A 52,816-nucleotide genomic window follows, 5' to 3' on the forward strand; every position below is an offset into this window, starting at 1 on the left:
AGCGGTATCGAGTGGTACTGAGGCAGGGCGCTGCAACACCTGCGGCGGCGTTGCGACGTCGGCTGAAGGGCAGGTGAGATGTGGATCAACAAGGGCTGCCATGGCAGCCCTTGTTGCATGGTGGCGGCAGAATCAGGCCAGGCCCAGTTCCGCGGCATGGTCGCGGCATAATGCCTGTCCGGCCGCATAGCCTGCCTGATACATCTGTGACAGGTTGGAGTAGGACCAGTCCAGTTCCTGCTCGCGCTGTTCCGGACGGATGAACTTGTCATAGGCCACGCGCAGCAACTTGGTGCGCGGCTTGCCCTCGGCATCCTTGTTATGCAGGGCCTCGAACAGCTTCAGGTCATCGCGGGCGATTTCAGTCAGCGGGGTGATGATGGACTGCACCCAGGCGTCGTACAGATCGCGCGGCGGATGCAGGATCTCTTCGCTGCCCAGTACATCGAATACCACGGTGGTATCGATATAAGGGTGATCCTGGAACAGGCGCTTGAAGTTGAGGGTGTCAATGGCAGCGCCTTCGATGTAGTAATCACCATCCAGCAGGTAAGGCGGATAGATCAGCGGGAAGGACAGCGCAGCCAGAAAATGTTCGTGGTTGATCTGCTGCTTGTTCCAGCAATCCATGCGCTTTTTGCTGAGGTTGTAGGCATTCAGATAAAACTGCGGCTTGATGTCGGCCAGTCTGGCAAAGTCCACTACCTGGTCGATAAACGGTACATGTGCGCACAGGCCCTGGCTTTTGGCGTTCAGATCGCTGGGGCAGAGCGTGGCCATCAGCCAGCTGCTCCAGTCAGCCGCCAGCCGTTGCAAGGGGCCCTGGTCTGCCTGGGCCTGGATGGCTTGCAGTACCGGATTGGCCTGCTGCCACTGGCGCCACAGGTCGGCCAGCGGGCCGGGTTTGTTGAATACCTTGAAGTTGACCGGGAAGACAGAGTACAGCGCATCGGCAACCCCCATGTCGGCCAGTTTTTCCAGCGCTGCTTTCGGGTCCTGCCCTTTGGCGGCGGTATAGAGCAAGCCGACAATGGCACCCGCACCCGAGGTAGAAATGATGTCGAACTCCACACCCGCTTCGATGAAAGCGACCAGCGAACCTGCCATCAAGGTGGCGTTAGGGGCGCCGCCGCCCAGTACCAGCGCCAGCGATTTCTTCTTGCTGCTCATGTCTGCCACTCCTGCATGGGAAATAATCAGAATTATGCTTTATGAATTGTGAATTTTCTTTGATTTGTTAAGAAAATTCTTAGCAAGAGCTGTCTGTTTGGCCACGTGGTTTTACCATGTACCTTGCAATACACAATAGCTGGAACTAGAATCCGGTCTGACCTTGCGTTGGGCACGTCAAACTATCGTGCAATGCAAGGTAGGGGTGAAACATGAAAACACAGTTGAAGAAGGGCACGCTGGACATGTGTGTGCTGGCTGCACTGGCGGCGGGGGACAGTTACGCCTACGAATTGGTGAGCATCCTGTCGCGCAGCATGGAGGTGAGTGAGGGAACCATGTATCCCCTGATGCGCCGCCTGCAGGCCGAGGCCTGGGTATCGACTTATCTGGTGGAGTCGGCCAGCGGGCCATCGCGCAAGTACTACACCTTGACGGCAGAAGGCCGACGCCAGCTGTCACTGATGCAGCAGGAATGGCAGGAGTTTGTCGGCGACGTAAACAGTGTGTTGCAACTGGCCGCAGGCCGGGCCACGGGAGAAACAGCATGAACCAACAGGAATTCATCCGTCAGTTGCAGGACGCACTGGCACGACTGCCGCAGCAAGAGAGACAGGAAATCATTGCCGATTATCAGGAATATTTCCGCGATGGACTGGCTGCAGGCCGAACTGAGGCGGACATTGCCGCAGGCCTGGGTGACCCGCAGCAACTGGCGCGAGAACTGATGGCGCGTCACCACATTGCCCGCTGGGAGGATCGCAAGACGCTCGGCAACCTGTTTGCCGTGGTGGGCGCCATTGCCGGCATGGGCCTGCTCAACTTCCTGTTGGCCGTTCCCTTCCTGTTTTATCTGTGGATGCTGACCATGGCGGCACTGGCGTCCACCGGCATCCTGATTGGCGGTCTGGTTCTGTTTGGCACCCTGGCGTGCAATGAGCTGTTCGGCTGGCCGGCCATCCACGAATCGCGTGATGTCCGGGCCATATGGTCCGATTTTGCCCAGGGCGGCCCGGCGGGCAACATTCATATCCGTGGCCGTAATGGCGAAACGGTTGATGTGGTGCGCGAGGCGTCGTCCGGCCGGGCCAGCATTCATATCCAGTCCAGTGATGGCACGGTAAGCCTGGAGCGCAATGCCAGCGAGGCACTTGGCCGGCTACAGATCAAGGATGAAACCGGGCAGGTGGATATCGGTGGTCTGGACTGGGGCCTCAGCCGCCATGGCATGCTGCTGACCGGCTTGCTGCTGATGGCGCTGGGTGCTGGCGGCTTGTTTCTATGCTACTTGCTGGCGCGCTGGACCTGGCGTGGCTTGCTGGCCTATGGCCGTTACCAGCTGGGTCTGCTGGACAAGGCCAGGGGGAGGGATGTTTGACTAGTCTGGAGTGACAAGCAAAAACGACCGCGGGTCCGTTTTGCATGGTGATGACGCTGAGAGCCTCAATGGCCGTCGTAGGAGCAGACGGTGAAGACATCCAGTCCGCTATCGCGGATCAGCTTGCCACCGCCCAGTTCCGGCAGCTCGATGATGGCGGCGGCTTCCAGTACATCCGCCCCCAGTTTTTTCAGCAGGTTGTAACCGGCCATCATGGTGCCGCCGGTGGCAACCAGATCGTCGATCAGCACTACCCGGTCACCCGCCTTGCAGGCATCGGTGTGGATTTCCACCGTGGCATTGCCGTATTCCAGCTCGTATTCTTCTGCCACCGTGGTGAATGGCAGCTTGCCTTTCTTGCGGATGGGTACGAAGCCGACATTCAGTTCGTAAGCCAGTACCGAGCCGATGATGAAGCCACGTGCGTCCAGCCCGGCAATCAGATCCACCTTTTCCAGCATGTAGCGATGCACATAGATATCGATCAGCATGCGGAAGGTTTTCGGGTTCTGCAGCAGCGGGGTGATGTCGCGGAACATCACGCCCTGGCTGGGCCAGTTGGGCACGGTGCGGATCCAGCCTTTCAGATAGCTGGAATAGTCGAGATTGCTGAGATTTTCCATGGCGCTATTGTACTTTCAAATGAAGCGACCGTGTTTGCTGTCGCACAAAGCAAAAAGGCCCGCCGCACCACGCAGCAGGCCTTGAGTGACCGGATCAGGATTAGGCAAAGAATGCCAGCTTGAAGATCCACAGTGCGGCAATCACCACGACTGCCGGTTTCAGGTCGGCAAAGCGGCCAGCCAGAATCTTGATCACAGCATAGCTGATGAAGCCAAAAGCGATACCGTCGGCAATCGAGAAGGTAAACGGCATGGCCAGTGCAGTCATCACCGCAGGGGCGGACTCGGTCAGGTCGCTCCAGTCGATTTCCGCCAGACCGCGTGCCATCAGCACGGCAACATAGCACAGGGCCGGTGCGGTGGCGTAGGCCGGTACGGTTTTGGCCAGCGGCGAAATCCACAGGCAGGCCAGGAACAGGATGGCCACCACGGTGGCGGTCAGGCCGGTACGACCACCCACGGCGGTGCCAGCGGCGGATTCGATATAGGCGGTGGTGGAGGAGGTGCCCATGATGGCACCGGCAGTGATGGCCACCGAGTCAGCCAGCAAGGCGCGCTTCAGGCGCGGCAGCTTGCCGTCCTTGTCCAGCAGTCCGGCGCGGTGCGACACACCCACCAGCGTGCCGGTGGTGTCAAACAGGTCGACAAAGAAGAACACGAAGATCACGCCCACCAGACCGGCGCTCATGGCACCGTGCAGATCCATCTTCATGAAGGTGGGTTCCATGCTCGGTACCGGAGCGAAGATGCCTTCAAACTTGGACAGGCCCAGCGCGATGGACAGTGCGGTCACCACCAGGATGCCGATGATGATGGAGCCCGGCACCTTGCGGTATTCCAGCGCCACGATCAGGAAGAAGCCCAGAATGGCCAGCAGGGTGGTCGGATTGTGGATGTTGCCCAGCGTCAGGTAAGTGGCCGGATGCGCAGCAATCACGCCGGCATCTTTCAGCGCGATGATGGCAAGGAACATGCCGACACCGGCAGAAATGGCAAACTTGAGCGAACGCGGAATGGCGTTGACGATGGCTTCACGCACCTTGAACAGGCTGACAGCCAGGAACACGATGCCGGAAATGAATACCGCACCCAGAGCCGCCTGCCAGGGGATCCCCATGCCCTTGACCACGCTGAAGGTGAAGTAAGCATTCAGGCCCATGCCCGGTGCCAGTGCCATCGGATAATTGGCTACCAGACCCATGATGGCGGTGCCAAGTGCAGCGGCCAGGCAGGTCGCCACGAAGACTGCGTTCAGGTCCATGCCGGTGGCCGACAGGATCAGCGGATTGACCAGGATGATGTACGCCATGGTCAGGAAAGTGGTGAAGCCGGCAATGACTTCGGTCTTGACCGAAGTGCCGTGTTCCCTCAGCTTGAAAAAGCTTTCCAGTATTTGCATGTCAGAGATGCTCCGAGCCTTGTTATGGTTTGGTGAAGACGCGCGATTTTACTTCGGTGTGAAGACAAATACCTAAATCTTGACATGAAGATACTTTTACACTTAACCGGAAAAGCAGTCTGTGGTATTCTGAAAAATTACCCTTTCTTTGGCAGGAAGCGCGTTTGATGACCAAAGCAGTCGGGAACATCTATATCGTAGTGGCCCCGTCCGGTGCCGGCAAAACCTCTTTGGTGTCTGCCCTGTTGCAGGCCGAACCCGCGGTGGAGTTGTCCATCTCCTACACCACGCGTGCGGCCCGCACCGGTGAAGTGGATGGTCAGCATTATCATTTTGTCGATCATGCGACTTTCCAGTCCATGATTGCCGCCGGTGACTTTCTGGAATATGCCGAAGTGTATGGCAATTTCTACGGCACCAGCGTGCGCTGGCTGCAAAGCCGCCTGGAAGAGGGACGCGACATCCTGCTGGAAATCGACTGGCAAGGGGCAGAGCAGGTGCGCAAGGTTTTTCCCGAGGCACTTGGCATTTTCATTCTGCCGCCGTCCATCGAAGAGCTGGAACGCCGCCTGCGCGGTCGTGGCACGGACACCGAAGAAGTCATTCTGCGTCGTCTGGCCTCTGCCCGCTCGGAAATCGACAAGGTCGCAGAATACGACTACATCGTGGTCAACGATGACTTCGAACGCGCCCGGCTGGACCTGATCAGCATTTTCCGTGCACGCCGCCTGCGTGCTGCCGTGCAAGTGGCACGGCTGGCTCCGGCACTGGCGCGCATGGGCGTGCAGCACAGCTAGCACGCATTGGTTGCCCCGGCAAAACTCGATATAGTTAAACGCATTGCGTTTCATTCATGAAAGAAATCACATGGCACGTATTACCGTAGATGACTGCCTGGATCGTATCCAGAACCGTTTTGACCTGACCCTGGCTGCAGCTTACCGCGCCCGTCAGGTAGCCTCCGGTGCCACCGCCTTTGTGGATGCCGGCCGTCACAAGCCTACCGTGGTTGCGCTGCGTGAAATCGCGGCTGGTCATGTTGGTCGTGAAGTCCTGACTCGCAACAAGGGCTGATCTGGGTGGTGGCGGAGCGAAGCATGGAGACCGGAGTTCAGAGCGTCATCGACTACAACGCACTGATCGAGCGCGAAGCCGCGGCCTTTTTCGAGGCGGCGGCGCGCTACCTGAAGCCGGAAGACGTGCAACTGCTGCGCCAGGCATTCGAAGTCAGTCGTGAAGCGCACGAAGGCCAGACGCGCAAGAGCGGCGAACCTTACATCACCCACCCGCTGGCCGTAGCCACCATGCTGACCGATTGGCGGCTGGATGTGCAGGGCCTGGCGGCGGCGTTGCTGCATGATGTGCTGGAAGACACCGGGGTGACCAAACCCACCCTGGTGGAGAAGTTCGGCAAGGTGGTGGCCGACCTGGTGGACGGCCTCTCCAAGCTGGAAAGGCTGGAGTACCAGACCAAGGAAACCGCCCAAGCGGAAAACTTCCGCAAGATGGTGCTGGCCATGGCGCGCGACATCCGCGTCATCATCGTCAAGCTGGCTGACCGGCTGCACAATATGCGCACGCTGGACTCCATGCGCGAGGACAAGCGCAGCGCATTGCGCTGGAAACGCTGGAAATCTACGCGCCGATTGCCAACCGCATCGGTCAGAACAAGGTGTACCGCGAGTTGCAGGATCTGGCCTTCAAGCACCTGCATCCGCATCGCTACAGCGTACTGTCCAAGGCAGTGCGTGCCGCACGCGGCAATCGCCGCGAAGTGGTCAACAAGATCCTGAAAACCGTCAGCCAGCGGCTGGTGGAAAGCAATATCGAAGCCACCATCAAGGGGCGCGAGAAAAACCTGTACAGCATCTACAAGAAAATGCAGGAAAAACACCTGTCGTTTTCCGAGGTGCTGGATATTTACGGTTTCCGCGTGGTGGTGAACGACATTCCCAGTTGCTACCTGGCGCTGGGTGCCCTGCACAGTCTGTACAAACCCATTCCGGGCAAGTTCAAGGATTACATCGCCATTCCCAAGGGCAATGGCTACCAGAGCCTGCACACCACCTTGTTCGGCCCGTACGGCACGCCGGTGGAGATGCAGATCCGCACCCGTGAAATGAACGGTGTGGCTGAAGCCGGTGTGGCTTCGCACTGGATGTACAAGAGCGGCGATGCCGGCATCAATACTGCCCAGCAGCGCACGCACCAGTGGCTGCAAAGCCTGCTGGACATGCAGGAGGAGAGCGACGACGCCGTCGAATTCCTCGAGCACATCAAGATCGACCTGTTCCCGGACGAAGTGTACGTGTTCACCCCCAAGGGCAAGATCATGGTGCTGCCGCAAGGCTCCACCCCGGTCGACTTTGCCTATGCCGTACATACCGACGTAGGTCATCGCTGTATTGCCGCGCGCGTCAATCATGTGCTGATGCCCCTGCGCACCGTGCTGCGCAATGGCGATACGGTGGAAGTCATCACCTCCACCCAGGCCAAGCCCAACCCGTCCTGGCTCACCTTCGTGCAGAGTGGCCGTGCGCGCTCCGGCATTCGCAATTATCTGAAGAGCCTGCAGCGCGAAGAAGCTTCCACGCTGGGTGAAAAACTGCTCAAGCAGGCGATTGGTGCCCTGGCGGTGTCACCGCTGCTGCTGGACGATGCACTCAAGGCCGAGTACATGGCGGTGCATGGCGACAAGCTGCAAGGCTTTGCCGAAGTGCTGGCCGAAATCGGCGCCGGCAAGCTGCTGCCCATTGCCGTGGCGCGCCGTCTGGTAGAGCTGGCGGGTGAGCGTCTTGGTGAGGATGTCAAGGTTGGGCCTGTCACCATTCGTGGCAATGAAGGTGGAACGGTACAGCTGTCCAGTTGTTGCAACCCGCTGCCGGGTGATGAAATCCTCGGTGTCATCACCAAAGGGCAGGGCCTGGTGATTCACCGGGTGGCTTGTCCGAATGTGCAGCGTGTCGATCATGACAAGCTGTTGAATGTGAACTGGGAAACCCAGCGCGACCGCATGTTCGGTGTCAGCGTCAGCGTGCTGGCGCGCAACGAGCGCGGTGCCCTGGCGGATATTGCCGCTGCCATTTCCCAGGCTTCGGCCAATATCGAAAGCGTGGACACGCAGGACACCCATGTGGGCGATGGCTTCATCCACATTCATTTCCGTTTGCAGGTGGAGAGTGTGGATCACCTCTCCCGCGTACTGAATGCCGTGCAAAGCCTGGTGGTGGTGCAGCGGACGGAGCGGAGATAACACATGCAATTGCGCATCAATGGTGAAATGAAAGAATTCGCCCGGCTGGCCACGGTGGCCGAGCTGGTGCAGGCGCTGGAGATTGGAGGCAAGCGCATTGCCGTCGAGCTGAACGGAGAAATCGTGCCGCGCAGCCAGCATGCCGTGATGGCGCTGGCCGACGGGGATGAGCTGGAAATCGTCGTTGCCGTTGGCGGCGGCTGACAACACCGTAGCAAGGAGTAGACAGTGCAGGATCAACTGGTCATCGCAGGCAAGGCATACAATTCCCGTTTGCTGGTTGGCACCGGCAAATACCGCGATTTCGAACAAACCGCCCAGGCGCTGGATGCCTCCGGTTGCGATATCGTTACCGTCGCCATCCGGCGCGTGAATCTGGGCCAAAACGCAGGTGAACCCAATCTGCTCGATTTTTTGCCGCGAAACCGTTACACTCTGCTCCCCAATACGGCGGGGTGTTATTCCGCCGAGGATGCGATCCGTACCTTGCGCCTTGCGCGCGAGCTGCTGGATGATCACCGGCTGGTGAAGCTGGAAGTGCTGGGTGACTCCGGCAATCTCTTCCCCAACGTCAAGGAAACCCTGAAAGCTGCCGAAGTGCTGGTAGCCGAAGGCTTTGATGTCATGGTGTATACCTCCGATGACCCGATCATTGCGCGTGAGCTGGAACAGATAGGCTGTTGCGCAATCATGCCGCTGGCCAGCCTGATTGGCTCCGGCATGGGCATTCTGAATCCGTGGAACCTGAAACTGATCATCGAGCAATCCAGTGTGCCGGTGCTGGTGGATGCCGGGGTGGGTACCGCCTCCGATGCGGCCATCGCCATGGAACTGGGTTGTGATGGTGTGCTGATGAATACCGCAATTGCCGCTGCCGGCAATCCGGTATTGATGGCGCATGCCATGAAACTGGCTGTCGAGGCTGGCCGTGCTGCCTACTGTGCAGAGCGGATGCCGAAACGTTTTTATAGCGCTGTACCAAGTTCTCCTAGTGAGGGGGTGATTTCTTCTCGCAAGCCGTGATGCACAAAAGCGCCACAAAAAGCTTGCCGGGAATGCTTCAGACTTTTACAAACTGCGTATTGTTGTTAAAATGCTGTTTTTTATAGGTTGCCCTATGGGCGCAGCCTAGAAATCTAAGGATACTTGAGTCAATGCCGAATATTCGCGTTAAAGAAAACGAGCCGTTCGAAGTCGCCATGCGTCGCTTCAAGCGCGCTGTAGAAAAAACCGGTCTGCTGACCGAACTGCGTGCTCGCGAGTTCTACGAAAAGCCGACCACCGAACGCAAGCGTAAGCACGCTGCTGCCGTTAAGCGCCACTACAAGCGCATTCGCAGCCAGATGCTGCCGCCGAAACTCTACTAAGAGTTGCATCGGTCATAAAGCGGGACCGCAGGCCATGCCTGCGGTTTTGCCATTTGTACTCCAGAATTCTCGCCATGTCTTGACATGGCCCTCCCGTGAGCACGACATGAGCCTCAAAGTCCGTATCAGCGATGATATGAAGTCCGCCATGAAGGCGAAGGAAACCGAGCGTCTGGCCGCAATTCGCCTGTTGATGGCAGCCATCAAGCAGAAGGAAGTGGACGAACGCATCGAGCTGGATGATGCCGCCATCGTGGCGGTGATCGACAAGATGCTCAAGCAGCGCCGTGATTCCATTTCCCAGTACGAAGCAGCTCAGCGCCAGGACCTGGCCGACAAGGAAAAAGCCGAAATGACCGTGCTGATGGCCTATATGCCGCAGCAACTGTCCGAGGCTGAAATCGACGAGCTGGTTGCCAAGGCCGTGGTCGATAGCGGTGCGGCTTCCATGCAGGACATGGGCAAGGTCATGGGCCTGTTGCGTCCCCAGCTGGCTGGTCGAGCCGACATGGCATTGGTTTCGACGCGTATCAAGGCCAGGCTCTCTGCCTGATCTCCGGCCGGTTGCCGCATGGCTCCGGTAATGTTTTTTCCGTGTAAGGCAGGTGTTCGGCGTTGATTCCACAGGACTTTGTTGATCAGTTGCTGTCCCGTGTCGATCTGGTCGACGTGGTGGATCGCTATGTCCCGCTGAAAAAGGCTGGCCAGAACTATCTGGCCTGCTGCCCGTTCCACAAGGAAAAATCCCCCTCTTTCACGGTAAGCCCCAGCAAGCAGTTCTATCACTGCTTTGGCTGTGGTGCGCATGGCTCAGCCATCGGCTTTGTCATGGAGTATCAGGGGCTGGGCTTTGTCGACGCTGTCAAGCTGCTCGCCGAAAGTATCGGCATGCAGGTGCCACAGGTGCGTACCGCCAACCCGGAAGCAAGCCGGGTGGCGCGCGAACGCCAGATGTCGCTGGAAGAAGCCATGCAATTGGCTGCCGGTTATTACAAGCAGCAGTTGAAGACGGCCCCGGTTGCCATCAGTTACCTGAAAGGGCGCGGTGTCAGCGGCGAAGTGGCAGGTCGTTTCGGTCTGGGCTATGCCCCGGGTGAGTGGCAGAACCTGCAAGCTGTTTTTCCGCAGTATCAGGATGACAAGCTGGTGGATGCCGGCCTTGTCATTTTCAACGAGGAAAGCGGCAAGCGTTACGACCGTTTCCGTGAGCGGGTGATGTTTCCCATCCGCAACCAGCGTGGTGCCATCATCGGTTTTGGTGGTCGCGTGCTGGGCAAAGGGGAGCCGAAGTATCTGAACTCGCCGGAAACGGTGCTGTTTGAAAAAGGCCGTGAGCTGTACGGCCTGTACGAAGCCCGCCAGGCTATCCGCGAGAAGAACCGCGTGCTGGTGGTTGAAGGTTATATGGATGTGGTGGCGCTGGCCCAGTACGGCATCAGCTATGCGGTTGCCACACTGGGAACGGCGACTACCGGTGAGCATGTGCGCAAGCTGATGCGCCATGCAGACCAGGTTTATTTCTGTTTTGACGGTGACAAGGCTGGCCAGAAGGCAGCCTGGCGTGCGCTGGAAAACAGCCTGCCGCAATTGCAGGATGGCAAGGCGCTGAATTTCCTGTTCTTGCCGTCAGAACACGACCCGGACAGTTATGTACGGGAGTTCGGTGCCGAGGCATTCGAACAACAGTTGGCAGAGCACAGCCTGCCACTGTCGGTTTACTTTACCCGCGAGCTGACAGGCCGCGTGGACATGAATACGCCGGAAGGGCGTGCCGACCTGATCAAACAGGCCAGCCCGCTTCTGGCACAGATTGCAGCACCGGCGCTTGGCTTCATGATCAGAAAGCGGCTGGCAGAACTTGCCGGCATGGACGTCGACGATTTCGACATGCTGACCACAGGCAAGAAGGCGCCGGAGCGCAAGGGCAAGCGGGAATACCGTTTGCCGGAGGAATCATATCGCCAGATCAACACGCCCATTGTTCACAAGCAGATCAAATGGCTGCTGATGAACCCGGCGTGGGCCAGCGATGTGAGTTTGCCGGACAGCCTGCCGCTGTCCGACGAGCTGGCCTGCTTTGCGATGTTGGCCGAAAGCGTGCAACAACACGAACAGCCGCCCAATACGGCGCAATTGATAGAGGGCTTGCGTGGCACCCCCTACGAAGGGCTGATCGACAGTGTATTGCACCAGGCCATGCAGGATCCGGACGAGTTTGCCGATCCCGGAGAGGATGACCGCATCCAGTTTCAGCATGGCAACGCCAGGCTGTTGAAAATGTTGCGTGAAGCCCAGGTGGAAAGGCTAAAACTGAAAGACCGTAATGAAGGTCTAAGTCCGGAAGAAAAAGCATTATTCAGGGAACTGCTCCGAGACCTGCTCGGCTCACCACCGTGAGCCCGGGCGGAAGTGACGTAGTTGTGTTATAATCAACTGTTTTTTTCGGCTTTTTTAAAGCAGGAAGCAAAATGGCGGCCTCTCCCGAAAATCAAAAAGATGTGCAGGACAACGAAGAACAGGTCATGAGCCTGGAAGAGCAGCGTAAACGGCTGCGCCAGCTGATTGCCCTGGGCAAGGAACGTGGTTATCTCACCTACGCCGAGATCAACGACCACCTTCCGGAAGATGTGTCCGATGCCGAACAGATTGAAAACATCGTCACGATGATTTCCGGTCTGGGCATCCAGGTTTATGACGAAGCACCGGACGCAGAAACCCTGCTGATGTCCGATGCCACGCCGGCCGTGGCCGACGAAGATGCGGTGGAAGAAGCCGAGGCGGCCCTGTCGTCGGTGGATTCCGAGTTTGGCCGTACCACCGACCCGGTACGCATGTACATGCGTGAAATGGGTTCGGTCGAGCTGTTGACCCGCGAAGGCGAAATCGAAATTGCCAAGCGTATCGAAGACGGCCTCAAGCACATGATTCTGGCGATCTCGGCCTGTCCGGGTACGGTTGCCGAAGTGCTGGAGCTGGTCGAGCGCATTGGCAAGGAAGAAATCCGCGTTGATGAAGTGGTGGATGGTTTCATCGACCCCAATGCCGAAGCTGCTGAAGCTGCGCTCCCGTTTGCCGAGCCGGAAGTCGAAGAAGACGCCCTGCTGGAAGATGAGGAAGAAGAGGCCGAGGACGACGAAGCCAGCGCTGAAGCGGCCAATCTGGCCAATCTGGAAGAACTCAAGCAGCAGACACTGGAGCACTTTGCCGGTGTGCGCATGATGTTCGACAAGATGGTCAAGGTGCTGGAAAAGGAAGGCTCCAAGTCCAAGGCTTATCTGGAACTGCAAGACGCCATCACCACCGAATTCATGATGGTGCGCTTCTCCACCCGCCAGATTGAATCGCTGTGTGAATCGTTGCGCCGTCGCGTCAACGAAATCCGTACCTTCGAACGCGATATCCAGGATATCTGCGTGACGCGCGTGCGCATGGACCGTACTCACTTCATCAAGGTATTCCCCGGCAACGAAATCAACACCGCCTGGGTGGAAACCGAAATCGATTCCGGCAAGGCCTGGAGCGAGGCGCTGACCCGCTTCAAGTACGCCATCATCGAGAAGCAGACCAAGCTGTCCGAGCTGCAGGATCGCGCCATGCTGCCGATCAAGGAGCTCAAGGAAATCAACCGCCAGATGTCGGCGGGTGAGTCCAAGGCGCGCCGTGCCAAGAAGGAAATGATCGAGGCCAACCTGCGTCTGGTGATTTCCATCGCCAAGAAGTATACCAACCGTGGCTTGCAGTTCCTCGACCTGATCCAGGAAGGCAATATCGGCCTGATGAAGGCGGTGGACAAGTTCGAATACCGTCGTGGTTACAAGTTCTCGACCTATGCCACCTGGTGGATTCGTCAGGCCATCACCCGCTCGATCGCGGACCAGGCCCGCACCATCCGTATTCCGGTGCACATGATCGAAACCATCAACAAGATGAACCGCATTTCGCGTCAGATCCTGCAGGAAACCGGCCGTGAGCCGGACCCGGCCGAACTGGCGGAAAAAATGGAAATGCCGGAAGAGAAGATTCGCAAGATCATGAAGATTTCCAAGGAGCCCATCTCCATGGAAACCCCGATCGGCGATGACGACGATTCCCATCTGGGTGATTTCATCGAAGACCAGAACAACCTGGCACCGTCCGATGCTGCGATGTACTCCAGCCTGAAGGACGCCACCAAGGAAGTGCTGGATACCCTGACCCCGCGTGAGGCCAAGGTATTGCGCATGCGTTTTGGTATCGATATGAATACCGACCACACGCTGGAAGAAGTGGGCAAGCAGTTTGACGTGACGCGTGAGCGTATCCGTCAGATTGAAGCCAAGGCCTTGCGCAAGCTGCGTCACCCGACCCGTTCGGAACGCCTGCGCAGCTTCCTGGACAACGAGCCGGGCGGTCAGTAATACAGCCTGTCTTTCAAGACGGCATCCCCAAGCTGCTTGCATCAGGGCTTGGGGATTTTTATTTCATTCTGTTATACTGCGCAGCTTCGGGCCTCTAGCTCATGCTTGGTTAGAGCAGCGGACTTAACAAGTGAACTCCTACGACTCGCAAGAGTACGGAGCTAACTGATTGGGTTGCCTTGGAGCAAGTTGACTCTGCTCCCTGGTAGAACTGCTCAAATTCGGGGAAACCTCTGCTGCCGTGGCGGCGTGGCAATCCCGAGCGAAGCTCTCGCAAGAGAGAACGTGTAGAGACTGTACGGGCAGGTCGTAAAGACAAGAGACAGTCCAGACCACAAACCCGAAAGGGGCGGCGAAAGCCGTAGCGGGTAAGCATAATCCGTTGGTGCCGGGTTCGACTCCCGGGGGGCCCACCAAATCAAAAGCCGCTGTGATTCATTCACAGCGGCTTTTTCATGCCTGCAAGAAATGTGGCGACTGCTTGGGCATGTCCGGCACGACCGCTTGACTACCCTGACGGGGCCGGCAGGAAACAGCAGCGATGAACGGACAATAGCGCAGCCGGATGATGCTGCAGTGCGGAAACTTTTCTCCGGATAGCAGGTCACAAGAACCCCTTCGCGGCATCCACTACTACCATTCCGGTCGGTTTTCCAAACGCAGTTTTCAGCTTCCATTCGGATTTCCGAATCAATGCTATTGTATTTTTATTTTTATTCATAAAAATCAGATATTTACGTGCTAAAAATGTGAATTTTTCTTGGCACGCTTTCTGCTGTATAGAGCGTACTCAACACCGGCCATAAAGCCGGGTTACTCTGGAGAAACGCTCGTGAAAACCAACAAGATTACCCTGTGGGTCTTGATCGCCCTGGTGCTGGGCATCGCAGTCGGCTACGGCTGTCACACCTCGATTACCGATCCGAAACAACTGAAAGATGTTGCCGGTTACTTCTCCATCCTGACCGACGTGTTCATGCGTCTGATCAAGATGATCATTGCGCCGCTGGTGATGTCCACCCTGGTGCATGGCATTGGCAGCAGTGATTCCCGCTCTGTGGGTCGTGTTGGTCTGAAGGCCATGTGCTGGTTCATGGGTGCCTCGCTGGTTTCCCTGTTCCTGGGCCTGATTTTCGCCAACAGCCTGCAACCTGGCGTGGGTTACACCCTGCCGGTGGCTGATGCTGCTGCACCGGGCCTGAAGACCAGTGCGCTGAACCTGAAGGACTTCATCACCCACATGTTCCCCACCAGCTTCTTTGACGCCATGGCGAAAAACGAAGTGCTGCAAGTGGTGGTGTTCTCGGTGTTCTTCGGTTTTGCCATTGCTTCTTACAAGGGCCCGAAACCGGACATCCTGATGAAGGGTCTGGAACAACTGGCCAACATCATGCTGCGCGTCACCAATATCGTGATGATGTTTGCCCCGGTTGGTGTATTCGGTGCCGTTGCTTCCACCATTACCGCTGATGGCCTGGGTGTGCTGTCCATGTACGCCAAGTTCATGGGTAGCTTCTACCTGGCCCTGGCTTGCCTGTGGATGCTGATGATTGCTGCTGCTTATGGCTTTATCGGCAAGAAGATCTTCGCCCTGCTCAAAACCATCCGCATGCCGCTGATGCTGGGTTTTGCCACTGCCAGTAGCGAAGCTGCTTACCCGACCCTGCTGGAGCAGCTGGAACGCTTTGGCATCAAGGAACGTGTTTCCGGTTTTGTCCTGCCGCTGGGTTATTCGTTTAACCTGGACGGTTCCATCATGTACACCTCGTTTGCCGCCCTGTTCATCTCCCAGGTTGCCAACATCAACCTGACTCTGGGCCAGCAAATCACCATGCTGCTGATCCTGCTGATCACCAGCAAGGGTATTGCCGGTGTACCGCGTGCTTCGCTGGTGGTGGTGGCTGCCGTGCTGCCGATGTTCAACCTGCCTGAAGCCGGCATTCTGCTGATTCTGGGTATCGACCACTTCCTGGACATGGGCCGTACCGCCACCAACGTGCTGGGTAATGCCATTGCCACTACCGTGGTGGCTGCTTCGGAAGGCGATATCGATGCCGAAGCTGCACATGCCAACCCGGCCCTGGCCGAAGATCAGGCCTGAGCCCCGGCGTCCCTGCCACGCATAAAAAAATAAGAAATCAGGCGAGACTCCCCGCCCAGCCAAAGCTGCCGATACAGGCGGACAAGCTGGTGACGGGGGGATCGCTGCAGTGAGTTGCTCCCCGGCAACGTCATCTCCCACTTGTCTTTCTACAAAGGAAGAGACATGAAAAAAACCTTCAAAATGTTGTTGTCCAGCGCAGCTGTCATGGCTGCATTGTGTGGTCAGTCCGCCCAGGCGGCTGATGCGGCCAAGCCGCACGTGGTGATTCTGGCAACCGGTGGCACCATCGCCGGTACTGGCGCTACCAGCACCACCACCATTGGTTACACCGCAGCCAAGCTGGGCGTGGACAAGATGATTGCCGCCGTGCCCGAGCTGTCCAAGGTGGCTGATGTACGTGGCGAACAGGTTGCCCAGATCGCCAGCGAAAGCATGACCAATGAAGTGTGGTTGAAGCTGGCCAAGCGTGTGAACGAACTGCTGGCCCAGAAGGATGTGGACGGCGTGGTGATTACCCACGGTACCGACACCATCGAAGAAACCGCTTACTTCCTGGACCTGGTGGTGAAGAGCAAGAAGCCGGTGGTTGTGGTGGGCTCCATGCGTCCGTCCACCGCCATCAGTGCAGATGGTCCGATCAACCTGTATAACGCGGTGATTCTGGCTGGCAGCAAGGATGCGGTTGGCAAGGGTGTGCTGGTTGCGCTGAACGACCAGATCAACGCCGCCCGCGAAGTCACCAAGACCAACACTTCCACTACCGACACCTTCAAGACGCCGGAACTGGGTTATCTGGGTTACATGCAGGACAACAAGCCGCACTTCTACCGCATGTCCACCCGCAAGAACACTGCGGATACCGAATTTGACATCTCCAAGCTGAACAGCCTGCCGCGCGTCGACATCGTTTACGGTTACGCCAACATGGACCGCGTGGCCATGGATGCCGACATTGCTGCCGGTGCCCAGGGCATCGTGCAAGCCGGTGTGGGCGATGGCAGTATTGCCGCCCAGATGATGCCTGCCATCCGTGACGCCCGTAAGAAGGGTGTGATCGTGGTACGCAGCTCGCGCGTGGGTAGCGGTATCGTGGCGCGTAATGGTGAAGCCAATGACGACCAGGAAGATCTGGTGGTGAGCGACACGCTGAATGCGCAAAAAGCCCGCATCCTGCTGATGCTGGGTCTGACCAAGACCCACGACACCAAAGAACTGCAACGCATGTTCTACACCTATTGAGCTGGCTGACAGGCGCTGCACCGGCCTGTCTGTCGACTGCGACACCCTTGGTGTGATCCCCCCGCAGCGACAGCATGGTGTGGCGACTGATCAAGCAGCCTTTGGCAAGCGGCCCCGGTGGCCGCTTTTTTTATGCCTGCAGCCCGGTGCCGACCGGGACTGCGGGCATGCCATCAGCCCGGCCATCAGCCTGGCCATCAACCCGCTTGGTTCAGGCCGTATTTTTTCAGTTTGTCGAACAGGGTGGTCTTGGCCACTTTCAGCGCTTCGCTGGTGCGGCTCAGGCTGTAACCGTGGCGACGGAATTCCTCGGCAATCAGTGCCCGTTCGAACGCTTCCACGGTTTCGGCCAGCGGCAGGCTCTGGCTTGGCTCGCCGGATTCCGACAGCGGGGTGCGAATGCCCAGCACATAGCGTTCGGCCACATTGCGCAATTCGCGCACATTGCCCGGCCAGTCGTAGGCCAGCAGCTCGGCCTGTTCATGCGCTTCCAGTTGCGGGGTGGGGCGGTCGAAACGGCTGGCCGATTGCAGCAGGAAATACTCGAACAGTAGCGGAATATCCTCGCGGCGTTCGCGCAGCGGCGGCAGTTGCAGCGTGACCACGTTCAGCCGGTAGTAGAGGTCGCTACGGAAGCTGCCGTTATTGCCCATGGCTTTCAGGTCGGCCTTGGTGGCCGATATCACGCGACAGTCCACCGGAATGGGGGTGTTGGAACCCAGCCGCTCCAGCGTGCGTTCCTGCAGCACGCGCAGCATCTTGATTTGCAGCGGTAGCGGCATGCTCTCGATTTCATCGAGGAACAGCGTGCCGTTATTGGCATATTCGATGCGGCCGATGCGGCGTTTGGCGGCCCCGGTGAAAGCATGGGCCTCGTGGCCGAAAATCTCGCTCTCGAACAGGTTTTCTGCCAGACCGCCACAATTGACGGCGACAAAGTTGTGCTTCTGGCGACGGCTGATTTCATGCAGGCAACGCGCCACCAGCTCCTTGCCGGTGCCGGTTTCGCCCAGGATCAGCACATTGGCCGAGGTATCGGCCAGGTCGGCAATCATGCGGCGCACTTTTTCCATGGCCGGCGAGCGGCCGATCAGGCGCGATTCCAGGCTTTGCTTGTCCTGCAGCTGACGGCGCAGGCTTTCCACTTCCAGGCTCAGGCGGCGCTGCTCCATGGCACGGCACACCACATCGTGCAGGCGCTCCGGGGAGAAGGGCTTTTCGATGAAGTCGTAAGCGCCGTCTTTCATGGCCTGTACCGCCAGGCTGACATCGCCATGACCGGTGATCAGGATCACCGGCAGGCTGGCATCACGGGCCAGCAAGTTGCGCATCAGCGCCATGCCATCCTGTCCTTGCAGGTGGATGTCGCTGACCACGACGCCGGGAAAGCCGGGGGTGAGCAAGGCCAGTGCCTGCTCGGCGCTGGCCACGCCGCGGGCATCCAGGCCTTCCAGCATCAGCGCTTGCTCGCAGCCCAGCCGCACGTCCGGATCATCTTCGACGATCAACACTTTCATCCCATCAAACATGACGGTTTTCCTTTGTGGCAAGCGGCAGGGTGATGGTGAACACGGCACCGCCCTGCGGGTGATTGTCGGCACTCAGGCTGCCACCGGCTTCGGCAATGATGCCGGCGCTCAGGGTCAGCCCCAGGCCCAGGCCGATACCGGCGGGCTTGGTGGTGACAAAGGGTTCGAACAGCTGGGCGCGCACCGACTCGTGCAGGCCGGGGCCGTTATCGCGGATTTGCAGCACCAGCTGGGTGGGTGTGCGATGACCGCTGATTTCAATCTGCCCTTCCGGGCGTTGTTGCAGCTCGTCCAGTGCATTGGCCAGCAGATTCACCAGCACCTGTTCAAAGCGGTTGGGGTCGCAACGCGCCTGCCAGGGTTCCGGCGCATTGGGACGCAGAATCTGGATGCTGCTTCCCTCCAGCCGGTTGCGCAGCAGTAACAGGGCGCTGTCGATGGCCATGCTGATGTCTACCGTACCCAGGCTGTTGGTGGACTTGCGCGAGTAGCTTTTCAGCGCACTGGTGATTTCGCCCATCTTGTCCACCAGCTGGCAGATGGTTTGCAAATTGGTGCGCACCGTGTCGGTTTGCGCGCGCTCCAGAAACTTGATGGCATTGCCGGACAAGGTGCGCAGTGCCGCCAGCGGCTGGTTCAGTTCGTGCGCCACACCGGTAGCCAGCTGGCCCAGTACTGCCAGCTTGCCTGCCTGCACCAGATTGTCCTGCGTCTGGCGCAAATGCTGTTCGGTCCGGATACGTTCGCTGACTTCTTCTTGCAGTCGCTGATTGGTCAGCGACAGGTCGGCGGTACGTTCTTCCACCTTGCGTTCCAGCTCCCGGTAGGCTTGCTGCAGCGCTTCGCGCGCGGCCAGCTTGTCGCGCAGGCGGCGACGGCGCTCGTTCAGCCACAGAATGCCGGTCAGGCTCAGCAGTGTCAGCACTGCGGCCAGCGCGGCCCGGTTGTAGGCCAGCTGGTAGACCGGGTCCAGGCTGGACAGCACGGTGAGCCGCCAACTGGACAGCGGCAGCTGCAAGGACTGGCCCAGCATGTCCCGCGGGTAGGCCAGGCGGCTGAGCGGCTTGCGTCCTCCCTGTTCCAGCCGGTAGATGTGGCTGCCATTGCCCAGGCTGCGCCGCTCTTCCAGCCCCAGTGGCGGCAGGCGTTTGCGGTTGTACTGCAAATTGCGGTCAAACGCGTCCTGCAAGGCCTTGCTGAAGGGTTTGAGCGTATTGAATTTCCAGCCCGGTTCGGTGGCCAGAATCACCACGCCGTTCTGGTCCGATACCATCACCGTGGTCTTGTTTTCTCGCCACAGCTTTTCCAGGTATTCCATATTCACCTTCACCACTGCCACCCCGATGATGCGGCCGTGGCTGCTCAGCGGTTCGGACAGATAGTAACCGGCTTCGCTACGGGTGGTGCCTACACCAAAAAAGCGGCCGGGCTGGCCGTTCATGGCATCGGTGAAGTAGGCGCGGAATGCGTCGTTCTCGCCCAGATAACTGTCCGGCTGCCGCCAGTTGCTGGTGGCCTTGACCACGCCCTTGTCATCCATGATGTAAATGGCGCTGGCACCGGTGCGTTGGCTCAGGCGTTCCAGATAATCATTGGCGGCCTGCTGGCGCTGGACATCGTCCGGGGCATGCAGCAAACGGTCTACATAGGGGGACAGGCCCAGCAGGCTTGGCAGGCGGGCGTAATGCCCGATTTCACTTTCCAGGCTGTTGGCGTACAGCTCCAGTCGCTGGGTATTGGCCGCACGCAGTTCTTCCAGCGAGCCGTCCACGCTGCGCGAAAGGCACTGACGGCAGCAATGTCCATCAACACCAATAGCAGCGCAATTCGTAGCACGGTACGCAGTTTCAAGCGAAATCCAATCCTGAGGTCGAAAGTTGCCCGGCTGGCGGTCTGCTGGCCGTAAAACACAGCAAGGCGGCCCAGGGCCGCCTTGTTCAGATTAGTGATGCCCCAGTTGACGGGGCAGGGCTATTGTAGCAAAAGCATGGCGCTTCGCGTGGATGCTGACCGGCTCACAGATGACGCTCGAAGTGGCTGACCAGTCGCTTCAGATCATGCGCGGTGGTGTGCAATTGCTGGGCCACTTCACGCGTGGTGGCAATGCTGTGGCTGTTCTGCTCGGTCAGCACGCTCATGGTTTCCATGTTCTGCGCCACTTCGGTGGAGGCGGAGGACTGCTGTTGCAGCATCTCGGCCACATTGGCGGCTGAAGCCGACACGCCCTGATTGGCCTCGCGGATGGCTTCCAGGCTTTCACTGGCGGTGCTGATGGCGCTTTCCACGCCTTCCACCTTGTTCAGTGCCTGCTGGACGTTTTGCAATACCTGGCGGGTGCGTTCGTGCAGCACATTGATGGACTGTTCGATTTCCAGGGTATTGCCGGCAGTGCGCTCCGCCAGTTTGCGTACCTCATCGGCAACCACGGCAAAGCCGCGCCCTTGTTCTCCGGCCCGGGCTGCTTCGATGGCGGCATTCAGCGCCAGCAGATTGGTCTGGTTGGCAATCTCCTTGATCACCGAGGTGACCGAGCCGATTTCTTCCGCCGACTTTTCCAGCACCAGAATGGCATCGCGGGTATGTTCGAACTCGCCCATCACCTGACGGGTGGCCTGGCTGGTTTCCCGCATTTTGTCCTCGCCCTGATCCGCCAGCCTGGTGGCGGCACTGGCGTGGCCTGCTCCTGTCTTGGTGGTGAGGGAAATCTCATTCACCGATACCGATAGCTGTTCCAGCGCGGCGGCAACGCGGGTGATGCCTTCCAGCGCGTGTTCACCGCGTTTTTCCAGATGGGTAGCTTCGGTATGGGTGGCGGTTGCCGCCTGGCTGATGTCATGCGCGCCGGTCACCACATCGGCCAGCACAGCACGGGTATTGATGCGCATGGTTTCCAGCATTTCCATCATCTGGCGCATGTCCTGGCAGCCGGACTGCGCTATCGGCTCCTTGAAATTGCCTTCCGCCAGCCTGCCCAGTCCTTGTTTGGCCTGTGCCAATGGTGCGGCGATGCCCTGGTAAATGAAGAAGGCTGCGCCAATCAGCCAGAGGATGCTGCCTGCATTGAGAATGCCGTGGACGATGCTGTCCGGCAGGATGAATTGGGCCAGCAAGGCCAGAATCGGCGGAAGAATGGCCAGCAACAGCAGGCGCTGCATGGAGAGCCCCTTGTGCTGGCGGGTGACCGGGAAGGGGCTGCGCTTGGCGCGGATTTCGGCATACAACTGCTCGGCCTGCTGGCATTGCTGCTTGTCCGGTGCGCTGCGCACCGACATGTAACCCACCGTGTTGCCGTTCTCCCGGATCGGCGTCACATAGGCATCCACCCAGTAATAGTCACCTTGCTTGCTGCGGTTCTTCACCAGGCCGCGCCATGGGTGGCCGGCTTCCACCGTCCGCCACAAGTCCTCGAATGCCTCGGCTGGCATGTCCGGATGCCGCACCACATTGTGAGGTTGGCCAATCAGCTCTTCTTCAGTAAAGCCGCTGATTTCGATGAAGGCACGATTGGCGTAAGTAATCAGCCCCTTGATGTCGGTCTTGGTGACGATGGGCCGTTTGGGATGCAAAAACAGCTCATGCTGGGTGACAGGCTGATTGTTACGCATGATTGATCTCTGAAAAATGACGGAGCATCCGGTGCCCGGCTGGCTATTACACAAGCTTGCTCAGCAGCCGGTCTCACTCCCAAAAAAAACGGAGCACTGATTGCGGTATAGCTGAAAAACTTAATGCCATAATCATTTTTTTGCAAAGACTATTTGATATCTGTATTTGAAAGTATTTGCAAATCAATAAATTTCCGGGTGATGACTGGCCAGAACTGCGCTCAGCTCGTCAGCAAAATGCTCAACCAGTGCCGACGCAGGACGGTGCAGCGGGCGAATCAGATTGACCCGGAACGGCAGCGAAACGGCCAGCGGGCGAATGCAGATACCTTGCCCGGCATATTCCTGCGCGGTGAGTGGATTGACCACTGCCATGCCAATGCCCTGGCGCACCATGCAGCACACTGATGCCGCGCTGTGGGTCTCCAGTACCAGTTGCCGTGTGACCCCAGCATTGGCAAACAGCATGTCCAGTTGCTGACGATAGATATCGCTGGCGGACAGGCTGATGAACGCCTGCCCGGCAAAATCGCTGAGCTCCAGTACCGACTTGCTGCATAGCGGATGGGTGTCGGGCAGTACTGCCACTTCGTCAGCGCAAAACAGCTGTTGCTGGCTGGTGCCCGGTGGCTGGATATGGCTTTCGCTCAGGCCCAGATCATGGCGCTGAGCGGCCAGCCATTCTTCCAGCAGGGGGGATTCCTGCGGGGTGATATTCAGCTTGACCTTGGGATAACGGGCCAGAAAGCGTTGGCATGCCGCAGGCAACACCGCCTGGGAAAACATGGGCAGGCAGGCAATGGATAGCTGGCCGGTGTCGAAGTGGCGCAAGGCCTGGGCGGTGCTGACAATCCGCTCCAGGCCCAGATAGGAACGCTGCACTTCTTCAAACAACTGCAAGGCTTGCAAGGTAGGGCGCAAGCGTCCGCGTACCCGTTCGAACAGCACCAGACCGCTGAGCTGTTCCAGCCGGGCCAGTTCCCGGCTGATGGTGGGCTGGGAGGTATGCAGCAAGGTGGCCGCTTCGGTCACACTGCCGCTGGTCATGATGGCGTGGAAAATTTCCACATGGCGCAGGTTGAAGGACATGGCAGCTTGTTCAGGCAGGGAATGGTCATATCATAAATGAAAGACATGGTGATGAATTGATATTTTATTTTTGTCCATGCAGGCCTCACACTGCTGGAAAACCATGAATGGATTGCCATGAAAACCTTTGCCACCTCCCGCCTGGCCGCGCTGGCCGAACAGTTTTCCGCTCCGCTGTGGGTGTATGACGCACAAGTCATCCGTGAACGCATTGCCCAGCTCAAGCAGTTTGATGTCATCCGTTATGCGCAAAAGGCCAACTCCAATACCCATATCCTGCGCCTGATGCGCGAGCAGGGCGTGATGGTGGATGCCGTGTCGCTGGGGGAAATCGAAAGGGCGCGCCTGGCCGGTTACGACCTGAGCTCGGTGGAACCTTCCGAGGTGGTGTTCACCGCCGACGTGCTGGATCGTCCCACGCTGGACAAGGTGGTGGCCGAGCGCATCGTGGTGAATGCAGGCAGCATCGACATGCTGCGCCAACTGGGCGAACGCTCGCCCGGCCATCGGGTATGGCTGCGCATCAACCCCGGTTTTGGCCATGGCCACAGCCACAAGACCAATACCGGCGGTGAAAACAGCAAGCATGGCATCTGGCATGCCGACCTGCCGCAGGCACTGCAAGTGATTGCTGCCAGTGGTCTCAAGCTGGTGGGCATCCACATGCATATCGGTTCCGGGGTGGATTATGGCCATCTGCAACAGGTGTGCGGTGCCATGGTGGAGCTGGTGCGCAGCCTGGGACAGGATATCGAAGCCATTTCCGCCGGTGGTGGCCTGTCCATTCCCTATCGCGACGGTGACAGCCGCATTGATACCGAACACTATTTCCAGCTGTGGGACAGCGCGCGCAAGGAAGTGGAACAGCTGCTGGGTCACGCGGTGCGGCTGGAGATCGAGCCGGGCCGCTTCCTGGTGGCCGAGTCCGGCGCGCTGGTGGCCGAGGTACGTGCGGTCAAGGATATGGGCAGCCGCCACTTTGTACTGGTGGATGCCGGCTTCAACGACCTGATGCGTCCGTCCCTGTACGGCAGCTACCACGCCATTTCGGTGCTGGAGCGCAATGGCACCGAAAAGTCCGGTGCCGTGCCGACGGTAGTGGCCGGCCCGCTGTGCGAGTCCGGGGACGTGTTCACCCAGCAGGAAGGCGGGGTGGTGGAAAGCCGCCAGCTGCCTGCAGCCGGGGTAGGCGACTGGCTGGTGTTCCATGATGCCGGTGCCTACGGTGCCACCATGTCTTCCAATTACAACAGCCGCCCGCTGTTGCCGGAGGTGCTGCTGGATGGCGATGAGGCCAGGCTGATCCGTCGCCGTCAAACCATGGCCGAGCTGCTGGCGCTGGAGACGGTGTAAATCCGGCTTTGCGGTGGGGGGATCTGCGCATTCCACCCAATGCGCAAAGGGCAGGTATCCGTTCACGCGGATGATGGTTTGCATGCCGCTTCCGCGTGGCGGACGGGAAAGGGATCCTTGCCTGGCCAAAGATCCCTTTCATCCCTTGCACAATGCTACTGCGCGGGTTTGCTTAAAAATCGGTCCGCATCATCATCCAGGCGGTGCTGGCGCTGGATTTGCTCCAGGCCAGCGCGCTTTGTCCCCCGGCATTCTGCCGTACCGCGCCGTAACCTGCTTGCAGCAGACTGTGCTTGCTCAGGGTGTATTCCACGCCGGCAGCCCACTGATTGGCCGACCAGTTCAGATGCTGGCCATCCATGTAAACCCGGCCTCGGTGTGAGTACTGCAGCATGGGTTTGAACGCCCCCAGCTGATAGCCGGCACTCAGCGCCACCACCTGGCTGCTCAGCTTGTTATTCCCGGTCTGGGCAATATTGCTTTGCTGCAGGATGCCGGGAATCTCGAAATCATTACTGCCATCCTTGTTTTGATGAGCATTGCCATACAGGCGGATTTTCTGCACGGTGGCCGCCAGTTGCAGCGCTGCACCGCGATAACCCATCTCCACACGGTGAATGGCGCTGTTATTGGTACCGACCGTGTTCAGACGTGTCATCCAGGCATAGTTGATGAAATAACCGGCATCGGCATATCCCAGCCGCAAGCCCCAGGTTTCGCCGGCTTTGCGACTGGCGCGCTGACTTTCTCCTGTGCCATATTGCAGTGAGGCCTCCATGCCCTTCCAGCGCGGGCTGTCGTAACGCAGGCTGTTCTTGGCGCGGCTGTCGCCGTAATTGTTGCTGCCGAAAATATCGCGGGCTTCATACAGCGGGTAGGCAATGCCGCTGTTGGCCTCGCGGCGTGGGCTGGCAAAGATGTCGGTCGCCTGGGTGCTGGTCAGCACATCATCCAGATAGCCGGCACGCAGCCTGCCCCAGCTGTCCTGCACGCCGATAAAGCTCATGCGGTTGGCCAGGGTGCCGCTGCCGGTGCCGCCGGTAGGCATGCCGTCCATGGCCAGTCCGGTTTCCACCTGCCAGATGGCTTGCAGCTGACCATCCAGCTGTTCACTGCCCTTGAAACCGATGCGACTGCTGAAGTCGTCAATGCCGGTGGTGCGCTTGAAGCGGGTATCTACACTTTGCATGCTGTCGATACCAACGCGCAGGCTGCCGTACAAAGTGGTCTCAGCCATGGCCATGGCTGGAAGCAAGCTGAGCAGGGTGAAGGAGAGGATGCGGCTGGACATGATGTTTCCTGAGAGGTGACGGGACAAAAAAACCTTCCGCTGAACAAGGGGAAGGTCGGTGCGGTGCAGAGTGTGCAAATCCGGCATGTCTGGCGTCAATGGCTCAGGGATTGGTGGGCTGTTAGCGTGTTTTTACGATAATTTGCCTGTTTTCAGCGGTATTTTCGTTTAATTACCGTTCAATTTCGGCGACACTGCTGGCCACGGTGCTGCTGTGGGCCGGCAAGGACTGTACGGAGTGCCTGGAAAGTGGGTAGTCGCCAGGAAAATTCAGCATGTTGATTGGCAAGTTGATGGCCGTAATGCTGCCAATCAGACTACTGCTGCAGAAATTTCAGGCGCAGCCGGCCACAATGCAAACGCCCCCGGCAGGCGGGGGCGTGCGGCAAGCGGGTGCAGCCTGACGCTTACATATTCATGTTGTTGATGACAAATTTGACGCCGGGTACTTTTTCGGCAATCACGCCGGCTTTGTACATTTGCTGGTCGTCGGTCATCTTGCCGTCGATGGTGACTTCCTGCTTCTTGCTGACTACATGCAGATTCAGGGCCTTCAGTTCCGGGTCGCTGTCCAGCGCGTTCTTGACGTTGCTTGCCAGTTGTTCATCGCTGACCGGGGCGTCCTCGGCGTGGGCGATGACAGCGTGCGAACCCATGAACAGGGCCAGGCTAGCCAACAGGGCGGAACGGGCGAAAAGGCGTTTCATCGGATATCTCCTTGCTTCAAGCTGAGTGATGGCCTGGCCAAGCTTGTAGTAGCGCGCCAGTGAATGATGTTGTGCACGCCATGTTAGCCAGCTTTGTTTGCATTTTTGTTGCAGCTCGATGAAATGCGCAGACGGCAGAACCGGCAAGCACGCTGACGGTCCCAAGGCCTTGTCCGTGCAGCTTGTTCCGCTGCGCGGTAACATGGGCGACCGGTGCTGGCTGCCGGTTTTTCTTACCTATCTTCTCGATGTTGCAAATCATGTTCAGACGCTTGCTGTTACTGCTGCCGCTTATCTGGCTGGCCGCCTGCTCCACCACGTCAACCCCACCGTCGTCTGTCGGCAGTGGCCCGCTCAGCCCGTCAGCCTTGCCCTACTGGCAACAGCAGCGCACCGGCGATACCCTGCAAGCCTTGTTGCAAAGCTGCAAGGTATTGGCGCGCAAGTCCGCCTGGCAGCCAGTGTGTAGCGATGCCTCCCGTGTTGCCGAACAAGACGAGGGACAGGTCCGCCAGTTTTTCGAACAGCGCTTCAATGCCTGGGCGGTACAGGATGCGGGCAATGGCAATGGTTTGATAACCGGGTATTACGAACCCTTGCTCAATGGCAGCCGCACGCGCAGCGCGCGCACGCCATGGCCGGTATATGGTGTGCCCGCCGACTTGCTGGTGCTGGATTTCCCGCCGGCAGCGCGTGGCAACAGTGTGCTGGTGGCACGCAAGGTGGCGCATAACCGTTTGCAATGGCTGCCGGGCAAGACCCAGGCCGGTAGCGGAGAAATCGAAATCCACCCGGCAGATTTCCCGGCTGATAACCGCAGCGGCAAGCTCAAGGGCCGTCTGGCAGGTAACCGCTTGCTGCCGTATTACACCCGCGCAGAAATCGCCCAGGGCAAGGGGGTGGCCAGCGCCCCGGTACTGGCCTGGGTGGAAGACCCGGTGGAACTGTTCTTCCTGCAGGTACAGGGGTCGGGCCGCATTCAGCTGGAAGATGGCAGTTTCCTTCACCTGGGTTATGCCGAACAAAATGGCTACAACTACCAGTCCATCGGCAAATGGCTGGTGGATAAAGGGGAAATGACGCTGGCCAATGCCTCGATGCAGGGCATCCAGGCCTGGATCAAGGCCAACCCGGGGCGTCAGCAGGCGCTGTTCGACGTCAATCCCAGCTATGTGTTTTTCAAGACCCTGCCCGGTGGCGACAGCGGCCCGGCTGGTGCGCTGGGGGTTCCGCTGACCGGTGGTTACAGCATTGCGGTGGATCCGCGTTATATCCCGCTGGGAACCCCCGTTTTCCTGTCCACCAGCTGGCCGGGTAGTGCACAGCCGCTGGCGCGGCTGGTACATGCCCAGGACACCGGCAATGCCATTCGCGGAGCGGCGCGGGCCGATTTGTTCTGGGGCTTTGGCAGTGAGGCCGGCATGTATGCCGGCAGGATGAAACAGAACGGCAAGCTGTGGATGTTGCTGCCCAAAGGCATGACGCCTTCCATGGCGGCACTGCAGTGAGCAATGCCGGTACAACAATAAAAAGTGGAAGCTTGAAACAATGAAGTCAGCCAGCTTGGGGTGGTGCGTTTTGCTGATGATGTTGACCGCTTGCCATGGTGCGCAGGACGGGGGCGCGGCGGACAAGCCAGCCTCTGCCGCTGCTGCACAGACCATGGCGCGGACATTGTCGCGGGCCGATGTGGTGGTGGCACGGCCCGGTGTGCTGCGTGACACCTTGCCGTTCACCGGGACACTGACGGCGTTGAAAAGCAGCAGCATCGCTGCCGAAGTGGAAGCCCGGGTGGAACAGGTGCTGGTACGGGAAGGGGAGATGGTAAAACCCGGCCAGGTGCTGGCCCGGCTGGATTCCGAATCGCTGGATCAGTCGGTGACCGAGCAACAGGCCCAGCTGGCGGCCAATCAGTCGCGACTGAAACTGGCGCGTATCAAGCTGGATAAACAGCACGAACTGCTGCAAAAGGGCTTTATCTCCCAGCTGGCTTATGACGAGGCGGAAAGCGAATACACCGTGCGCCAGGGCGAATTGCAGGCGCAATCCAGCCAGTTAGCGCGTGCCCGCCGCCAGCAGGCGGACAGTGTGGTCCGTGCGCCGATTGCGGGCGTGGTGTACGAACGCAAGATCAATCCCGGTGAAATAGCGGCCCGCAATGCCCGGCTGTTTTCCATTGCCGATTTGTCAGTGCTGGAGCTTAGCGCCAGCGTGCCATCGCAGTGGATAGGTCAAATCAAGGCGGGGCAGCAGGCACGTTTCAGTGTGGAAGGCCTGCCGGATGAAGTGCTGGGGGACGTGGTGCGGGTCAATCCGGTGGCGCAAAGCGGCACCCGCAGCTTCCTGATTTACATCCGGGTGAATAATGCGGATGGCCGCCTCAAGGCCGGCCAGTTTGCCAAGGGCGGCCTGGTATTGCATGAAGAGCGCGGGCAGGTGGTGCTGCCGCAGGATGCGGTACAGGATTTGTCCGGTCATCCCTGGGTGATGCTGGTGGAGAAGGGGCGCTTGCAGCGCCAGCCGGTGCGTGTGTTGTTATGGTCGCAGACCGAACACAAGGTTGCCGTGGCTGGCCTGGCAGCTGGCAAGGTGCTGTTGGCGGCGCCCTTGCTGGGTGTGAGCAGCGGCGATGCCGTGATCCTGCCGACCGATCTCAAATAAGGGGAATGGCATGTGGTTGACCCGCGTCAGCGTGCGCAATCCCTATTTCGCTACCGTCCTGATGCTGTCCCTGCTGGTGCTGGGACTGTTTGCCTGGACGCGACTGCCGGTGGAAGAGCTGCCGGACATCCGTTTCCCGGTGGCGGTGGTCAGCACCGGGTATGGCGGTGCCTCGCCCGAAGTGGTGGAAAGCGAAGTGACTCGCCCGCTGGAAGAGGCCATCAATACCATCAACGGCATCAAGCACATCCGTTCCTATTCGTTTGAAGGCAATTCCACCATCGTGGTGGAGTTTGCGCTGACGGTGGACCCGGCAGTGGCGGTACAGGATGTGCGCGACCGGGTGGGCGGGGTGCAGGGCCGTTTCCGCCGCGAAATCGGCACGCCGTCGGTGTCGCAGTTCAATCCTAACGATCAGCCCTTGTTGTCCATCACCTTCAGTTCGGACCAGGTGTCGCAACGCAGCTTGACCACCTGGCTGGAAAACACGCTGAAAAAACGCCTGCAGATGGTGTCCGGCGTGGGCGAAGCCAAGGTGGTGGGCGGGCTAAGGCGGCAAATCCGCATTGATGTCGACCCTTACCGGCTGGAGTCCAGCGGCCTGTCCTTGCAGGAAGTGGCCGATGCCATCCGCGCCGGTAACCGCGACTTCCCGGCCGGGGCGGTCAGTAGTGCCAGCAACGAGCTGAATGTGCGGGTCAGTGGCAAGCTCAAGTCGCCGGAAGACTTTGCCAGCCTGGTCACCGGTTACCGCAATGGCAGCCCCATCCGGCTGTCGGATGTCGCCAGTGTCAGCGACGCGGAAGCCGAAGCCAGCAGCACGGCCTTGATTGATGGCAAACCCGGGGTGGGTATCGATATCCGGGCGGCGCGCGGGGCCAATGTGGTGGAAGTGGCCAATGGCGTGAAGCAGGTGATCGATGCCATGCAGGGCCGCATGCCGGCCGGCACCCAGGTGCACTTCACCTACGACAAGTCCGCCGAGGTGAAAAAGTCGCTGGCCAATGTGGAAGCCACCTTGCTGGAAGGCGCGGCGCTGACGGTGCTGATCGTATTCCTGTTTCTGGGCAGCTGGCGCAGTACGGTGATTACCGGCCTCACCTTGCCGGTGGCGCTGGTGGGCACTCTGTTTGCCCTGCAGGCGCTGGGCTTCACCCTCAACCTGATGACGCTGATGGCCCTGTCCCTGTCCATCGGCCTGTTGATTGACGACGCCATCGTGGTGCGGGAAAACATCGTGCGTCATCGCCAGTTGGGCAAGAACCATGTACAGGCGGCGCTGGATGGCACTAATGAAATCGGCCTGGCAGTGCTGGCCACCACCCTTACCGTGGTGGCGGTGTTTCTGCCGGTAGGCTTCATGAGCGGCATCATCGGCAAGTTCTTTCACCAGTTCGGCCTCACCGTAACGGTCGCCGTGCTGATTTCCATGCTGGTCAGCTTCACGCTGGACCCGATGCTGTCTTCCATCTGGCCGGACCCGCACCAGCATGGCGACCGGCACCGTGGCCCGCTGGGGCGCATGCTGGACTGGTTCGAGGCTTCGCTCGACCGGCTGGCACAGCGCTATGTGGGCGTCATCGGCTGGTCGCTGGCGCATCGCAAGACGGTACTGTCGCTGGCTGTCCTGCTATTGCTGGGCAGCTTCATGCTGTTGCCGCATATCGGCGGCGAATTCATGCCGCGTCAGGACAAGGGCAAATTCTCGCTGTCCTTCAAGACGGCTCCCGGCTCCTCGCTGGATTACACCGTGGCCAAGGGTCGCGAGCTGGAAGCCTTGCTGCGTCAGCTGCCTGATGTGCGTTCCATCCAGCTGACTGCCGGCAGCAGCAGCTTTGGCGCCAGCAAGAGTGACGGCCGACTGGTGGTGGACCTGGGGGACAAGAACAGCCGCCGGCACAGCCTGTTTTCGCTGATGCAGCAGGCCCGCGCCAAGGCGGGCCGGGTGGCTGGCGTGGAGGTGGAGTCCATCGAGGAAATGGGCAAGGAAGGCCCTGGTGGCAAGCCCATCAGCATCGGCTTGCGCGGCAGTAATCTTGCCGAGCTGGATGCCGCTGCCAGCCAGCTGATGAGCCGCCTGGCAAGGGTAAGAGGGGTGGGCGATCTGCAAAGCAGCCTGTCCGATGCCGACCGCCATCAAGCTGGAAGTACGCCGCGATGCCGCCGCCAGCCTGGGGGTGGACCTCAACAAGGTGGGCAGCACGCTGTCGCAGCTGCTGGCCGGGGATGTGGTCAGCACCTGGGAAGCGCCGGACGGGGAAAACTACGATGTGCTGCTGCAAGTGCCGCGTGCCGAGCGCAGCAATGCCTTGCTGGACATCATTACCGTGGCAGGACGGGCCGATGCCAATGGCGCGGCCAGCATGGTGCCGCTGTCCACGGTGACCCGGCTCAGTCCGGGGCTCAGCCCGCGCCAGATCGACCGGGTCGACCTGCTGCGCCAGGTGACGGTCACCGGCAATATCGCCGGGCGCGATGCCGGTTCGGCCTTTGCCGATATCAGCAAGATCACCGCCAGTCTCAAGCTGCCCGCCGGGGTCAGCCTGGCCGAGGAGGGCGAGCGGCGCGACATGGAAGAGTCGCTGGGCTATGCCTTGCAGGCGCTGGCCATGGGGGTGATCTTCATCTACATGATCCTCGCCGCCCAGTTCCGCAGCTTCACCATGCCGCTGGCCATCATGGTGGCGCTGCCGCTGGCCTTTGTCGGCGTGTTCGTGGCGCTGTGGCTGTCCGGTTCCACGCTCAATATGTTCTCCGTCATCGGCATCATCATGCTGATGGGCTTGTGCGCCAAGAACGGCATCCTGCTGGTGGATTTCATCAACCAGTCGCGCCGGGAGGGCATGGCCCGTACCGAGGCCATCATTGCCGCCGGCCAGGTGAGGCTGCGGCCCATCATGATGACCAGCCTGGCCATGATCTTCGGCATGCTTCCCATGGCCGTCGGCAGCGGGGAAGGGGTGGAAACACGTGCCCCGATGGCCTTTGCCATCATCGGCGGCATGGTGAGTTCCACCGTGCTGACCCTGCTGGTGTTGCCGGTGGTGTACAGCTATCTGGATGGCGTGCGCCAGTTCTTGCGGCGCAGGCTGGCAGCCGGCAGTCAGCAGCCGGCCGGGGAAGATGGTGCAAGGAAGGACTGATCCAAAGGTCAGCTAGACAACAGCTTCGTTTTCTATAATCGGATTCTTGATTCTGTCTGAAGCATCCGGTTTTCCGACCCGCAGCCGAACGGTTGCGGAAGGCCTGGGGAGAACGTCATGTACCGCTGTTTTGCCTGCTGTTTGCTTGCTGTGCTGTTGTCACTGTCCGTACTGGCTGCGGTGCCGCCTGTCCCGCTGCGTTATGCGCTGGTGTCCGGGCTGGAAGACCCGCACCTGCCCTACATGCTTTCTCTGTTGCAACTGGCCTGTGACGAGGCGGAGCTGCGCTGCCAGCTGCAAGCCGCTGCCGCCATGAACCAGTCGCGGGCCATGGTGCAGATGGGCAAGCGGGATGGTGGCATTGACCTGTTCTGGGGCATGACCAGCCGCGAGCGCGAGCAACAGGCCATTCCCATCCGCATACCGCTGGACAAAGGCTTGCTGGGCTGGCGGGTGGCGCTGGTCAATGCCAGCCAGCCAGACGTGCTGGCCGGTGTCCGTGATGTGAAGCAGCTGTCCCGGCTGGTGGCCGGGCAGGTGGCGGACTGGCCGGATACCGCCATCCTGCGCAATGCCGGCTTGCAGGTGCTGACCAGCCAGGATTACGGCAATCTGTTTCCCATGCTGCAACGCAAGCGCTTTGACTACTTTCCGCGCAGCGTGATCGAAGTCCAGCGCGAAGCCGCCTTGCCAGTGGCCAAGGGCTTGCTGATCGACCGCAACCTGGTGCTGCACTATCCCACGGCCATGTATTTTTTTGTCAGCCCGCTCAAACCGGAACTGGCCGCGCAACTGGAGCAGGGCCTGCGCAAGGCATTGAAGGATGGTCGTTTCAACCAGCTGTTCCAGCGTTATAACGGCCAGTTGCTGTCGCAGCTGGCACTGGACAAACGGCAGGAAATTGCATTGCCCAATCCGCAGTTGCCAGCGGCCACGCCCTTGCAGGACCGCGCCCTGTGGTACCGGCCTTGATGCCGGTACTGGCATATCAGTGTTGTTGCCCTTCTTCTTCCAGCCACTGGCAAAAGGCGGTGACCAGTTCATCACCCACCAGTGATTGCGGTACGGCCCAGGAATAACCCCGTACCGCAATTTCCGGCCCCGCCAGTGGTGCTACCAGTTTGCCGCTGGCCAGCTCGCTTTCTATCACCGGCAGCGCGCCCAGCGTCACGCCCAGCCCGTCCACCGCAGCCTGCAAGGCCAAGTAGTAATGATCGAAATGCTGGTCGGCGGCGGACTGCAAGCCAGGCACCCCGGCAGCAGCCAGCCAGCGTGCCCAGGCAACCGGCCTGGTTTCCGAATGCAGCAAGGTGTGCCGGGCCAGGTCGGCAGGCTGCCGGATGGGCAGGCGCGCCAGCAAGGCCGGGCTGCATACCGGGATTTCCCGCTCGGTAAGAAAGGCATGCGAGACAAAGCCATGCCAGTGGTCCTTGCCGCGACGGATGGCAATATCGAAGTCGGCATTCTGGTTGTTGATGCTGGCATCCGATGTCGCCAGGCGCAATTCCACCCCGGGGTAACGCAGCTGGAAGCGGGTGAGCCTGGGCAGCAGCCAGTGCATGGCCAGCGTGGGGGTGACGTTGATGTTCAGCCGCTTCCCCTGCTGGCGCGCTTGCAGCTTTTCGGTGGCGCTGGCAATGCCGTCCAGCGCGGTCTGGATGGCGGGCAGATAAGCCTGACCGGCGGCCGATAGCCGCACCCGGCGGCCATGACGCTCGAACAGGCTGACACCCAGCCAGTCCTCCAGCTGTTGGATCTGGCGGCTGATGGCACCGTGGGTCACATACAGGGCTTCGGCTGCAGCGGTGAAACTACCTTGTCGTGCAGCAGATTCAAAGGCCTTGAGTGCATTGAGTGGAGGTAGGCGGCGATTCATGCTGGTGAGTTTAGCTCACAAAGAATGCCATAAAAACTCGTTTGTTCTGGCGGCGTTGGCGGGCTAGCCTTGCACTATGAATCCATCACTTGTCATTCCTACGCGCCGCCAGTTGTTTCTGGGTTTCTTCAGCATCGGCCTGAGCGGCTTTGGCGGCGTGCTGCCTCTGGCGCACCGCATGCTGGTGCAGCAACGCCGCTGGCTGAACGAGGAAGAGTTCACCGAACTGTTGGGGCTGGGGCAGATTCTGCCCGGGCCCAATATCGTCAATATGTCCATCGCCATCGGCTCGCGCTTTCATGGTGTGGCCGGTGCCTGGCTGGCTGTGGCCGGGCTGATGCTGGCGCCGCTCATCATCGTGCTGGCCATGGCCATGTTGTACGACCATTACCAGAGCCTGCCGGACGTACAAGGCACCTTGCACGGGCTGGCCTCGGCGGCGGCAGGCCTGTTGCTGGCCATGGTGTTGCGCATGGGCCAGAAACTGGAAGTGCACTGGCAGGCGGTGCTGTTGGCCATGCTCACCTTTGTGGCGGTCGGCGTGTTGCGCTGGCCCTTGCTGCCGGTGTTGCTGGCTTTGGGGCCGCTGTCGGTATGGCTGGCCCGGCGTCGCCAGCGCTCTGGAGATGAGCCATGTTGATCCTGCTGTCCTTGCTGGCCAGTTTTTCCCTGTTTTCGCTGATGGCGGTAGGCGGCGCAGTGACGCTGATTCCGGCCATGCACAGCTATGTGGTGGAAAGCCATCACTGGATGAGCGGCCAGGAGTTTGCCGCCCTGTTTGCCATCGCCCAGGCGGCACCGGGACCGAATGTGCTGGTGGTCAGCCTGATCGGCTGGAAAGTGGCTGGCCTGGCCGGTGCGCTGGTGGCCACCGTGGGCATGTGCGGCCCGTCCTCGCTGCTGTGTTACTACGTCACCCGCTTGTGGCAACGCTTTCATGGTTCGCCGTGGCGCAGGGCCATCGAGCGCGGGCTGGCCCCGCTGACCATCGGCCTGGTGGCGGGCAGTGCCATGCTGATGAGCGAGGCGGCCAATGCGCGCTGGACCGGCTGGCTGCTGTGCGGCGTAGTCGCTGTCATCGCCTGGCGCAGCCGCATCAATCCGCTGTGGCTGCTCGCTGGCGGGGCCTTGCTTGGCTGGCTGGGGTGGATCTGAAGCTTTGCCCGGCGCGTCATCAGTGTTTCACGCAGTGTGGGCAGACTGGATGGCTTGCACGCTGACGGAGAAACCATGCGCCTGTGGTCGTTGACACCTGCCCGGCAAAACCTGTTGCTGACCCTGCTTGCCTTGCGCCTGTGCCTGGTGGAGCTGGTGGCTGTTCCGGTGGCGGTGCTGTGCCTGCATCCGGCCTGCGGCCTGATGCTGTTGCTGACCTTGCTGCTGATTCCGCTGCGCTGGCAATTACTGCATGAGGCGGCACATGGCCACTTGTTGCCATCCGCCCGCCATAACCGGCTGGCAGGCAGGCTGATGGGTATCACGCTGGGCCTGCCATTCGATGTGTGGCGGCAGGCGCATCAGCTGCACCACCGTTACAGCCGCAGCCGCTGGCATCAGGTTGAAGTGTACGACCCCGCCCGTGAACGCTACTGGATGCGCCAGTTGCTGCTGATCCTGCGCATGTGCGGCGGTGCCTACCTGCTGGCCTGGTGTGGCAGCCTGTTGCTGTTGTTCGTGCCCGGCTCGGCGCGCTGGCCGTTTTTGTGTCACCACTTTGCCTTGTGGCCGCGCCTGCATGTGCGCATGCAGCGTTGTGGCCGTCTGTCCACTGCGCGCACCGATGCCGCGTTGGCACTGCTGTTGCCGCTGCTGTCCTTGCTGGTGTACGGCCAGCATGACTGGATGCTGTGGCTGGCACTGCTGTTGCGCGCGCTCTTGATTTCCCTGACCGACCACGTCTGCTTTGCCGCCCAGGCGCTGGGTTGCCCGCGTCGGGCGGCCAATCTGTTCTTGCCGCGCTGGCTGGGCTACGGCCTGCTCAACAGCCATCTGCGCGGCGTGCACCAGCGCTGGCCGCATTTGCCCTGGCAAGCATTGCCGCAGCAGTTTGCCAGCACCAGTCAGGGCTGGGACGGGGATTATCTGGAGCGGCTATGGGGCGAGCAATGGCAGCTTCAGGCCAGAGACCATCTGCCGGTAATACCCCTGTAGATGTCAGGGATGGGTATAATGCCGCTGAATTCATTACGCCAGGCTAGCAAGCCCACACCGACATGACCCAGCTCAAGAATGACACTTTCCTGCGTGCGCTCCTGAAGGAGCCGGTTGAATACACCCCCATCTGGATGATGCGCCAGGCTGGCCGTTACCTGCCGGAATACCGCGCCACCCGCGCGCGCGCGGGCAGCTTCATGGGCTTGTGCACCAGCCGGACTACGCCACCGAAGTGACCCTGCAACCGCTGGACCGCTTCCCGCTGGATGCCGCCATTCTGTTCTCCGACATTCTCACCGTGCCGGATGCCATGGGCCTGGGCCTGTACTTTGCCGAGGGCGAAGGCCCCAAGTTCGAACGCCCGCTGCGCGACGAGCAAGCCATCCGCGCACTGCAGGTGCCGGTACTGGACAAGCTGCAATACGTGTTCGACGCCGTGTCCAGCATCCGCAAGGCGCTGGATGGTCGCGTGCCGCTGATCGGCTTCTCCGGCAGCCCCTTCACCCTGGCCTGCTACATGATTGAAGGCGGTGGTTCGGATGACTTCCGCCACGTGAAAGCCATGCTGTACAGCCGTCCCGAACTGCTGCACCACATTCTGGCGGTCAATGCCCAGACCGTGACCGACTACCTGAATGCCCAGATCGACGCCGGTGCCCAGGCGGTGCAGATCTTCGATACCTGGGGCGGTGCGCTCAGTCATGCAGCCTACAAGGAATTCTCGCTGGCCTACATGCAGCGCATCGTGTCCGGCCTGAAGCGCGAAGCCGACGGCCGCCGCGTGCCGGTGATCGTCTTCACCAAGAATGGCGGTCAATGGCTGGAAGACATCGCCGCCATCGGTGCGGACTGTGTCGGCCTGGACTGGACCACCGACATTGGCCTGGCCCGTGCGCGTGTGGGTGACAAGGTGGCACTGCAAGGCAATTTCGACCCGAACGCCCTGTTTGGCTCGCCCGCGGCCATTGAGGCGGAAGCCGGCCGCATTCTGGCAGCCTATGGCCAGGGCTCCGGCCATGTGTTCAACCTGGGGCATGGCATTTCCCAGCATGCCGACCCGGCTCATGCCGCGGCACTGGTTGAAGCGGTACATCGTCTGTCGCGTCCTTACCATCAGTAAGTCTTGCCGGCAGGTTGGGGCATGCTGCCCCGGCCTGCCCATTTGCAAGAATCCAAGCTTTATTTCCTGCCTGATTTCCAATTGTTTTTCGATTTTCCGCACTTGCTGTATCTTTTCTCCTGGCTGCGGGGGAGGGGGTATATCCTGCCTTGCCTTGCGGTTTTGGCGGAGTGTGGCAACAAATGAAGCGTCTGCCAGACAGGGGAGTTGACAGTTGCACCGACTGTTGTTCTCCGAGTTATGCACATTGGAATGGCCCTTGGAAGCAAATTGTCAAGTCCGATGGGCAAAATTAGTGCAATGTATGTAAGTAGTTGAAATTAAAAGAAATATTATTCTGATTAATTTTTGTGCAATCTAATGGAAATGCTGATTTAATGGCCTTTCCATGCCAGGATGCAGAGTTGTTCACAAAGATATCCACAGCTTCTGTGCATAGATGGCGCAAAGCCTTGTCGGTGCTGGGTTTGCTGTAAAGGGAAAATTTACCGTGGGTTCTCAGAGAGTTCAGGTGGTGGTTGATCTGCCCCTGTTTGGCGCATTTACCTACCTGTCTCATTTTGATGTCATACCCGGTCAACGGGTGACGGTTCCCTTTGGCAAAAGACAGCTGTGCGGCGTAGCCGTCACTGGCATACCCCCAGAGGGTTTGTCCGACAGCCAGCTCAAAACCATCGATCAGGTGTTTGACGGTTTGCCGCCACTACCGGCGGATTTCCTGGCCCTTACCGAATTTGCCGCTGCCTATTACCACTATCCCCTTGGGCCGACGCTGTTTACCGCCTTGCCCACCGGCCTGCGTGAAGCGCGTGATATCACCCCGGTCGATGAACGTCCGTTTGGCCTGAGCGAGCTGGGGCAGGCAAGCCAGCCTCCTGCACGGCAGCGGGCGCGCCTGGCCTTGTGGCAGGCATTGTGCGATGGCCCGCTTACGCAGGCACAAGCCCGGCTGGTCACGCCGCAGGCAGGCAAGATTCTGGCGGACTGGCTGGCCGAGGGGCTGGTGCTGCGTGTGACGGCAGAAAAGCCTGCCTTGCAGCTGGGCAGTGCGCCACAACTGAATGCAGACCAGCAGGCCGCACTGGATGCCTTGCTGGCGCAGCCCGGCGGCTTCCAGCCCTGGCTGTTACATGGCATCACCGGCAGTGGCAAGACCGAAGTGTATTTGCAGCGCATTGCCCACAGCCTGGCTGCCGGGCAGCAAGTGCTGGTACTGGTGCCGGAAATCAACCTTACCCCCCAGTTGGTGGAGCGCTTCATCCAGCGTTTTCCCGCCACCCGCATTGCGGTACAGCACAGCCAGCTGGCGGAAGGCGAGCGCCTGCGCAACTGGCTGGACGCCTGGCAAGGACGTGCCGATATCGTGATCGGCACCCGCTTGTCGGTATTCACCCCCATGCCGCGCCTGGGGCTGATCGTGGTGGATGAAGAGCATGATGGCTCGTTCAAGCAGCAGGACGGCTTGCGCTACCATGCACGTGATCTGGCCATCTGGCGCGCGCACCGGGCCGGCTTGCCCATTATTCTGGGCAGCGCCACGCCCAGTCTGGAAACCGTGGCCAATGTCGAAGCCGGACGCTACCGCCAGCTCAAGCTCAGCCAGCGGGCCCATGGTGCCGCCAGGCTGCCGCAGGTACGGCTGGTGGATACCCGGCGTGCCAAGCTGACCGAAGGGTTGTCCGATCCGGTAATCAAGGCCCTGGCTGCCCGGCTGGAACGGCGCGAGATGAGCCTGGTGTTCATCAACCGGCGCGGTTTTGCCCCGGTGCTGGCCTGTAGTGATTGCGGCTGGACCAGCGGCTGCCCGCGCTGCTCCACCCGGCTGGTGCTGCATTTGCTGGAGCGCAAGCTGCGCTGCCACCATTGCGGCTGGGAAGAGGCAGTACCCCATGCCTGCCCGGAGTGCGGTGCGCCGGACATCAAGCCGCTGGGCGAGGGCACGCAGCGGCTGGAATCCGCACTGGGGCGCCTGTTCCCTACTGCGCGCATCCTGCGCATAGACCGCGACACCACCCAGCGCAAACAAGCCTGGGAAGAGATTTACCGCCAGGTGCATGCCGGTGAGGTGGACATGTTGGTCGGCACCCAGATGCTGGCCAAGGGCCACGATTTTGGCACCCTGTCGCTGGTGACCGTGCTGAATGCCGATGGCGGTTTGTATTCGGCTGACTATCGCGCTTCCGAACGCCTGTTCGCCCAGCTCACCCAGGTGGCCGGCCGCGCAGGCCGGGCCGATGCCCCCGGTGAAGTGCTGGTGCAGACACAATGGCCGGATCACCCGCTTTATCAGGCACTGGTGGCGCACGATTTTGATGGCTTTGCCGCCAGCCTGCTGCAAGAGCGCCGTCAGGCAGCCTTTCCGCCGTCGGTACATCAGGCCCTGCTGCGTGCCGATGCCACCGAACTGGCGCAGGCTACGGCCTTTCTTACCCAGATACGCAGTCAGGTACAAAACCTTGCCGCTGGCGTGCTGATTTCCGGCCCGGCCCCGGCGCTGATGGTGCGGCTGGCCAACCGCGAACGCGCCCAGCTGGTGCTGGAGTGTGCCAACCGTCAGCAGCTGCACCAGTTTCTCGATCAATTACCCCCGCTGCTGGATCAACTGGCACGCCAGTATGGCCGCGGTTTGCGCTGGTCGCTGGATGTCGACCCGCAGGAGATGTAAATGAAGGTGTTTTTCCCCGTTGTGGCACTGGCGCTGTCCTGCCACATTGCCACTGCCGCCGCGCTTGACCTGCACGGACTCAAACCCGATGAACTGGCGGTCTGGGCCGCTCCGGTAGAAGGCGGCCCGGAGCTGGCCAGCCTGCGTGCAGATGTGCCGGTCAACCCGGCTTCCACCATGAAATTGCTCACCAGCTGGAGTGCGCTCAACCGGCTGGGCCCCGGCTACCGCTGGACTACGCGCCTGGTCTCGGCCGCACCGGTACAGGACGGTGTGCTCAAGGGTGACCTGGTATGGGTAGGGGCGGGCGATCCACGCTTTGGCATGGCCAATCTGCGCAGCCTGCTGCACGACCTGCGCCTGCGAGGCATACGCCAGATTGATGGCCGATTGCTGCTGGACAAGAGCGCCTTCAGCAGCATAGGTACGGCCGAAAATTTTGGCGGGGACGAAGGCAAATCCTTCACCGTCGAGCCAGACGCCCACCTCGTCGCATTGAAAGTGGCCTGGTTGCGTTTTTTCAATGACAGCAACGGCACACGCGTAGTGCTGGATCCGCCACTGGCCGGTGTCAGCCTGCAGGCGCGGCTGAGCAATGGCGGTGACACCGCAGCCACTTGCCCGGATGTGCGCCAGTGGGTGCACATCAGAGAGCAGGGCAGCCAGCTTGAAGTCAGTGGCAAGCTGCCCGCCGCCTGTGATGGCAGCCAGGCCTATGTCAACGTGCTGGATCACAACGACTTTGCCGCACAGAGTTTCACCGCCTTGTGGCAAGAGCTGGGCGGCAGCGGCCCGCAGGGCATGGCACTGGGCCGCGCACCGGCCAATGCGCGCACGCTGGCGCAATTCCAGTCCGAGCCACTCACCACGGCGCTTAACGACATCAACAAGTACAGCAACAACACCATGGCGCGCACGGTATACCTGACGCTGGGGCGCGAGGCGGCAACAAGCGGCGATACCCCGGCCGATGCCCAGGCTGTGGTGCGCAGCCTGCTGGCCGAGCAACATATCGCGGCAGATGCGCTGGTGCTGGAGAACGGTTGCGGCTTGTCGCGCCGCGAACGGGTATCGGCCCGCCTGCTAGGCCAGGTATTGCTCAACGCCGCCCGCGGGCCATATGGCAACGAATTGATGACCAGCCTGCCGCTGGCAAGTGAAGACGGCACGCTCAAGCGCCGCTTTGCCAGCATCGGCCCGCGTCTGCGCATGAAAACCGGCACGCTGAAAGACGTGAAGGCCCTGGCCGGCTACTGGCAGGCGGCAGATGGCCGCCGACTTGCCATGGTGGCCATCGTCAACAGTCCGCGAGCGCCAGCCATGGCCGGCGCACTGGATGCCGTGGTGGCCGACCTGATTCACCGCTTCGACCGCAGCGCGTCCGCCCCGGCTGACGCTATAATGCAACCCTGAACCCACCACGCATCAACAGGTTTTTCATGAAACACGTCACCATGTACACCACGGCGGTTTGCCCGTTCTGCATTCGTGCCAAGCAATTGCTGGCCAGCAAGGGCGTGACCGGCATTGAAGAAATCCGCATCGACCTGGACCCGGAAGCCCGCGACCGCATGATGAGCAGTACCGGCCGCCGCACCGTGCCCCAGATTTATATCGGCGACACCCATGTGGGTGGCTGCGACGATCTGGTGGCCCTGAACCAGGCCGGCAAGCTGGACATCCTGCTGGCGGATTGACCGCCATCAAGCCCACATCAGGCAGCGGACAAACACAGCAGGGATAGCACGGGCACCCTCTGGTGGCCTGCCGTGCTTTCATGCGATGATGCGAGCTTGATTTTCTGACCAACCGGCCGCTGCGTGCGGCCCTGAGCGAGACAAGACATGAGCGAACAACAAGAGCTGCAACCGGTTTTCTCCATCGAAAAGATCTACGTCAAGGACCTGTCCCTGGAAGTGCCGAATGCACCGCAGGTATACCTGGAAGCCGCCCAGCCGGAAATCGACATGCAACTGGCCAGCGAAGGCAAGCAGATTGACGATGGCTTCTTCGAAGTTGCCCTCACCGTGACCGTAACGGCCAAACTGCCGGAAAAAACCATGTTCCTGTGCGAAGTGACCGAAGCCGGCATCTTCCGCATCGAAAACGTACCGGCCGAAGACATCGAACCGATTCTTGGCGTGGCCTGCCCGAACATCCTGTTCCCGTATGCGCGCGAGACCGTGTCCAATCTGGTAAACCGTGCCGGCTTCCCGCCGGTGCTGCTGTCGCCGATCAACTTCGAAGCGCTGTACATGCAACAGCGTGCCCAGCAAGCCGAAGCCGGCAACGCCTGATGCTGCGCCGCCTCGTCACTGTCACCGCCATGCTGGCCGGGTTCATTGCCCTGCCAGCCCAGGCACTGGAGTTCCGTTCGGTCAAGGAAACCGGCGTGGCGCTGTACGAGGCGCCTGCGCTGAGTGCCAAAAAGCTGTTTGTGGTCAGCCGCTACTACCCGGTGGAGGTCCTGTCCAGCCAGAAGGAATGGTCACGTGTGCGTGATGCCACCGGCGGCATCGCCTGGATACCGCTGGCGGCACTGTCCTCGCAACGCTGGTTGCTGGTGACCGCCGACCAGGCCGTGGTGCGTGATGCACCGGCTGCCGATGCCAAACCCTTGTTTTCTGTCGCACGCGATGGCGTATTGCAATGGCAGGAAGCCCCCAGGGACGGCTGGGTGCGTATCAAGCACCGTGACGGCAGTGGCGGTTATGCCCGCATCAGCGATCTGTGGGGTTTGTAAATCATGAAACTGGCCATTCTGGGAAGCGGAGCCTGGGGCAGTGCCCTGGCCATGGCGTTTGCCCGTCATCATGATGTCAGCCTGTGGGGACGCGATGCCGCCCTGATGGCCGAACTGGCAGCCGAGCGCGTGAACCGTCGCTATCTGCCGGATTGCCGGTTTCCCGACTCGATTACCCTGACTGCCGAATTGCCGCGTGCCATCCAGCATGCCGAGCTGATCCTGATCGTCACCCCGATTGCCGGTTTGCGTCCCACGCTGCGGGCGCTGACTGCGCTGTCATCCGGTTTGCCGCCCATCCTGTGGGCCTGCAAGGGCTTTGAAGCGGGTTCCAGCCTGCTGCCGCATCAGGTGGTGGCCGAAGAGTTGCCGCCGGATCACCCCTGCGGTGTGTTGTCCGGCCCCAGCTTTGCCCGTGAAGTGGCCGAAGGCCTGCCCGCTGCCGTCACCATTGCGTCGGACGATGCCGAGTTTGCCCGTCGTATCGCCCGTGAACTGCACAGCCCGCTGCTGCGCCTGTATGCCAATGATGATCTGGTAGGGGTGGAAGTGGGTGGTGCGGTAAAGAATGTGATGGCCATTGCCACCGGTGTGGCGGATGGACTGGGTTTTGGCATGAATGCGCGTGCCGCGCTGATTACCCGCGGGCTGGCGGAAATCACCCGTCTGGCCAGTGCACTGGGTGCCAGCCAGCAAACCATGATGGGCCTTGCCGGCATGGGCGACCTGATCCTGACTTGCACCGGCGCGCTGTCGCGTAACCGGCAGGTGGGCCTGAAGCTGGCAGAGGGCAAGTCGCTGGACAGCATTCTGGCCGAACTGGGCCATGTGGCCGAAGGCGTGAGCACCGCGCGTGAGGTGCTGACCATGGCCGAACGGCTGGAAGTGGAAATGCCGATTACCGCTGCGGTATGCGGCTTGCTGTATCAGGGCAATGACCCGCACCGGGTGGTGGAGGGATTGCTCAGCCGAGCGCCCAAGTCTGAAGGTGGCGGTGCATTGCAATGATGCCCGCCTCCAAGCATGAAAAAAGCCTCCGTCGTGGAGGCTTTTTTCATGCTGGCAAGTGCCAGCAGCACGGCCTGATCGGGCTCAGTGAGTGCGCTGGTTTTCACGCAGGCTTTGCGCATCCCAGTAGGCATTGATTTTCTGGATGCGCTGCTGCTCGGCAGCCGGCAGCTTGTCAAATTGCGCCTTGATGGCTTGCTGTTCGGCTTGCCAGGCAGCCACGCTGTCCGGGGCCGGCGGGTTGTTGTTGGTGTCGTGGGCAAATGCTGCGCTGCTGGCAATCAGGGTAATCAGGGCGATGGCGGCGGTTTTCATACTGTGCTCCTTGCTAAGTGCGTTATCTGCTGTGTCTGACAGCTTGAGTACAGTATATTGACCATTTATTTTTCAATAAATACCATTTAATTTAATCATTTGTTTACTATTGGTGTTTAATTCGAGGAAACTTACGGGCCGGCAGTTTGTCACTGCGGCCCGTAGTAGCAGCGTGTTGCAGTCTGCTTCACCGGGGTGTGGCGGAGCCCGGCTCCGGTTCAGCTGCCAGCAGGGCGGCAATGGCATGCTGGTTGAAACGGTCGGTGGTGTGGTGCAGGCGTTCGGCGTAGTGGATCAGGTTATCACCATCGGCAATCAGGATGGCTGGTGCCGTATAGCCGCTCAAGGGATAGCCCATTGCCAGTACGCCGTACTGCTTGTGGAAGTCGCGCCCGCGCAGGGTGGATAGCAGGCTCACGCCGGGCAGGCCATGCGCCTGACGGCAGCGCAGCAGCGAGGAGGGCGAATCCACCGTGATGACGATAATGGCCAGTTCCGGCCAGCTTTCCAGAAAGCGCCGGGTGTCCTGCAATAGCGCCAGTCCGGCGTGCTCGTCTTCATCCACCGATAGCAGGGTGATGATGACCTTGGGCTGACCGGCAAAGTTCTCCAGCGCCAGGTCGCGTTTCTGGTCATCCACCAGCATGAAGCTGGGCAGAAACTGTCCTGCCTGCGGGAAGTCTCCGGCGACAGGGATGTCTTCGTCACCGTATTGCAGAATGAAATCGCTCATGCTTGTCTCCTTGTCCGTATCCTCATGGTGGACAGCATGGCGCCAAAAACAAGGTCGATTACTGGTTTTGTTGACCAATGACGTAAAAAAAGCGGCCAGGGCCGCTTTTTTGCTGGGCGCAGAATCAGGGATAGAACCAGTACAGGCTGTAACCCATGGCGCGTACCTTGCCGATGTCCAGCCGCATGGTGATCTTCACCTCACTGTTGGCATTGAAGCGTTGCAGCTTGAGGTCGTCCGCCTTCAGGTATTCCTTGGGTGCAAACACCTTGCGGATCAGCACCTGGTCGTCCGCATCCTTCAGCGACACTTCCAGCATCGGGTAATTCTGGGCAAACGCCGCGTGGTTTTTCAGTGTGGCGGACAGCTGGACCAGATTGGGATGTTCCGGCACGAAAGCCAGTTCCGACCATTCGGTACGGATCTGCGCAATGTCGCTGGGCCAGGGCACCTTGCAACCGGCCAGCGAGCAGAATGCTTCCAGCGCCGGGCGGGCTTCCGGAACTTCAGCTGCAATGCGGGTGCGGTTGAAATACACCAGTTGGCCTGCCAGCAGCAGGGTGGCGACGGTCGCCAGCAAGACCATCAACACGGTCAGCAGCGGATTGCGGGCCTTGCCGACTGCGGCTTCATCAGCATGTTCGCTGTCGTGGGCTGCATTGGCGTCCTGATGCGGCAGTTCCATGCCGGCGCTGGCCGGTACTTCGGGCTCGGTGCTGTCCGGTGTGGCGGCAGGGGGGATGTTTTCATCGTTGCCACGGCGTGATTTGCCAAAGACATCGGGCAAGCCCTTGTCCTCTTCGGCATCGACCGGGCTTGCAGCGTAGGCAGCAGTGGCAGCGGGAGCGCGTCGGGTATTGAGGGCTTCGGCCAGTGCGCGCTGGAATTCTTCCGCTTCGCTGCGCTGTTGCTCGGTGTCGGCCGCAGCCACGTCGCCTTCTGGCGCGATGTCCAGATTGAAGTCATCGCTGACCGGTGTTTCGGCGGCAGTCTGTGGGTCGAAGTCGGGCAATTCCAGCTCGAAATCGTCCATCGGGTCGTGCGCCTGCGGCGCTGACGGCGGTGGCACCAGTGGGCTGGGTGCTGCAGGAGACGGGGCAGGTGCCGGGCCAGGCACCTCTGGCTGGGTCAGAACCGGCGGGGTCGCCGGTTCGGTACTGACAAAATGCTCGGTAGCGTTGAATACATGCGCACAGCGCCCGCAGCGAACCAGGCCTTTGGCGGCGGCTAGCTGCGTATCGTTAACCTTGAAACGGGTCTGGCAACTCGGGCACTGTGTGGTGTAGCTCATACGCTTGGGCGTCGGGTTCCTGTCAGTCGGGTCCAGCCTTCATCGAACACCGGAGTGTCCATGGTGAACCACTGCGCATAAATCGCAGACAGTTCGTCGGCTTGCTCGGCAAGAATGCCGGAAAGCACGATTTTACCACCGGTTTTCACATGACTGGCCAGCAGCTGACCCAGCATGCGCAGCGGATTGGCCAGAATGTTGGCCAGCACCACATCGTACTGGGCAGCCGGATTGGCATCCGGCAGGCAGAAGGTGGCGGTCACATTGTTCTGGTCCGCATTGTCGCGGCTGGAGCGCACGGCCTGGGCGTCGATGTCCACACCCACGGCACTGCCAGCACCCAGCTTGAGCGCAGCAATGGCCAGGATGCCGGAGCCGCAGCCGTAGTCCAGTACGCTTTCACCGCCGGCAACATGTGCATCCAGCCACTGCAGGCACAGCCGCGTGGTGGGATGACTGCCAGTACCGAAGGCGAGGCCCGGGTCCAGTTGCAGGTTCACCGCATCCGGTGCCGGGGCGTCGTGCCAGGTGGGGGTGATCCACAAGCGATCCGAGATGCGGATAGGCTCGAACTGGGACTGGGTCAGGCGTACCCAGTCCTGCTCTTCCACGCGCTCGGTCTTGTAAACCGGCATGCCCAGCTTGCAGGCGTTGCAGGCAGCGGCAATCAGCAGGGCCACGTCGGCATCTTCGGCAAACAGGGTGATGATGCGGCTGTGGTTCCACAGCTTGTCCACCGGCATGCCGGGTTCGCCAAAGATGGGCTGTTCCTGGTCGGTACCGGCCAAGGCGTCTTCAATGGCGGTCGACAGCGCACCCGCATCCATCAGCGCATCGGCCAGGCGTTCGGCCACCGCCGAATCGGTATCGATGGTGGCTTGCAGCCAGGCCATTATGCGTCTCCCTTTTTCATTTGCGACAGGCGCTCTTCCAGATAGTGGATGCTGGTGCTGCCACGCTGGAAGGCGGCATCCATGAACAATTCCTGGTGCAGCGGGATATTGGTCTTGATACCGGAGATGGAGATTTCCGACAGCGCAACGCGCATGCGGGCCATGGCCTGATCGCGGGTGTCACCGTAGGAAATCAGCTTGCCCACCATGGAGTCGTAATGCGACGGCACGGTATAGCCCTGATAGATGTGCGAGTCGATACGGATGCCGGGGCCACCAGCCGGGTGATAGCTTTCGATCTTGCCGGGCGACGGTACGAAGGTGAAGGGGTCTTCGGCGTTGATACGGCATTCCATGGCATGGCCGCGCAGCACGATGTCGCTTTGCTTGTAGCGCAGCTTTTCGCCGGCAGCAATGCGGATCTGCTCCTGCACGATGTCCACACCGGTGATCATTTCCGTTACCGGGTGTTCCACCTGTACGCGGGTGTTCATCTCGATGAAGTAGAACTCGCCGTTTTCGAACAGGAACTCGAAAGTACCGGCCCCACGGTAGCCAATGCGGCTGCACGCTTCGGCGCAGGCGGTGCCAATACGCTGACGCTGCTCGTCGGTAATGCCCGGAGCCGGTGCTTCTTCGATGATTTTCTGGTGACGACGCTGCATGGAGCAGTCGCGCTCGCCCAGGTAGATGGCATTGCCGTATTCGTCGGCCAGAATCTGGATTTCGATATGGCGCGGCTGCTGCAGGTATTTCTCCATGTAGACAGTCGGGTTGCCGAATGCCGCACCGGCTTCGGTACGGGTCATCTGTACCGAGTTGATCAGTGCGCCTTCGGTATGCACCACGCGCATGCCGCGACCACCACCACCACCGGCGGCCTTGATGATCACCGGGAAACCGATTTTCTTGGCAATCTTGACGATCTCGGCCGGATCATCCGGCAGGGCACCGTCGGAACCCGGCACGCAGGGCACGCCAGCGGCAATCATGGCGTCCTTGGCGGATACCTTGTCGCCCATCAGGCGGATGGTTTCCGGGCGCGGGCCAATGAAGACGAAGCCGGATTGTTCCACGCGTTCGGCAAAGTCGGCGTTTTCCGACAAAAAGCCATAACCCGGGTGGATGGCCTGGGCGTCGGTCACTTCGGCGGCAGCAATCAGCGCCGGTACGTTCAGGTAGCTTTTGGTCGACGGAGCAGGGCCGATGCAGACCGATTCATCGGCCAGCTTGACGTATTTGGCTTCACGGTCGGCTTCGGAATGCACGACCACGGTCTTGATGCCCATTTCGCGGCAGGCGCGCTGGATGCGCAGGGCGATTTCGCCGCGGTTTGCAATCAGGATTTTTTCAAACATGGTATGGACGTCCGTTGGGTGGCGCGTCAAACAACAGGGGCACTGACGCGGTGTCGTGCCCCTGTCATCTCTGGCGTCTATTAGCGAGGCAGAGAGGATTACTCGATGATGAACAGCGGCTCGCCGTATTCAACCGGCTGGCCGTCTTCGGCCAGTACGGCCTTCACCACGCCGGAACGGTCGGCTTCGATTTCGTTCATCAGCTTCATGGCTTCGATGATGCACAGGGTGTCACCGGCATTCACGCTCTGGCCAACTTCCACGAAGGGCTTGGAGCCCGGGCTGGCGGAGCGGTAGAAGGTGCCTACCATCGGCGACTTCAGTGCATTGGCATTGTTGGCGGCAGCCGGGGCTTCGGCAGCGGCGGCCGGTGCGGCAGCAGCCGGAGCGGCAACTTGCTGTTGCATCGGCATTTGCATCATCGGCTGGGCGTAGGCAATTTGCTGTGCATTGGCCGATACGCGGGTGATGCGGACTTTTTCTTCCCCTTCGGTCACTTCGAGTTCGGCAATGCCGGATTCTTCGACGAGATCGATCAGTTTCTTCAGTTTACGCAGATCCATGGTAATCCTTCGGATGGGATGTACTTTATTATGTTCAGGCTTGCGCAGACAGACGCCGGATGGCGTGCGCAAGTGCCAGTTCATAGCCCTGGGCGCCCAGGCCGCAAATCACGCCGACTGCCAGATCCGAAAAATACGAATGATGGCGGAAGGGTTCGCGGGCATGGACGTTGGACAGGTGAACTTCTATGAATGGCACCTTCACCCCGGAAATGGCGTCACGCAGGGCAACGCTGGTGTGGGTGAAGGCCGCTGGATTGATGATGATGAACGACGTTCCGTCTGTCATGCAGGCATGAACGCGTTCGATCAATAGGTGTTCGGCGTTGCTTTGCAGCGCCTCAAGCTCGAAACCGGCGGCTTCGGCCTGTTCGGTCAGCCGCTGGTTGATGGAGGCAAGCGTATCCCGGCCATAGTGCTGTGGTTCCCGTGTTCCAAGCAGATTGAGATTGGGGCCGTGCAGCACAAGGATTTTTCCGGTCAAAGCTTTGCTCCTGAGTTCAACATGGGCGCGAGTTTGCCGCAAATGGCGACACGATGTCTAGCTTTTCCAGTATTTCAAACGGTTGTTTGATGTGTGAAACTAACTGCCGGTTTCCCCGGAAAGCCCGCCATTTCGAGCGAAAGCACTACAGTGAACCGCATTTTAAACGGTGGCAAATTTTTTACAGTTTCTTGCCACATACCCTTGATCAAGCTCAAATTCCACCCCGGGCCGAACAAGTCCGTGCCGGGGCAGGCGGTCGCAGGTATAATTTGCCGGTTTTGATTCGAGCTTCACACCATGCTGCTGTCTGATTTTGATTACCACCTGCCTGATCACCTGATTGCCCAGCACCCGCCTGCGGTGCGTGGTGCCAGCCGTTTGCTGCACGTTGCCGGCTCTACCCTCAGCGACGGCCAGTTTGCCGATTTTGCCAGCCTGCTTAGGCCGGGCGACGTGATGGTGTTCAACGACACCCGTGTCATCAAGGCGCGACTGTTCGGCGAAAAAGCCAGTGGCGGCAAGGTTGAAGCACTGATCGAGCGGGTACTGGACGAGCACACTGCACTGGCGCATGTCCGTTCTTCCAAATCGCCCAAGCCCGGCACCCGGCTGATTTTTGCCGAACGCTGGGAAGCCGAAATGCTGGGCCGTGAAGGCGAGCTGTTCAAGCTGCGCTTTCTGGCCGAGGACAATCTGTTCGACATTCTGGACGCCTCCGGCAAGCTGCCGCTGCCTCCCTATATAGAGAGAACGGCAGAGGGCGAGGACGACGAGCGCTACCAGACCGTGTATGCGCGGGAAAAAGGCGCAGTAGCGGCACCGACTGCGGCCTGCACTTTACCGAGGAAATGCTGGCCGCCCTGCAAGCCAAGGGCGTGGAGCTGGCCTATGTCACCCTGCATGTGGGCGCAGGCACTTTCCAGCCGGTACGGGTGGAAAACATTGCCGACCACAAGATGCACAGCGAAATCTACGATGTGCCGCAACGCACTTACGATCTGATCCAGGCCGCCCATGCCCGTGGCAGCAAGGTGCTGGCTGTTGGAACCACCAGCATGCGTGCGCTGGAATCCGCCGCCCGTAGTGGCGAACTGGTGGCTGGCCGTGGCGAAACCGACATCTTCATCACCCCCGGTTACCGCTTCCGCGTGGTGGACCGGCTGCTCACCAATTTCCACCTGCCCAAATCCACCCTGCTGATGCTGGTGTCGGCCTTTGCCGGTTATGCGGAAATGCGTGCGGCCTACGCCCATGCAGTGCAGCAGGAATACCGTTTCTTCAGCTATGGCGACGCCATGCTGCTGGAGCGCAAGGACGAACAGGGCTGAACCCCTTACCCCACAGATGAGGCAGACATGGCAGGATTGACTCCCGATAGCCCGCAAGTGCAGGAAATCACCTTGCATGCAGTGTCCCGCACGCTGGAAATCAGTTACGAGGATGGTGCCCGTTTCCAGCTACCGGCTGAATATTTGCGCGTGTATTCGCCTTCGGCCGAAGTGCGCGGACACGGCGCGGGGCAGGAAGTATTGCAAACCGGCAAGCGCCATGTCGGCATCACCGCGCTGGAGCCGGTTGGTCATTACGCGCTGAAGATCACCTTTGATGACGGCCACGACAGCGGCCTCTATAGCTGGTCTTACCTTTACGAGCTGGGCACGCAGCAGACCGCGTACTGGCAGGATTATTTGAATCGCCTCGCCGCCGCTGGCGCGAGCAGGGAGTGAATATGGATCAAGAAACGCATTTTGGCTTCAAGACGGTGGCCGAGAGTGAAAAGGCCGGCAAGGTAGCCGAGGTTTTCCACTCTGTCGCCAAGAAGTACGACGTGATGAACGACCTGATGTCCGGTGGCCTGCATCGCGTGTGGAAGCATTTCACCCTCACCACCTCCGGCGTGAAACCCGGTGACAAGGTGCTGGACATCGCCGGCGGCACCGGCGACCTGGCGCGCGGCTGGAGCAAGCGCGTGGGCAAGAAGGGCGAAGTGTGGCTGACCGACATCAACAGCTCCATGCTGACCGTGGGGCGTGACCGTCTGCTGGACGAAGGCCTGATTCTGCCGGTATCGCTGGCCGATGCGGAAAAACTGCCGTTCCCGGACAATTATTTCGATGCGGTGTCGGTGGCCTTCGGCCTGCGCAACATGACGCACAAGGACGCCGCGCTGAAGGAAATGTGCCGCGTGCTCAAGCCGGGTGGCAAGCTGATGGTGCTGGAGTTTTCCAAGGTATGGAAGCCGCTGTCGCCCTTCTATGACTTTTATTCCTTCAAGGCGCTGCCGGTGATGGGCAAGATGGTGGCCGGCGATGCCGACAGCTACCAGTACCTGGCCGAATCCATCCGCATGCATCCGGATCAGGAAACCCTGAAGGCCATGATGCTGGAAGCCGGTTTCGGCAAGGTGGATTACCACAACATGACTGGCGGCGTGGTGGCGCTGCATAAGGGCTACAAACTGTAAGGACGCACGCCATGGATGGCATCACCAATCTGTGGGCCTTCATGGCGGCAGGTCTGTTGCTTAACCTGACGCCCGGCCCGGACACCTTCTACATTCTGGGTCGCAGTACGGCACAGGGCAGCAAGGTGGGGCTGTTGTCGGCGCTGGGCATAGGCCTTGGCAGTCTGGGTCATACCCTGCTGGCGGCCTTTGGCCTGTCGGCGCTGCTGGCGACATCTGCCATGGCCTTTCTGGCGGTGAAGCTGCTGGGAGCGGGCTATTTGCTGTGGCTGGGGGTGAAGATGCTGCGCCGCCCTGGTAGCAGTGTCGCTGGCGATGCAGCCCGGCTGGAAGCTGCGCGTCCGGGCAAGATCCTGCGTGAAGCGTTCTTCACCAATCTGTTCAACCCCAAGGTGGCGCTGTTTTTCCTCGCCTTCCTGCCGCAGTTCGTCAAGCCGGGTGCACCGCGCTGTCTTTTGTCATTCTGGGGCTGACCTTTGTCGCCACCGGCCTCGCCTGGTGCACCTTGCTGGCCTTGCTGTCGGCGCGGCTGGGTGACTGGCTGCGACGCAAGGGCGTGGCACAGCGGCTGGACCAGCTGTGCGGTGGCCTGTTCATCCTGCTGGGTATCAATCTCTTGTTTGCCCGCTTGAAGCACTGAGCCAGCATTCTTCCGGAGAAGACGCGATGCGCATTCAGATTGCAGTATTCAATCATCTGCTCAACCAGCAGCCCGCCGTGCGTGCCGAACTGGCAGCCCATGCCGGGCGGCGACTGGGTGTGGTGCTGGCACCGATGACAGTGCGCGGGGTGGTGACCGAAGAGGGCTGGCTGGCCGCCTGCGAGGGCGAGCCGGAAG

47 protein-coding genes and 4 pseudogenes are annotated in these 52,816 nt (G+C 60.2%); 34 read left to right on the forward strand and 17 right to left on the reverse strand.

The window, feature by feature from the left end:
• Positions 1 to 132: 132 nt before the first annotated feature.
• On the reverse strand, positions 133 to 1,170 hold the full coding sequence (locus AWT75_RS13105; RefSeq protein WP_062789505.1) for a patatin-like phospholipase family protein: 1,038 nt from the start codon (positions 1,168 to 1,170) through the stop codon (positions 133 to 135).
• Positions 1,171 to 1,382: 212 nt separating this feature from the next.
• Here AWT75_RS13105 and AWT75_RS13110 point away from each other — a divergent pair, with 212 nt between their 5' ends.
• Together AWT75_RS13110 and AWT75_RS13115 are read left to right on the forward strand one after the other, a co-directional pair.
• Positions 1,383 to 1,721, forward strand: a complete 339-nt coding sequence (locus AWT75_RS13110) for a PadR family transcriptional regulator (RefSeq protein ID WP_062789507.1) — start codon at positions 1,383 to 1,385, stop codon at positions 1,719 to 1,721.
• Entirely contained in the window at positions 1,718 to 2,548 is an 831-nt protein-coding gene (locus AWT75_RS13115; protein ID WP_062789509.1) for a DUF1700 domain-containing protein, read from the forward strand. Before AWT75_RS13110 ends, AWT75_RS13115 begins: the two co-directional genes overlap by 4 nt.
• 65 nt (positions 2,549 to 2,613) lie before the next feature.
• Here the strand turns inward: AWT75_RS13115 and AWT75_RS13120 are convergent, their stop codons facing one another.
• Complete coding sequence (locus tag AWT75_RS13120) at positions 2,614 to 3,171, reverse strand: adenine phosphoribosyltransferase (protein WP_045845436.1); 558 nt, start codon at positions 3,169 to 3,171, stop codon at positions 2,614 to 2,616.
• Positions 3,172 to 3,271: 100 nt separating this feature from the next.
• Positions 3,272 to 4,570 (reverse strand): NCS2 family permease, encoded by a 1,299-nt coding sequence (locus AWT75_RS13125; protein WP_045845437.1) that lies wholly within the window; start codon positions 4,568 to 4,570, stop codon positions 3,272 to 3,274.
• Between the two features lie 167 nt (positions 4,571 to 4,737).
• Here AWT75_RS13125 and gmk point away from each other — a divergent pair, with 167 nt between their 5' ends.
• The 11 genes and pseudogenes from gmk (at position 4,738) to AWT75_RS13180 (ending at position 16,930) form a co-directional block, all read left to right on the forward strand.
• Positions 4,738 to 5,367 (forward strand): guanylate kinase, encoded by a 630-nt coding sequence (gene gmk, locus AWT75_RS13130; protein ID WP_062789511.1) that lies wholly within the window; start codon positions 4,738 to 4,740, stop codon positions 5,365 to 5,367.
• Between the two features lie 70 nt (positions 5,368 to 5,437).
• Entirely contained in the window at positions 5,438 to 5,644 is a 207-nt protein-coding gene (gene rpoZ, locus AWT75_RS13135) for a DNA-directed RNA polymerase subunit omega (protein WP_045845439.1), read from the forward strand.
• Between the two features lie 23 nt (positions 5,645 to 5,667).
• Positions 5,668 to 7,823: pseudogene (locus tag AWT75_RS13140) on the forward strand (RelA/SpoT family protein).
• 3 nt (positions 7,824 to 7,826) lie between these two features.
• On the forward strand, positions 7,827 to 8,027 hold the full coding sequence (gene thiS, locus AWT75_RS13145) for a sulfur carrier protein ThiS (protein WP_062789512.1): 201 nt from the start codon (positions 7,827 to 7,829) through the stop codon (positions 8,025 to 8,027).
• Positions 8,028 to 8,051: 24 nt separating this feature from the next.
• Positions 8,052 to 8,846 carry a thiazole synthase gene (locus AWT75_RS13150; protein WP_045845442.1) on the forward strand — a complete coding sequence of 265 codons (795 nt, stop codon included), beginning with the start codon at positions 8,052 to 8,054 and terminating at the stop codon, positions 8,844 to 8,846.
• A gap of 131 nt (positions 8,847 to 8,977) precedes the next feature.
• Entirely contained in the window at positions 8,978 to 9,190 is a 213-nt protein-coding gene (gene rpsU / locus AWT75_RS13155) for a 30S ribosomal protein S21 (protein ID WP_045845443.1), read from the forward strand.
• A gap of 106 nt (positions 9,191 to 9,296) precedes the next feature.
• Positions 9,297 to 9,743: a GatB/YqeY domain-containing protein gene (locus tag AWT75_RS13160; RefSeq protein ID WP_045845444.1), complete on the forward strand. Its 447-nt coding sequence runs from the start codon at positions 9,297 to 9,299 to the stop codon at positions 9,741 to 9,743.
• Positions 9,744 to 9,805: 62 nt separating this feature from the next.
• A complete protein-coding gene (dnaG, locus tag AWT75_RS13165) occupies positions 9,806 to 11,587 on the forward strand; it encodes a DNA primase (RefSeq protein ID WP_045845445.1) in 1,782 nt (593 codons plus the stop codon).
• A gap of 71 nt (positions 11,588 to 11,658) precedes the next feature.
• Positions 11,659 to 13,587, forward strand: a complete 1,929-nt coding sequence (rpoD, locus tag AWT75_RS13170) for an RNA polymerase sigma factor RpoD (RefSeq protein ID WP_045845446.1) — start codon at positions 11,659 to 11,661, stop codon at positions 13,585 to 13,587.
• A gap of 832 nt (positions 13,588 to 14,419) precedes the next feature.
• Positions 14,420 to 15,688 carry a dicarboxylate/amino acid:cation symporter gene (locus AWT75_RS13175; RefSeq protein ID WP_062789514.1) on the forward strand — a complete coding sequence of 423 codons (1,269 nt, stop codon included), beginning with the start codon at positions 14,420 to 14,422 and terminating at the stop codon, positions 15,686 to 15,688.
• Between the two features lie 165 nt (positions 15,689 to 15,853).
• The gene (locus AWT75_RS13180) at positions 15,854 to 16,930 is read left to right on the forward strand and encodes a type II asparaginase (protein WP_082696095.1); all 1,077 of its coding nucleotides are present in this window, start codon (positions 15,854 to 15,856) and stop codon (positions 16,928 to 16,930) included.
• A 197-nt stretch (positions 16,931 to 17,127) separates the two neighbouring features.
• Here AWT75_RS13180 and AWT75_RS13185 read toward each other — a convergent pair whose 3' ends face one another.
• The 4 genes from AWT75_RS13185 to AWT75_RS13200 all read right to left on the reverse strand — a co-directional run bounded on the left by AWT75_RS13185 (position 17,128) and on the right by AWT75_RS13200 (position 23,153).
• On the reverse strand, positions 17,128 to 18,459 hold the full coding sequence (locus AWT75_RS13185) for a sigma-54-dependent transcriptional regulator (RefSeq protein ID WP_062789516.1): 1,332 nt from the start codon (positions 18,457 to 18,459) through the stop codon (positions 17,128 to 17,130).
• Positions 18,452 to 20,230, reverse strand: coding sequence for a sensor histidine kinase (locus AWT75_RS13190; protein ID WP_204377048.1), 1,779 nt, complete (start codon positions 20,228 to 20,230; stop codon positions 18,452 to 18,454). Before AWT75_RS13190 ends, AWT75_RS13185 begins: the two co-directional genes overlap by 8 nt.
• 244 nt (positions 20,231 to 20,474) lie before the next feature.
• Positions 20,475 to 22,064, reverse strand: a complete 1,590-nt coding sequence (locus tag AWT75_RS13195; protein ID WP_062789518.1) for a methyl-accepting chemotaxis protein — start codon at positions 22,062 to 22,064, stop codon at positions 20,475 to 20,477.
• 183 nt (positions 22,065 to 22,247) lie between these two features.
• Positions 22,248 to 23,153 carry a LysR family transcriptional regulator gene (locus AWT75_RS13200; RefSeq protein WP_062789520.1) on the reverse strand — a complete coding sequence of 302 codons (906 nt, stop codon included), beginning with the start codon at positions 23,151 to 23,153 and terminating at the stop codon, positions 22,248 to 22,250.
• Between the two features lie 117 nt (positions 23,154 to 23,270).
• On the opposite strand from AWT75_RS13200, the gene lysA reads away from it, so the two are divergent.
• Positions 23,271 to 24,506, forward strand: coding sequence for a diaminopimelate decarboxylase (gene lysA / locus AWT75_RS13205; protein ID WP_062789522.1), 1,236 nt, complete (start codon positions 23,271 to 23,273; stop codon positions 24,504 to 24,506).
• A gap of 172 nt (positions 24,507 to 24,678) precedes the next feature.
• On the opposite strand, the gene AWT75_RS13210 is transcribed toward lysA, so the two are convergent.
• Both AWT75_RS13210 and AWT75_RS13215 read right to left on the reverse strand, forming a co-directional pair.
• Positions 24,679 to 25,797: a porin gene (locus AWT75_RS13210; protein ID WP_062789524.1), complete on the reverse strand. Its 1,119-nt coding sequence runs from the start codon at positions 25,795 to 25,797 to the stop codon at positions 24,679 to 24,681.
• 407 nt (positions 25,798 to 26,204) lie between these two features.
• Positions 26,205 to 26,504, reverse strand: coding sequence for a BON domain-containing protein (locus AWT75_RS13215; protein WP_045845453.1), 300 nt, complete (start codon positions 26,502 to 26,504; stop codon positions 26,205 to 26,207).
• A gap of 260 nt (positions 26,505 to 26,764) precedes the next feature.
• Between AWT75_RS13215 and mltA the strand changes: the two genes are divergently transcribed.
• From mltA to AWT75_RS13235, 5 genes and pseudogenes are all read left to right on the forward strand, one after another.
• Entirely contained in the window at positions 26,765 to 28,012 is a 1,248-nt protein-coding gene (gene mltA, locus AWT75_RS13220) for a murein transglycosylase A (protein ID WP_239689584.1), read from the forward strand.
• A gap of 76 nt (positions 28,013 to 28,088) precedes the next feature.
• The gene (locus AWT75_RS13225; protein WP_153013331.1) at positions 28,089 to 29,165 is read left to right on the forward strand and encodes an efflux RND transporter periplasmic adaptor subunit; all 1,077 of its coding nucleotides are present in this window, start codon (positions 28,089 to 28,091) and stop codon (positions 29,163 to 29,165) included.
• A 61-nt stretch (positions 29,166 to 29,226) separates the two neighbouring features.
• A pseudogene (locus AWT75_RS23705) lies at positions 29,227 to 31,230 on the forward strand (efflux RND transporter permease subunit); the annotation flags it as partial.
• 58 nt (positions 31,231 to 31,288) lie between these two features.
• A complete protein-coding gene (locus AWT75_RS23710; protein WP_338021303.1) occupies positions 31,289 to 32,308 on the forward strand; it encodes an efflux RND transporter permease subunit in 1,020 nt (339 codons plus the stop codon).
• A 117-nt stretch (positions 32,309 to 32,425) separates the two neighbouring features.
• Complete coding sequence (locus AWT75_RS13235) at positions 32,426 to 33,280, forward strand: type 2 periplasmic-binding domain-containing protein (RefSeq protein WP_204377050.1); 855 nt, start codon at positions 32,426 to 32,428, stop codon at positions 33,278 to 33,280.
• A 16-nt stretch (positions 33,281 to 33,296) separates the two neighbouring features.
• On the opposite strand, the gene gcvA is transcribed toward AWT75_RS13235, so the two are convergent.
• Positions 33,297 to 34,184, reverse strand: a complete 888-nt coding sequence (gene gcvA / locus AWT75_RS13240; protein WP_062789528.1) for a transcriptional regulator GcvA — start codon at positions 34,182 to 34,184, stop codon at positions 33,297 to 33,299.
• Between the two features lie 76 nt (positions 34,185 to 34,260).
• Between gcvA and AWT75_RS13245 the strand changes: the two genes are divergently transcribed.
• The 10 genes and pseudogenes from AWT75_RS13245 (at position 34,261) to AWT75_RS13290 (ending at position 43,874) form a co-directional block, all read left to right on the forward strand.
• Positions 34,261 to 34,824: a chromate transporter gene (locus tag AWT75_RS13245; RefSeq protein ID WP_045845458.1), complete on the forward strand. Its 564-nt coding sequence runs from the start codon at positions 34,261 to 34,263 to the stop codon at positions 34,822 to 34,824.
• A complete protein-coding gene (locus AWT75_RS13250; RefSeq protein ID WP_045845459.1) occupies positions 34,818 to 35,339 on the forward strand; it encodes a chromate transporter in 522 nt (173 codons plus the stop codon). Before AWT75_RS13245 ends, AWT75_RS13250 begins: the two co-directional genes overlap by 7 nt.
• Positions 35,340 to 35,414: 75 nt before the next feature.
• On the forward strand, positions 35,415 to 36,335 hold the full coding sequence (locus tag AWT75_RS13255) for a fatty acid desaturase (protein WP_062789530.1): 921 nt from the start codon (positions 35,415 to 35,417) through the stop codon (positions 36,333 to 36,335).
• A 134-nt stretch (positions 36,336 to 36,469) separates the two neighbouring features.
• Positions 36,470 to 37,458 (forward strand): annotated as a pseudogene (hemE, locus tag AWT75_RS13260) (uroporphyrinogen decarboxylase).
• A 439-nt stretch (positions 37,459 to 37,897) separates the two neighbouring features.
• Positions 37,898 to 40,123, forward strand: coding sequence for a primosomal protein N' (locus AWT75_RS13265; protein WP_082696097.1), 2,226 nt, complete (start codon positions 37,898 to 37,900; stop codon positions 40,121 to 40,123).
• Positions 40,124 to 41,536, forward strand: a complete 1,413-nt coding sequence (dacB, locus tag AWT75_RS13270) for a D-alanyl-D-alanine carboxypeptidase/D-alanyl-D-alanine endopeptidase (RefSeq protein WP_062789532.1) — start codon at positions 40,124 to 40,126, stop codon at positions 41,534 to 41,536.
• Positions 41,537 to 41,562: 26 nt separating this feature from the next.
• Positions 41,563 to 41,820 (forward strand): glutaredoxin 3, encoded by a 258-nt coding sequence (gene grxC / locus AWT75_RS13275; protein ID WP_045845463.1) that lies wholly within the window; start codon positions 41,563 to 41,565, stop codon positions 41,818 to 41,820.
• Between the two features lie 147 nt (positions 41,821 to 41,967).
• Positions 41,968 to 42,420, forward strand: a complete 453-nt coding sequence (gene secB / locus AWT75_RS13280) for a protein-export chaperone SecB (protein ID WP_045845464.1) — start codon at positions 41,968 to 41,970, stop codon at positions 42,418 to 42,420.
• Positions 42,420 to 42,866, forward strand: coding sequence for an SH3 domain-containing protein (locus tag AWT75_RS13285; RefSeq protein ID WP_062789535.1), 447 nt, complete (start codon positions 42,420 to 42,422; stop codon positions 42,864 to 42,866). Before secB ends, AWT75_RS13285 begins: the two co-directional genes overlap by 1 nt.
• Positions 42,867 to 42,869: 3 nt before the next feature.
• The gene (locus tag AWT75_RS13290) at positions 42,870 to 43,874 is read left to right on the forward strand and encodes an NAD(P)H-dependent glycerol-3-phosphate dehydrogenase (RefSeq protein WP_045845466.1); all 1,005 of its coding nucleotides are present in this window, start codon (positions 42,870 to 42,872) and stop codon (positions 43,872 to 43,874) included.
• Between the two features lie 84 nt (positions 43,875 to 43,958).
• Here the strand turns inward: AWT75_RS13290 and AWT75_RS13295 are convergent, their stop codons facing one another.
• From AWT75_RS13295 to aroQ, 7 genes are all read right to left on the reverse strand, one after another.
• Positions 43,959 to 44,189: a hypothetical protein gene (locus tag AWT75_RS13295; protein WP_045845467.1), complete on the reverse strand. Its 231-nt coding sequence runs from the start codon at positions 44,187 to 44,189 to the stop codon at positions 43,959 to 43,961.
• 187 nt (positions 44,190 to 44,376) lie between these two features.
• Positions 44,377 to 44,922, reverse strand: a complete 546-nt coding sequence (locus tag AWT75_RS13300) for a thioredoxin domain-containing protein (protein ID WP_062789537.1) — start codon at positions 44,920 to 44,922, stop codon at positions 44,377 to 44,379.
• A 124-nt stretch (positions 44,923 to 45,046) separates the two neighbouring features.
• Positions 45,047 to 46,213 carry a DUF3426 domain-containing protein gene (locus AWT75_RS13305; protein ID WP_062789539.1) on the reverse strand — a complete coding sequence of 389 codons (1,167 nt, stop codon included), beginning with the start codon at positions 46,211 to 46,213 and terminating at the stop codon, positions 45,047 to 45,049.
• Positions 46,210 to 47,106, reverse strand: a complete 897-nt coding sequence (gene prmA, locus AWT75_RS13310) for a 50S ribosomal protein L11 methyltransferase (RefSeq protein ID WP_045845470.1) — start codon at positions 47,104 to 47,106, stop codon at positions 46,210 to 46,212. The genes AWT75_RS13305 and prmA overlap by 4 nt, the downstream gene beginning before the upstream one ends.
• On the reverse strand, positions 47,106 to 48,464 hold the full coding sequence (accC, locus tag AWT75_RS13315) for an acetyl-CoA carboxylase biotin carboxylase subunit (protein ID WP_045845471.1): 1,359 nt from the start codon (positions 48,462 to 48,464) through the stop codon (positions 47,106 to 47,108). The genes prmA and accC overlap by 1 nt, the downstream gene beginning before the upstream one ends.
• 98 nt (positions 48,465 to 48,562) lie before the next feature.
• Positions 48,563 to 49,027 carry an acetyl-CoA carboxylase biotin carboxyl carrier protein gene (gene accB / locus AWT75_RS13320; protein ID WP_045845472.1) on the reverse strand — a complete coding sequence of 155 codons (465 nt, stop codon included), beginning with the start codon at positions 49,025 to 49,027 and terminating at the stop codon, positions 48,563 to 48,565.
• Between the two features lie 34 nt (positions 49,028 to 49,061).
• Positions 49,062 to 49,511: a type II 3-dehydroquinate dehydratase gene (gene aroQ, locus AWT75_RS13325; RefSeq protein WP_045845473.1), complete on the reverse strand. Its 450-nt coding sequence runs from the start codon at positions 49,509 to 49,511 to the stop codon at positions 49,062 to 49,064.
• A 300-nt stretch (positions 49,512 to 49,811) separates the two neighbouring features.
• Between aroQ and queA the strand changes: the two are divergent.
• The 5 genes and pseudogenes from queA (at position 49,812) to AWT75_RS23525 (ending at position 52,618) form a co-directional block, all read left to right on the forward strand.
• A pseudogene (queA, locus tag AWT75_RS13330) lies at positions 49,812 to 50,842 on the forward strand (tRNA preQ1(34) S-adenosylmethionine ribosyltransferase-isomerase QueA).
• A gap of 27 nt (positions 50,843 to 50,869) precedes the next feature.
• Positions 50,870 to 51,241, forward strand: a complete 372-nt coding sequence (locus AWT75_RS13335; protein WP_045845475.1) for a gamma-butyrobetaine hydroxylase family protein — start codon at positions 50,870 to 50,872, stop codon at positions 51,239 to 51,241.
• A 2-nt stretch (positions 51,242 to 51,243) separates the two neighbouring features.
• Entirely contained in the window at positions 51,244 to 51,978 is a 735-nt protein-coding gene (gene ubiE / locus AWT75_RS13340; RefSeq protein WP_045845476.1) for a bifunctional demethylmenaquinone methyltransferase/2-methoxy-6-polyprenyl-1,4-benzoquinol methylase UbiE, read from the forward strand.
• 11 nt (positions 51,979 to 51,989) lie between these two features.
• On the forward strand, positions 51,990 to 52,451 hold the full coding sequence (locus AWT75_RS13345) for a LysE family translocator (protein WP_275575742.1): 462 nt from the start codon (positions 51,990 to 51,992) through the stop codon (positions 52,449 to 52,451).
• Positions 52,448 to 52,618, forward strand: a complete 171-nt coding sequence (locus AWT75_RS23525) for a LysE family transporter (RefSeq protein ID WP_275575743.1) — start codon at positions 52,448 to 52,450, stop codon at positions 52,616 to 52,618. The genes AWT75_RS13345 and AWT75_RS23525 overlap by 4 nt, the downstream gene beginning before the upstream one ends.
• Positions 52,619 to 52,816 lie beyond the last annotated feature (198 nt).

This window comes from Aquitalea pelogenes (assembly GCF_001515305.1).
GTDB lineage: Bacteria > Pseudomonadota > Gammaproteobacteria > Burkholderiales > Chromobacteriaceae > Aquitalea > Aquitalea pelogenes.

Coding starts and splice junctions, on each gene's coding strand:
- AWT75_RS13105 (WP_062789505.1), bottom strand. CDS start 1,170: ATGAGCAGCAAGAAGAAATCGCTGGCGCTGGTACTGGGCGGCGGCGCC.
- AWT75_RS13110 (WP_062789507.1), top strand. CDS start 1,383: ATGAAAACACAGTTGAAGAAGGGCACGCTGGACATGTGTGTGCTGGCT.
- AWT75_RS13115 (WP_062789509.1), top strand. CDS start 1,718: ATGAACCAACAGGAATTCATCCGTCAGTTGCAGGACGCACTGGCACGA.
- AWT75_RS13120 (WP_045845436.1), bottom strand. CDS start 3,171: ATGGAAAATCTCAGCAATCTCGACTATTCCAGCTATCTGAAAGGCTGG.
- AWT75_RS13125 (WP_045845437.1), bottom strand. CDS start 4,570: ATGCAAATACTGGAAAGCTTTTTCAAGCTGAGGGAACACGGCACTTCG.
- gmk (WP_062789511.1), top strand. CDS start 4,738: ATGACCAAAGCAGTCGGGAACATCTATATCGTAGTGGCCCCGTCCGGT.
- rpoZ (WP_045845439.1), top strand. CDS start 5,438: ATGGCACGTATTACCGTAGATGACTGCCTGGATCGTATCCAGAACCGT.
- thiS (WP_062789512.1), top strand. CDS start 7,827: ATGCAATTGCGCATCAATGGTGAAATGAAAGAATTCGCCCGGCTGGCC.
- rpsU (WP_045845443.1), top strand. CDS start 8,978: ATGCCGAATATTCGCGTTAAAGAAAACGAGCCGTTCGAAGTCGCCATG.
- AWT75_RS13160 (WP_045845444.1), top strand. CDS start 9,297: ATGAGCCTCAAAGTCCGTATCAGCGATGATATGAAGTCCGCCATGAAG.
- rpoD (WP_045845446.1), top strand. CDS start 11,659: ATGGCGGCCTCTCCCGAAAATCAAAAAGATGTGCAGGACAACGAAGAA.
- AWT75_RS13180 (WP_082696095.1), top strand. CDS start 15,854: ATGAAAAAAACCTTCAAAATGTTGTTGTCCAGCGCAGCTGTCATGGCT.
- AWT75_RS13185 (WP_062789516.1), bottom strand. CDS start 18,459: ATGTTTGATGGGATGAAAGTGTTGATCGTCGAAGATGATCCGGACGTG.
- AWT75_RS13195 (WP_062789518.1), bottom strand. CDS start 22,064: ATGCGTAACAATCAGCCTGTCACCCAGCATGAGCTGTTTTTGCATCCC.
- AWT75_RS13200 (WP_062789520.1), bottom strand. CDS start 23,153: ATGTCCTTCAACCTGCGCCATGTGGAAATTTTCCACGCCATCATGACC.
- lysA (WP_062789522.1), top strand. CDS start 23,271: ATGAAAACCTTTGCCACCTCCCGCCTGGCCGCGCTGGCCGAACAGTTT.
- AWT75_RS13210 (WP_062789524.1), bottom strand. CDS start 25,797: ATGTCCAGCCGCATCCTCTCCTTCACCCTGCTCAGCTTGCTTCCAGCC.
- AWT75_RS13215 (WP_045845453.1), bottom strand. CDS start 26,504: ATGAAACGCCTTTTCGCCCGTTCCGCCCTGTTGGCTAGCCTGGCCCTG.
- mltA (WP_239689584.1), top strand. CDS start 26,765: ATGTTCAGACGCTTGCTGTTACTGCTGCCGCTTATCTGGCTGGCCGCC.
- AWT75_RS13225 (WP_153013331.1), top strand. CDS start 28,089: ATGATGTTGACCGCTTGCCATGGTGCGCAGGACGGGGGCGCGGCGGAC.
- AWT75_RS23710 (WP_338021303.1), top strand. CDS start 31,289: ATGCCGACCGCCATCAAGCTGGAAGTACGCCGCGATGCCGCCGCCAGC.
- AWT75_RS13235 (WP_204377050.1), top strand. CDS start 32,426: ATGTACCGCTGTTTTGCCTGCTGTTTGCTTGCTGTGCTGTTGTCACTG.
- gcvA (WP_062789528.1), bottom strand. CDS start 34,184: ATGAATCGCCGCCTACCTCCACTCAATGCACTCAAGGCCTTTGAATCT.
- AWT75_RS13245 (WP_045845458.1), top strand. CDS start 34,261: ATGAATCCATCACTTGTCATTCCTACGCGCCGCCAGTTGTTTCTGGGT.
- AWT75_RS13250 (WP_045845459.1), top strand. CDS start 34,818: ATGTTGATCCTGCTGTCCTTGCTGGCCAGTTTTTCCCTGTTTTCGCTG.
- AWT75_RS13255 (WP_062789530.1), top strand. CDS start 35,415: ATGCGCCTGTGGTCGTTGACACCTGCCCGGCAAAACCTGTTGCTGACC.
- AWT75_RS13265 (WP_082696097.1), top strand. CDS start 37,898: ATGGCGCAAAGCCTTGTCGGTGCTGGGTTTGCTGTAAAGGGAAAATTT.
- dacB (WP_062789532.1), top strand. CDS start 40,124: ATGAAGGTGTTTTTCCCCGTTGTGGCACTGGCGCTGTCCTGCCACATT.
- grxC (WP_045845463.1), top strand. CDS start 41,563: ATGAAACACGTCACCATGTACACCACGGCGGTTTGCCCGTTCTGCATT.
- secB (WP_045845464.1), top strand. CDS start 41,968: ATGAGCGAACAACAAGAGCTGCAACCGGTTTTCTCCATCGAAAAGATC.
- AWT75_RS13285 (WP_062789535.1), top strand. CDS start 42,420: ATGCTGCGCCGCCTCGTCACTGTCACCGCCATGCTGGCCGGGTTCATT.
- AWT75_RS13290 (WP_045845466.1), top strand. CDS start 42,870: ATGAAACTGGCCATTCTGGGAAGCGGAGCCTGGGGCAGTGCCCTGGCC.
- AWT75_RS13295 (WP_045845467.1), bottom strand. CDS start 44,189: ATGAAAACCGCCGCCATCGCCCTGATTACCCTGATTGCCAGCAGCGCA.
- AWT75_RS13300 (WP_062789537.1), bottom strand. CDS start 44,922: ATGAGCGATTTCATTCTGCAATACGGTGACGAAGACATCCCTGTCGCC.
- AWT75_RS13305 (WP_062789539.1), bottom strand. CDS start 46,213: ATGAGCTACACCACACAGTGCCCGAGTTGCCAGACCCGTTTCAAGGTT.
- prmA (WP_045845470.1), bottom strand. CDS start 47,106: ATGGCCTGGCTGCAAGCCACCATCGATACCGATTCGGCGGTGGCCGAA.
- accC (WP_045845471.1), bottom strand. CDS start 48,464: ATGTTTGAAAAAATCCTGATTGCAAACCGCGGCGAAATCGCCCTGCGC.
- accB (WP_045845472.1), bottom strand. CDS start 49,027: ATGGATCTGCGTAAACTGAAGAAACTGATCGATCTCGTCGAAGAATCC.
- AWT75_RS13335 (WP_045845475.1), top strand. CDS start 50,870: ATGGCAGGATTGACTCCCGATAGCCCGCAAGTGCAGGAAATCACCTTG.
- ubiE (WP_045845476.1), top strand. CDS start 51,244: ATGGATCAAGAAACGCATTTTGGCTTCAAGACGGTGGCCGAGAGTGAA.
- AWT75_RS13345 (WP_275575742.1), top strand. CDS start 51,990: ATGGATGGCATCACCAATCTGTGGGCCTTCATGGCGGCAGGTCTGTTG.